The 57671-nt window shown below is 71.0% G+C and carries 52 protein-coding genes (2 of these 52 cut by a window edge); 45 read left to right on the plus strand and 7 right to left on the minus strand.

All coding sequences use genetic code 11. The annotated features are described in order from the left end of the window. Both AB0F72_RS07315 and AB0F72_RS07320 read right to left on the minus strand, forming a co-directional pair. A protein-coding gene (locus tag AB0F72_RS07315) for an amidohydrolase/deacetylase family metallohydrolase (protein WP_360426631.1) crosses the window boundary here: on the minus strand, window positions 1–11 show its start. The gene continues 1189 nt to the left of window position 1, outside the view; the window shows 11 of its 1200 coding nt (coding positions 1–11); it begins with the start codon at window positions 9–11; its stop codon lies beyond the left edge, outside the window. Beyond that, a complete protein-coding gene (locus AB0F72_RS07320; protein ID WP_360426633.1) occupies window positions 8–1354 on the minus strand; it encodes a helix-turn-helix domain-containing protein in 1347 nt (448 codons plus the stop codon). Before AB0F72_RS07320 ends, AB0F72_RS07315 begins: the two co-directional genes overlap by 4 nt. Window positions 1355–1542: 188 nt before the next feature. Between AB0F72_RS07320 and AB0F72_RS07325 the strand changes: the two genes are divergently transcribed. The 12 genes from AB0F72_RS07325 (at window position 1543) to AB0F72_RS07380 (ending at window position 15416) form a co-directional block, all read left to right on the plus strand. Continuing rightward, window positions 1543–2805, plus strand: coding sequence for an extracellular solute-binding protein (locus tag AB0F72_RS07325; RefSeq protein WP_360426636.1), 1263 nt, complete (start codon window positions 1543–1545; stop codon window positions 2803–2805). Continuing rightward, window positions 2802–3683, plus strand: a complete 882-nt coding sequence (locus AB0F72_RS07330) for a sugar ABC transporter permease (RefSeq protein WP_360426639.1) — start codon at window positions 2802–2804, stop codon at window positions 3681–3683. Before AB0F72_RS07325 ends, AB0F72_RS07330 begins: the two co-directional genes overlap by 4 nt. Further along, window positions 3680–4519, plus strand: coding sequence for a carbohydrate ABC transporter permease (locus tag AB0F72_RS07335; RefSeq protein WP_360426642.1), 840 nt, complete (start codon window positions 3680–3682; stop codon window positions 4517–4519). Before AB0F72_RS07330 ends, AB0F72_RS07335 begins: the two co-directional genes overlap by 4 nt. After that, window positions 4516–6009 carry a beta-N-acetylhexosaminidase gene (locus tag AB0F72_RS07340; RefSeq protein WP_360426645.1) on the plus strand — a complete coding sequence of 498 codons (1494 nt, stop codon included), beginning with the start codon at window positions 4516–4518 and terminating at the stop codon, window positions 6007–6009. Before AB0F72_RS07335 ends, AB0F72_RS07340 begins: the two co-directional genes overlap by 4 nt. A 127-nt stretch (window positions 6010–6136) precedes the next feature. After that, window positions 6137–7339: an alanine racemase gene (locus AB0F72_RS07345; protein ID WP_360426648.1), complete on the plus strand. Its 1203-nt coding sequence runs from the start codon at window positions 6137–6139 to the stop codon at window positions 7337–7339. A gap of 778 nt (window positions 7340–8117) precedes the next feature. After that, entirely contained in the window at window positions 8118–8642 is a 525-nt protein-coding gene (locus AB0F72_RS07350) for a hypothetical protein (RefSeq protein WP_360426651.1), read from the plus strand. Window positions 8643–8717: 75 nt separating this feature from the next. Next, window positions 8718–10520: an aspartate--tRNA ligase gene (gene aspS / locus AB0F72_RS07355; RefSeq protein WP_360426654.1), complete on the plus strand. Its 1803-nt coding sequence runs from the start codon at window positions 8718–8720 to the stop codon at window positions 10518–10520. A 102-nt stretch (window positions 10521–10622) separates the two neighbouring features. Then, window positions 10623–11111 carry a GyrI-like domain-containing protein gene (locus tag AB0F72_RS07360; protein WP_360426657.1) on the plus strand — a complete coding sequence of 163 codons (489 nt, stop codon included), beginning with the start codon at window positions 10623–10625 and terminating at the stop codon, window positions 11109–11111. A gap of 120 nt (window positions 11112–11231) precedes the next feature. Next, a complete protein-coding gene (locus AB0F72_RS07365) occupies window positions 11232–11813 on the plus strand; it encodes a helix-turn-helix domain-containing protein (protein ID WP_360426660.1) in 582 nt (193 codons plus the stop codon). Continuing rightward, window positions 11813–13075: an MFS transporter gene (locus AB0F72_RS07370; RefSeq protein ID WP_360426663.1), complete on the plus strand. Its 1263-nt coding sequence runs from the start codon at window positions 11813–11815 to the stop codon at window positions 13073–13075. Before AB0F72_RS07365 ends, AB0F72_RS07370 begins: the two co-directional genes overlap by 1 nt. Window positions 13076–13091: 16 nt before the next feature. Then, window positions 13092–13310 carry a hypothetical protein gene (locus tag AB0F72_RS07375; protein ID WP_360426666.1) on the plus strand — a complete coding sequence of 73 codons (219 nt, stop codon included), beginning with the start codon at window positions 13092–13094 and terminating at the stop codon, window positions 13308–13310. Between the two features lie 384 nt (window positions 13311–13694). After that, window positions 13695–15416 carry an AAA family ATPase gene (locus tag AB0F72_RS07380; RefSeq protein WP_360426669.1) on the plus strand — a complete coding sequence of 574 codons (1722 nt, stop codon included), beginning with the start codon at window positions 13695–13697 and terminating at the stop codon, window positions 15414–15416. Between the two features lie 1073 nt (window positions 15417–16489). Here AB0F72_RS07380 and AB0F72_RS07385 read toward each other — a convergent pair. Next, window positions 16490–17368, minus strand: coding sequence for a hypothetical protein (locus AB0F72_RS07385; RefSeq protein ID WP_360426672.1), 879 nt, complete (start codon window positions 17366–17368; stop codon window positions 16490–16492). A gap of 861 nt (window positions 17369–18229) precedes the next feature. Here AB0F72_RS07385 and AB0F72_RS07390 point away from each other — a divergent pair. The 10 genes from AB0F72_RS07390 to AB0F72_RS07435 all read left to right on the plus strand — a co-directional run bounded on the left by AB0F72_RS07390 (window position 18230) and on the right by AB0F72_RS07435 (window position 28532). Further along, entirely contained in the window at window positions 18230–19123 is an 894-nt protein-coding gene (locus AB0F72_RS07390; protein ID WP_360426674.1) for a hypothetical protein, read from the plus strand. Between the two features lie 79 nt (window positions 19124–19202). After that, window positions 19203–19652, plus strand: a complete 450-nt coding sequence (locus AB0F72_RS07395; protein WP_360426677.1) for a DUF948 domain-containing protein — start codon at window positions 19203–19205, stop codon at window positions 19650–19652. Further along, a complete protein-coding gene (locus tag AB0F72_RS07400) occupies window positions 19652–19942 on the plus strand; it encodes a hypothetical protein (RefSeq protein WP_360426679.1) in 291 nt (96 codons plus the stop codon). Before AB0F72_RS07395 ends, AB0F72_RS07400 begins: the two co-directional genes overlap by 1 nt. Next, a complete protein-coding gene (alaS, locus tag AB0F72_RS07405) occupies window positions 19939–22620 on the plus strand; it encodes an alanine--tRNA ligase (RefSeq protein WP_360426682.1) in 2682 nt (893 codons plus the stop codon). The genes AB0F72_RS07400 and alaS overlap by 4 nt, the downstream gene beginning before the upstream one ends. A gap of 89 nt (window positions 22621–22709) precedes the next feature. Beyond that, on the plus strand, window positions 22710–23171 hold the full coding sequence (ruvX, locus tag AB0F72_RS07410) for a Holliday junction resolvase RuvX (RefSeq protein ID WP_360426684.1): 462 nt from the start codon (window positions 22710–22712) through the stop codon (window positions 23169–23171). Further along, window positions 23172–24353 (plus strand): endolytic transglycosylase MltG, encoded by a 1182-nt coding sequence (mltG, locus tag AB0F72_RS07415; protein WP_360426687.1) that lies wholly within the window; start codon window positions 23172–23174, stop codon window positions 24351–24353. A 275-nt stretch (window positions 24354–24628) separates the two neighbouring features. Beyond that, window positions 24629–25807 (plus strand): endolytic transglycosylase MltG, encoded by a 1179-nt coding sequence (mltG, locus tag AB0F72_RS07420; RefSeq protein WP_360426691.1) that lies wholly within the window; start codon window positions 24629–24631, stop codon window positions 25805–25807. Window positions 25808–25835: 28 nt separating this feature from the next. Then, on the plus strand, window positions 25836–26708 hold the full coding sequence (locus AB0F72_RS07425; RefSeq protein WP_360426694.1) for a shikimate dehydrogenase: 873 nt from the start codon (window positions 25836–25838) through the stop codon (window positions 26706–26708). 148 nt (window positions 26709–26856) lie between these two features. Then, entirely contained in the window at window positions 26857–28035 is a 1179-nt protein-coding gene (aroC, locus tag AB0F72_RS07430) for a chorismate synthase (protein WP_360426698.1), read from the plus strand. Then, window positions 28035–28532: a shikimate kinase gene (locus tag AB0F72_RS07435; protein WP_360426701.1), complete on the plus strand. Its 498-nt coding sequence runs from the start codon at window positions 28035–28037 to the stop codon at window positions 28530–28532. The genes aroC and AB0F72_RS07435 overlap by 1 nt, the downstream gene beginning before the upstream one ends. On the opposite strand, the gene AB0F72_RS07440 is transcribed toward AB0F72_RS07435, so the two are convergent. Both AB0F72_RS07440 and AB0F72_RS07445 read right to left on the minus strand, forming a co-directional pair. Further along, the gene (locus AB0F72_RS07440; RefSeq protein WP_360426705.1) at window positions 28533–29333 is read right to left on the minus strand and encodes a polysaccharide deacetylase family protein; all 801 of its coding nucleotides are present in this window, start codon (window positions 29331–29333) and stop codon (window positions 28533–28535) included. Window positions 29334–29462: 129 nt separating this feature from the next. Beyond that, window positions 29463–30185, minus strand: a complete 723-nt coding sequence (locus tag AB0F72_RS07445; RefSeq protein ID WP_360426708.1) for a Clp protease N-terminal domain-containing protein — start codon at window positions 30183–30185, stop codon at window positions 29463–29465. Between the two features lie 100 nt (window positions 30186–30285). On the opposite strand from AB0F72_RS07445, the gene aroB reads away from it, so the two are divergent. From aroB to nusB, 4 genes are all read left to right on the plus strand, one after another. After that, window positions 30286–31359 (plus strand): 3-dehydroquinate synthase, encoded by a 1074-nt coding sequence (gene aroB, locus AB0F72_RS07450; protein WP_360427049.1) that lies wholly within the window; start codon window positions 30286–30288, stop codon window positions 31357–31359. After that, window positions 31356–31775: a type II 3-dehydroquinate dehydratase gene (gene aroQ / locus AB0F72_RS07455; RefSeq protein ID WP_360426711.1), complete on the plus strand. Its 420-nt coding sequence runs from the start codon at window positions 31356–31358 to the stop codon at window positions 31773–31775. Before aroB ends, aroQ begins: the two co-directional genes overlap by 4 nt. 75 nt (window positions 31776–31850) lie before the next feature. Continuing rightward, on the plus strand, window positions 31851–32408 hold the full coding sequence (efp, locus tag AB0F72_RS07460; protein ID WP_360426713.1) for an elongation factor P: 558 nt from the start codon (window positions 31851–31853) through the stop codon (window positions 32406–32408). Further along, window positions 32408–32842, plus strand: coding sequence for a transcription antitermination factor NusB (nusB, locus tag AB0F72_RS07465; protein WP_360426716.1), 435 nt, complete (start codon window positions 32408–32410; stop codon window positions 32840–32842). Before efp ends, nusB begins: the two co-directional genes overlap by 1 nt. Before the next feature lie 709 nt (window positions 32843–33551). Here the strand turns inward: nusB and AB0F72_RS07470 are convergent. After that, complete coding sequence (locus tag AB0F72_RS07470) at window positions 33552–34040, minus strand: transcriptional regulator (protein ID WP_014446326.1); 489 nt, start codon at window positions 34038–34040, stop codon at window positions 33552–33554. Window positions 34041–34352: 312 nt separating this feature from the next. On the opposite strand from AB0F72_RS07470, the gene pyrR reads away from it, so the two are divergent. The 17 genes from pyrR to AB0F72_RS07555 all read left to right on the plus strand — a co-directional run bounded on the left by pyrR (window position 34353) and on the right by AB0F72_RS07555 (window position 54520). Continuing rightward, window positions 34353–34913, plus strand: coding sequence for a bifunctional pyr operon transcriptional regulator/uracil phosphoribosyltransferase PyrR (gene pyrR, locus AB0F72_RS07475; RefSeq protein WP_360426719.1), 561 nt, complete (start codon window positions 34353–34355; stop codon window positions 34911–34913). Continuing rightward, a complete protein-coding gene (locus AB0F72_RS07480; RefSeq protein ID WP_360426722.1) occupies window positions 34910–35830 on the plus strand; it encodes an aspartate carbamoyltransferase catalytic subunit in 921 nt (306 codons plus the stop codon). The genes pyrR and AB0F72_RS07480 overlap by 4 nt, the downstream gene beginning before the upstream one ends. Beyond that, on the plus strand, window positions 35827–37092 hold the full coding sequence (locus AB0F72_RS07485) for a dihydroorotase (RefSeq protein ID WP_360426725.1): 1266 nt from the start codon (window positions 35827–35829) through the stop codon (window positions 37090–37092). The genes AB0F72_RS07480 and AB0F72_RS07485 overlap by 4 nt, the downstream gene beginning before the upstream one ends. Then, complete coding sequence (gene carA, locus AB0F72_RS07490; protein WP_360426727.1) at window positions 37089–38195, plus strand: glutamine-hydrolyzing carbamoyl-phosphate synthase small subunit; 1107 nt, start codon at window positions 37089–37091, stop codon at window positions 38193–38195. The genes AB0F72_RS07485 and carA overlap by 4 nt, the downstream gene beginning before the upstream one ends. Before the next feature lie 5 nt (window positions 38196–38200). Next, window positions 38201–41551 (plus strand): carbamoyl-phosphate synthase large subunit, encoded by a 3351-nt coding sequence (gene carB / locus AB0F72_RS07495; protein ID WP_360426730.1) that lies wholly within the window; start codon window positions 38201–38203, stop codon window positions 41549–41551. Continuing rightward, complete coding sequence (locus tag AB0F72_RS07500; protein WP_360426734.1) at window positions 41548–42576, plus strand: quinone-dependent dihydroorotate dehydrogenase; 1029 nt, start codon at window positions 41548–41550, stop codon at window positions 42574–42576. Before carB ends, AB0F72_RS07500 begins: the two co-directional genes overlap by 4 nt. Continuing rightward, window positions 42573–43847, plus strand: coding sequence for an adenosylmethionine--8-amino-7-oxononanoate transaminase (locus tag AB0F72_RS07505; protein ID WP_360426738.1), 1275 nt, complete (start codon window positions 42573–42575; stop codon window positions 43845–43847). Before AB0F72_RS07500 ends, AB0F72_RS07505 begins: the two co-directional genes overlap by 4 nt. Before the next feature lie 20 nt (window positions 43848–43867). After that, window positions 43868–44698 carry an orotidine-5'-phosphate decarboxylase gene (gene pyrF, locus AB0F72_RS07510; RefSeq protein ID WP_360426741.1) on the plus strand — a complete coding sequence of 277 codons (831 nt, stop codon included), beginning with the start codon at window positions 43868–43870 and terminating at the stop codon, window positions 44696–44698. 184 nt (window positions 44699–44882) lie between these two features. Further along, window positions 44883–45200: an integration host factor, actinobacterial type gene (gene mihF / locus AB0F72_RS07515; RefSeq protein ID WP_014446317.1), complete on the plus strand. Its 318-nt coding sequence runs from the start codon at window positions 44883–44885 to the stop codon at window positions 45198–45200. Window positions 45201–45232: 32 nt separating this feature from the next. Further along, window positions 45233–45832, plus strand: a complete 600-nt coding sequence (gmk, locus tag AB0F72_RS07520) for a guanylate kinase (RefSeq protein ID WP_360427052.1) — start codon at window positions 45233–45235, stop codon at window positions 45830–45832. A gap of 43 nt (window positions 45833–45875) precedes the next feature. Beyond that, the gene (gene rpoZ, locus AB0F72_RS07525) at window positions 45876–46139 is read left to right on the plus strand and encodes a DNA-directed RNA polymerase subunit omega (RefSeq protein WP_014446315.1); all 264 of its coding nucleotides are present in this window, start codon (window positions 45876–45878) and stop codon (window positions 46137–46139) included. 89 nt (window positions 46140–46228) lie between these two features. Then, window positions 46229–47446 (plus strand): bifunctional phosphopantothenoylcysteine decarboxylase/phosphopantothenate--cysteine ligase CoaBC, encoded by a 1218-nt coding sequence (coaBC, locus tag AB0F72_RS07530; RefSeq protein ID WP_360426744.1) that lies wholly within the window; start codon window positions 46229–46231, stop codon window positions 47444–47446. A 45-nt stretch (window positions 47447–47491) separates the two neighbouring features. Next, window positions 47492–48682, plus strand: coding sequence for a methionine adenosyltransferase (metK, locus tag AB0F72_RS07535; protein ID WP_360426747.1), 1191 nt, complete (start codon window positions 47492–47494; stop codon window positions 48680–48682). 429 nt (window positions 48683–49111) lie between these two features. Then, window positions 49112–51445 carry a primosomal protein N' gene (locus AB0F72_RS07540; protein ID WP_360426750.1) on the plus strand — a complete coding sequence of 778 codons (2334 nt, stop codon included), beginning with the start codon at window positions 49112–49114 and terminating at the stop codon, window positions 51443–51445. Window positions 51446–51514: 69 nt separating this feature from the next. Beyond that, window positions 51515–52072, plus strand: coding sequence for a peptide deformylase (gene def, locus AB0F72_RS07545; protein WP_360426753.1), 558 nt, complete (start codon window positions 51515–51517; stop codon window positions 52070–52072). A gap of 5 nt (window positions 52073–52077) precedes the next feature. Beyond that, window positions 52078–53004, plus strand: coding sequence for a methionyl-tRNA formyltransferase (gene fmt, locus AB0F72_RS07550; RefSeq protein WP_360427055.1), 927 nt, complete (start codon window positions 52078–52080; stop codon window positions 53002–53004). A gap of 46 nt (window positions 53005–53050) precedes the next feature. Continuing rightward, window positions 53051–54520, plus strand: coding sequence for a transcription antitermination factor NusB (locus tag AB0F72_RS07555; RefSeq protein WP_360426755.1), 1470 nt, complete (start codon window positions 53051–53053; stop codon window positions 54518–54520). Window positions 54521–54681: 161 nt separating this feature from the next. Here AB0F72_RS07555 and AB0F72_RS07560 read toward each other — a convergent pair whose 3' ends face one another. Continuing rightward, window positions 54682–55902 carry an acyltransferase gene (locus AB0F72_RS07560; RefSeq protein WP_360426758.1) on the minus strand — a complete coding sequence of 407 codons (1221 nt, stop codon included), beginning with the start codon at window positions 55900–55902 and terminating at the stop codon, window positions 54682–54684. 105 nt (window positions 55903–56007) lie between these two features. Between AB0F72_RS07560 and rpe the strand changes: the two genes are divergently transcribed. Together rpe and AB0F72_RS07570 are read left to right on the plus strand one after the other, a co-directional pair. Next, a complete protein-coding gene (rpe, locus tag AB0F72_RS07565) occupies window positions 56008–56685 on the plus strand; it encodes a ribulose-phosphate 3-epimerase (RefSeq protein WP_360426761.1) in 678 nt (225 codons plus the stop codon). Window positions 56686–56746: 61 nt separating this feature from the next. Continuing rightward, window positions 56747–57671, plus strand: partial view of a response regulator gene (locus tag AB0F72_RS07570; RefSeq protein ID WP_360426764.1) — the 5' portion only. It continues 74 nt past the right edge of the window; the window shows 925 of its 999 coding nt (coding positions 1–925); the start codon lies at window positions 56747–56749; its stop codon lies beyond the right edge, outside the window.

A 57671-nucleotide genomic window follows, 5' to 3' on the forward strand; every position in this document is an offset into this window, starting at 1 on the left:
TCCCACGTCATCCCACGGACCCCGCAGAAGCGGACGCCGGAGACGCGGACCCCGCAGAAGCGGACGCCGGAGCCGCGGCGGACTCCAGCGCTCGGGTGATCGCCAGGCGGTAGAGGCGGGTCGGCCGGCCCTTGCGGTGCTCCTGGGCGCTGCCGGTCTCGATCACCAGATCCGCGCTGGTCAGCTTGCGGATCAGGCGCCTGCCGCTGGGATCGGTGATGCCGAGCGCGCGGGCCAGCTCACTGGGCGAGAGCGCGCGGCCCTCCAGCCCACGCTCGACCGCGGCGAGGCGGGACAGGGTGGCGGCGCTGAGCCCGGCCCGGCCGGCCAGGTCCTCGATGCCGCCGTGTTCCCGGTAGGTATAGGTGAGCGGCACCGCTGACGCGCCCATCGGCCCGATCGTCATCCCGTCGCCGGTGAAGAGGTAGGCGCCGGGGTCGGCGTCCTGCTGGGCCCGGGCGGCGGCGCGTTCGGCGAGGGTCACGCTGAGCCGTGCGGACGCGCCGATGCCGAACCCGGCGACGGCCCGGACGCCGAGCGTGTCGCGGGCCTCGGCGAGCACCGGCAGCCCCACCCACTGGTGGGTTACCGTCTCGAAGAGCGAGGCGGGCGCGAAGACCAGGACGCCGCGGGGGCCACGCTGGTCGATCCAGGCGTCGGCGAACTCGGGGGTGTTCAGCAGCAGGTGCTGCAGTCCCACCCGGGCGCGATCGTCAGGGGTCGCGAGCACGAAGAGCCCGGCCGCGAACCGCTGGCCGTCGGCGCGTTTGTTGCGGATCCGCAGGGCCAGCTCGTGCAGGTCGGCCCGGATCGTGCCGGGCGTCGCGAGGGCGTGCAGCACGGCGGTCTGCCCGTCCAGCGCGGCGGCGACGCCCATCCGGACGCTTATCACGTACGGCGCGCCGGTGCGGGCCAGCTGGTCGCGGTGGAACGCGACCACGTCGGCGACCGGCTGGTCGGGATCGAACGGGCAGGTGGCGATCGCGGTGCGGTCCAGGCCGAGGGCGGCAGCCACCTCGTCGACCGTCTCGGTCGCGAAGGTGTCGATGCTGACCGGCGTGGCCGGCCAGCCGTTGCCGCGGGCCCGGGCCCAGGCCAGCGCCAGGTCGAGGGCCGCCGAGCGGGTGACCGAGAACGGCAGGTCGGCCGGGATCAGGTCGCGGGCCCGGGCGTACGGGACCAGGCCGAGGAGCAGGCCGTCCGGGCGGTGCTCGCGCAGCAGCCCGGCGACGAGATCGCGGATCTCGTCCTCGTGCTGGTAGACCGCCCACACGAACTCGACGCCGGTGAGCGTGCTCGCCGCGTCGGCGAACCGTGCTCGATGGCCGGCGTGCACGACCAGTCCGATCACCATCTCGCCCCCGTCCTCAAATGGTTCGTAATTGGTGGTCGTAGCGTGCTGGACCGTAGCCCCGTGGTCAAGTCACCATCATGTTTCCCGCGTTAAAACGACAATTCGAGGGTTGACGAGAGCCTGGTCAGCCCGCAGGCTATGGCCCATCGAAACGAACTATTAACGAACCTGGTTCGTCTGGAGTGTTGATGAGACTACGCCTTGCTGTGGCCGCCGCCCTCGCGTTGACCGTGACCGCCTGCGCCCCTTCCACCTCCGCACCCGCCGAGACCGCCCCCGACGGGGGACCGAAGACCGGCGCCCTCAAGGTGTGGCTCTTCGACGAGCCGAACCGCGCGCCGAAGGAGGCCGTCGTCAACGAGGCGATCGCCGAGTTCACGGCGTCGCACCCGGACACCAGCGTCGAGATCCAGTACATCGCGGTGGACACCCGTAGCGAGCGGTTCAAGGGCGCGTTCAACGACCCGGCCAGCGCGCCGGACGTCGTGGAGTACGGCAACACCGACCTGCCCGAGTACGCGGCCGCCGGTGGCCTGGCCGACCTGGGACCGACGCTCCAGGGCTGGTCCGAGGGCGCCGACCTGTCCGCCGACGCCAAGGCCAGCGCCACGTACGAGGGCACCCTGCTCGGCGTGCCGTGGTACGTGGGCGTCCGGGCCCTCTACTACCGCACCGACGTCTTCTCCGAGCTCGGCCTCAAGCCGCCGGCGACCCTGGCCGAGCTGACGACGACCGCCAAGACGATCCGGGCGAAGAAGCCGGAGATGTTCGGCATCGCGGTCGGCGGCAAGTACACGTACGGCGCCATGCCGTTCGTCTGGGCCAACGGCGGCGAACTGACCGAGATCAACTCGGCCGCCGCCCGGCAGGGCTTGAAGAGCTACACCGATCTGATCGCCGAGGACAACTGCCCGCCGCAGAACTGCGCGGACCTGACCGGCGGCAAGACCGTCGACCTCTTCGCCAGCGGCAAGGCCGCGATGGGCATCATCGGCAACTTCAACCGGGCCGCCGTCGAGGCCGGCGCCGCCAAGGGCAAGTACGCCGTCGTCCCGCTGCCCGGCGTCACGGCCGGATCGGTGGCGCCCGCCTTCGCCGGCGGCAACAACCTCGGCATCATGAAGAACGCCCAGCGCCCGGCCCTGGCCGCCGACTTCCTCACCCTGCTGGCCGGCAAGAAGTACCAGGCGAAGATGTACGACGCGATGGGCAACCTGCCGACGCTGAAGTCCGCGAGCGACGAGATCGCCGCGAAGGACGCGTTCGTGAAGCCGTTCATCGACACCATCGCCGCCGGCACGAAGTTCGTCCCGCTGAACCCGGGCTGGGGCAAGATCGACGCCTCCGCGGTGCTGCCCACGATGATCGAGAAGGTCGCCACCGGCAAGGCCACCGTGGACCAGGCCACCGACGAGGCGGCGAAGCAGATCGACGAGGCTCTCACCAAGTGAAGTCCGTCAAGACCCGGGCGCCACTGTGGCTGCTTCTGCCGGCCGCGGTGGTGCTCGGGGGCCTCTTCCTCTACCCGATGTACCAGCTCGGCCTGCTCTCGGTGCTCGACTTCACCCAGGCGCAGGTCAGCGGCGGGCAGCCGACGAGCTTCGTCGGCGCCGAGAACTACACCGAGCTCTTCTCCGACCCGCGGTTCTGGTCGGTTCTCGGCGCCACTGTGGTGTTCGCTGCCGCCTGCGTGATCGCCACGCTGGCGGTCGGCGCCGGCCTCGCCGTGCTGCTCACCCGGATCAGCCGGGTGCCGCGGCTGCTGCTCTCGGTCGCCGCGATGGCGGCCTGGGCGGTGCCCGCGGTCTCCGGCTCGACCACCTGGATGTTCCTCTTCGACACCGACCTGGGTTTCGTCAACCAGCTGCTCGGGATCGAGGGCTTCAACTGGATGTACGACCGCTACACCGCGTTCGCCCTGGTCGGCGCGGTGGTGGTGTGGGCGTCGTTCCCGTTCGTCATGGTGACGCTGTACGCCGGCATCGAGGCCATCCCGAAGTCGGTGCTGGAGGCGGCGTCGCTGGACGGCGCCAGCGCATGGCGGACGTTCTGGCGGATCATGGTGCCGATCCTGCGCCCGGTCCTCGCGATCGTGGTCATTCAGTCGATCATCTGGGACTTCAAGGTCTTCACCCAGATCTACGTGATGACCCGGGGCGGTGGCCTGGCCGGTCAGAACCTCACCCTCAACGTGTACGCGTACCAGCAGGCCTTCGCCTCCAGTGAGTACAGCCGGGGCGCCGCCATCGGCGTGGTGATGATGCTGATCCTGCTCGCGGTCACCCTCCTTTACCTCAGGACTCTGCGCCGATCGGGGGAGCAGCTATGAGAGCCGGTCGTCGCCTGCTGGATTCGGTGGCGGTGCTGATCGCGCTGATCACCGTCTTCCCGATCTACTGGATGGTGCTGTCCGCGGTGAAACCGGCCGGCGAGATCCAGTCGCTGGACCAGAAACCGTGGACCCTGCACCCGTCGCTCGACGCGTTCCGCCGGGTGCTGGAGGTCAACGACTTCGGTCGTTACCTGGTCAACAGCGTGGTCGTCGCGCTCGTCGTGGTGCTGGCGTCCGGGCTGATCGCGTTCCTCGCCGCCGTCGCGCTGACCCGCTTCCACTTCCGGTTCCGCACCACGATCCTGGTGACGTTCCTGATCGCGCAGATGGTGCCGATCGAGGCGCTGACCATCCCGCTCTTCTTCCTGGTGCGCGATCTCGGAACCGCCGTGCCCGGCGTCGGGCTGAACACGCTCGGCTCGCTGATGCTGGTGCACACCGCCTTCACCCTGCCGTTCGCGATCTGGATGCTGCGCGGCTTCGTCCAGGCGATCCCCGACGAGCTCGACGAGGCGGCACAGCTCGACGGCGCCGGCCGGTTCACCGTGCTGTGGCGGATCCTCTTCCCGCTCGTCGCGCCGGGACTCGCCGCCACCAGCGTCTTCTCGTTCATCCACGCGTGGAACGACTTCCTGTTCGCGCGTACCTTCATCATCAGCGAGGCCGACAATCAGACACTGCCGATGGCGCTGCTGGTGTTCTTCAAACCCGACGAGAACGACTGGGGGGCGATCATGGCGGCATCGACGCTGATGACCGTACCTGTGCTGATCTTCTTCCTGGTCGTCCGCCGCCGCCTCGTCGCCGGCCTGGGCGGGGCGGTGAAGGATTGATCCCGCTGCCCGCTTCGGTGTCGGCCTCGGACCGCCTGATCACGCTGGACCGCACGGCGGCGCCCGTCGTCGGCGAGGGCCTGGAGGAGACCGCGGCCTGGCTGCGGGGCGAGCTCGGGTGCGGCGCCTTCCGGCTGCGTCTCGACCCGGCTCTCCCCCCTGAGGGGTACGTGTTGAGCACCGTCACCGGAACAGCCGACATCACCGGCGGATCCGTCGCGGGCGTCTTCTACGGCGCACAGACCCTGCGGCAGCTCCTCCCGCCCGCGGCTCTGCGACGGGTGCGCCCGGACACGCTTCCCGTCCCGCAGGTGGAGATCAGTGACGCGCCCCGGTTCGCCTGGCGGGGCGTCCTGCTCGACGTGGCACGGCATTTCATGCCCGTCCCGGACGTGCTGCGTTTCCTGGACCTGATCGCCTTCCACAAGCTCAACGTCCTGCACCTGCACCTCACCGACGATCAAGGCTGGCGCATCGAGATCCCCGGCTGGCCGAGACTGACCTCGGTCGGCGCCTGGCGGCCGGAGAGCATGCTGGGCTCGCGGATCCACGAGCGCTACGACGGGCGACCGCACGGCGGCTACTACACCACCGACGACCTGCGGGAGATCGTCGCCTACGCGGCACAGCGGCAGATCACCGTGGTGCCCGAGGTGGACATGCCGGGGCACATGCAGGCGGCCGTGGCGGCGTACCCGCAATGGGGTAATGGTTTTGCCGGCGGCGTCCGCACCGCCTGGGGAATCTCGTCGCACGTGCTCAACCTGGAACCGGCCACCCTCGACTTCTGCCGCCAGGTGCTCGACCACGTCTGCGACGTCTTCCCGTCCGAGCTGATCGGCATCGGCGGCGACGAGTGCCCGACCGACGAATGGCCGGGCGGCCGCGAGCTGCAGGCCCGGTTCACCGCGGAGATGGCCGCGCACCTGGCGAGCCGGGGACGCCGCCTCTACGGCTGGGACGAGATCATGGCGGGCGGCGCGCCGGCCGATGCGGTCGTCGCCGCGTGGCGCGGCACCGAGCCGGCCGAGGTCGCCATCCGCGCCGGTCACCAGGTGGTGGCCTGCCCCGACGTCAAGCTCTACCTGGATTACCGGCAGTCCGACCACCCGGACGAGCCCACGCCGGTCGGCACCCTGCTCACCCTCGCCGACGTCCACTCCTACGAACCACCGGCATCGCCGCTGGTGCTCGGCGCGCAGGCGAACATCTGGACCGAGCACATGGAGTCGCTGCGCCGCGTCGAGTACATGGCCTTTCCCCGGCTGTGCGCGTTCGCCGAAGTGGTGTGGGGGCCGGCGGAACGGGACTTCGCCGAGTTCTCGGCCCGCCTTCCGCAGCACCTGGCCCGGCTCGACGCTCTCGGTGTCAACTACCGGCCGCTCTCCGGTCCGCGGCCCTGGGACGCGCGGCCGGACGCGCCGGGAAATCCGCGAACCCTTGAGGATCGGCTGGCCGAACTGCACGAGATGACCGCTGATCTGCGATGAAACGGTTATCGGGGCAGGGGTTCCCGGCGGCGCACGGTGTTGCCTCAGCGATTCTCGACCTCGCGGGTGAAGGATGCGGGAAGCGGGTGCAGTCCCGCGCTTTGTGTGACCGTCGGCAAAGGAGGCCATGGTGACTGTGGACTGGCGTAGCAAGGGGTTCTGGGCGCCGGACGAGGCTCTGCCGTCGATCGGGGCGGAGTCGATCGGGGTGGATCAGCCGAGCATCTTCGGCGGCGGCTTCACCTGGCCGCTGATGGTGGTGCGGCGCGCGGCCGTGGAGGCGAACATCGCGACGATGGCCGCGTACTGCCGGCGGCACGGCGCAGACTTCGCTCCGCACGCCAAGACCACCATGGCGCCCGGCCTGATCGAGGCTCAGCTCCGGGCCGGGGCGTGGGGGATGACGGTCGCCACCCCCAACCAGGCGCTGGTGCTGCGGCGGCTCGGCGTCGAACGGGTGCTGATCGCCAACCAGGTTCTCGATCGGGTGGCGCTGTCCTGGCTGGCACGGGAGTCGGCGGCCGGCTGGGAGGTGTACTTCCAGGTCGACTCGGTCGCCGGGGTCTCGGCTGCGGCGGCCACCGGGGGCCCGCTGCGGGTCCTCGTCGAACTCGGGCACCCGGGTGGGCGGACCGGGGTGCGTACCCTCGACGAGCTCGAGGACGTGGCCCGGGCCGCGGGCGCGGCGCCGGGTGTGGAACTGGCCGGTGTCACCGGGTACGAGGGACAGCTCGCCGATCAGGCCGGAGTGGACGCCTACCTGGATCGGCTGGTCGACGGCGTCGAGCGGCTCACCAAAGCCGGGCTGCTGCCGGAGCGGCCCATCGTCTCGGCCGGCGGCAGCGCCTGGTTCGACCGGGTCGTCGACCGATTCCGCCGGCTCGCCCCCGGAACGCGGGTGATCCTGCGCAGCGGGGCGTCGGTCACCCACGACGACGGGTTCTACCGGGAGCGCACGCCGTTCGTCCGGGTTCCGGGTGAGGGCCCGCTCGCGGCCGCCCTGGAGATCTGGGCGCAGGTGCTCTCGACGCCGGAACCGGGCCTCGCCATCGCCGGGATGGGAAAGCGCGACGCGCCGTTCGACGAGGGCCTGCCGGTGCCGATGGAGGTCCGCGACGGCCGGGGTCGGGTGCGCCCGGCCACCGGGATCCGGGTCGGCAAGCTCAACGACCATCACACCTATCTGGCGGTCGACGGGGCCGAGCTGGTCCCCGGCGACCTGATCCGGTTCGGCATCTCCCATCCGTGTACGGCGTTCGACAAGTGGCGGGACATCCCGGTGGTCGATGAGGAGCGGCGCGTGGTGGACGTCCTGCACACGTATTTCTGAGGTTCCGTTTCCCGAGGTTCGGTGGTCCTGTTTCTGAGGTCCGGTGGTCCTGTTTCTGAGGTCCGGTGGTCCTGTTTCTGAGGTTCGGTGGTCCTGAAACGCGCCCGGCCGCGGACCAATCGTCAGGATGACGGGCTCACGCATGGGAAATCATCCATGCGGTGGGTCGCCTCACCGAGGGATGGTCTGCCGGGATAACGCCTGTTTACGGTAGTTGGGCGCCGATGAAGCATTTTACCCCTATGCGCAGCCGGAGTTCGCCATGCCCGTTTTCCGTGCAACCGGCAACCAGCCCGCGGATCCACCCGACAACCACCCCGCCATCCACGCGTCCGCCCCGCCCGTCTCGTCTCAGCATGTCCCCGCTGAGGGTGCTGCCGGTCGTCCCAGCCCTCGATCCGCTCGGCCGCAGCCGTCTCCTCGCCCGCAGTTCCAGCCCGTCGGCAACGCCGCCTATCCCGTCGGCAACACCGCCCACCCCGTCGGCAACACCGCCTATCCCGCGCGCAACGCGGCCTATCCCGCCCGCGACGCGGCCTACCCCCAGGACGCCGGGCGGCGCCATCAGGTGATCCAGGGGACGTCCGTGGCAGCGGCCAACTCGGGAGCCTCGCGGAGCCGGTCGGCGGCCGGACCGCACACGCCTCACGAGCGGCCGTGGCTGACCCGTACCCCCGAAGTGTCCTTTTCTGAAGGCCCCACCGAACCGCTTCATCCGGCGAAACCGCAACCCAAGGCCAAGCGGCGCGGCGGCGCAGCCGTCGCTGTCGTGATTAGCGTGCTGGCGTTGCTGATCTCGGCGGTCGCCGGTTACTTCTCCTGGCGGACGCTCACCATGGCCCCGATGCGTCACGCGATGCCGGTCGGCACCACCCCTGTCGACCGGCCGCCCGGGCCGGAGGATTACCCGGTCGCCTACGCGAAGGAGCCGTTGCGGGTCCAGGTCGGCTGCGCCGCCGTGATCTTCCTGGACCTGGACGAACCGCGCGCCGACGTTCAGGAGCAGGTGGCCGACCTGCGTTACGACAGCCGGTGCGGGGGCGAGTCGCCTCGCCTGAGCCTCGGCGCCGGAGCGGCGAGTGGCAGCCAGCGGAGCAACGCCGACGCGGACGCGGCCGGTTGCCTGCGGTCGATCCGGACCAGCCCGCTCGGGCCCGGCGCGGATGTCGAGGTGAAGAGAGGCACGGCGTTGTGTGTGCTCACGGCGGGCGCTCCGGCGGTCCTCGCTCTTGTGGAGATCATCGACGTCGGCGGCACCGGCACCGCCGGCCTGCGGGCCACGTCGTGGAAGGTCCTTGACTAACCCGTGGCACGCAGCGCGGGGCGTGCCTGACAGAATGTCGGGTGCGCCCCGCGAACCCTGTAAGGAGACATTTCCGTGATCCGTACCCATGACGCCGGGACACTGCGCGCCAGTGACGCCGGCACGACGGTGACGCTCGCCGGGTGGGTCGCCCGCCGGCGCGACCACGGCGGTGTCATCTTCGTCGACCTCCGTGACGCCTCCGGCGTGGTCCAGGTCGTGTTCCGCGAGGAGGACGCGCACGCGCTGCGCAACGAGTTCTGTGTGAAGGTCGTCGGCGAGGTCAACGCCCGCCCGGCCGGCAACGAGAACCCGGAGCTGGCCACCGGCGCGATCGAAGTCGTCGCGAGCGAGCTCGTCGTGCTCTCCGAGGCGGCCCCGCTGCCGCTGCCGATCGACGACACCGTCACCGCGGCCGACGACCTGCGTCTCAAGTACCGGTACCTCGACCTGCGGCGTTCCGGCCCGGCGAAGGCGCTGCGCCTGCGCAGCCGCGCCAACCAGATCGCGCGGGAGGTGCTGCATGCTCACGATTTCAACGAGATCGAGACGCCGACCCTGACCCGGTCGACGCCCGAGGGCGCCCGTGACTTCCTGGTGCCGGTCCGGCTGCAGCCCGGCACCTGGTACGCCCTGCCGCAGTCCCCGCAGCTCTTCAAGCAGCTGTTGATGGTCGCCGGTATGGAGCGCTATTACCAGATTGCCCGGTGTTACCGGGACGAGGACTTCCGCGCCGACCGGCAGCCGGAGTTCACCCAGCTGGACATCGAGATGTCGTTCGTCACCCAGGACGACGTGATCGCCCTCGGCGAGGAGATCGTCTCCAAGCTGTGGAGCGAGCTCGCGGGTTACGAGATCCCGCTGCCGATCCCGCGGATCACCTGGACCGACGCGATGAACCGTTACGGCTCGGACAAGCCGGACCTGCGGTACTCCGTCGAGCTGGTCGAGCTCACCGAATATCTCCGGGGCACCTCCTTCCGGGTCTTCGCCGGCGCGATCGACGCGGGTGGTTACGTCGGTGCGGTCGTCATGCCGGGCGGCGCGTCGCAGACCCGCAAGGAGCTGGACGGCTGGCAGGACTGGGCGAAGGCGCGTGGCGCTCGCGGTCTCGCTTACGTCGTGCTGGACGCGGAGACCGGTGAGGCCCGCGGCCCGGTCGCGAAGAACCTGTCCGCCGAGCACCTGACCGGGCTGGCGGACGCGGTCGGCGCGAAGCCGGGCGACGCGATCTTCTTCGCGGCGGCGGCCGAGCGGCGTGAGGCTCAGGAACTGCTGGGCGCGGCTCGGATCGAGATCGCCAAGCGGGCGAACCTGATCGACGAGTCGGCCTGGGCGTTCTGCTGGGTCGTCGACGCTCCCATGTTCGAGAAGACCGACGAGGGCGGCTGGACCGCCGTCCACCACCCCTTCACCTCGCCGAACGAGGAGTGGGAGCCCCGTTTCGAGGAAGCGCCCGATCAGGCGCTCGCCTACGCTTACGACATCGTCTGCAACGGCAACGAGATCGGCGGCGGCTCGGTCCGTATCCACCGTGCCGACGTGCAGAGCCGCGTCTTCGACCTGCTCGGCATCACGCCGGAGGAGGCCGCGGACAAGTTCGGCTTCCTGCTCGAAGCCTTCAAGTACGGCCCGCCGCCGCACGCCGGCATCGCGCTCGGCTGGGACCGGACCTGCATGCTGCTCTCCGGCAACGAGTCGATCCGTGAGGTCATCGCCTTCCCGAAGACCCGTGGCGGTTTCGACCCGCTGACCACCGCGCCGACGCCGATCACCGCGCAGCAGCGCCTTGAAGCAGGCATCGACGCGAAGCCGAAGGCGGCGGCAGGCACGCCTGGCACGGACGGGCAGGCCGCCCCGGTCCAGCACTCGAACTGAACCCCCGGCCGACCGGGACGCCGGACCAGCTCGCTGCCCGAGCTGGTCCGGCTTTGTCTCCGCCGGCATGCACACGCCGGGTTTCCCTGTGAGACTGTCCAGGTGGAGCCGACGATCGTCCAGCGACCCGAGCAGCCTTACCTCGGCCGCCGCGAATCGATAATCATGACCGATTTCGCACGCGTCGCCGACCATCTCCCCACCATGTTCGCCGACCTGGCGAGCCGTGGGGTCCCGGTCGCAGGCGCGCCGTTCTTCCGCTATCGCGAGATCGACATGGCCGCCGAGATGGTGGTCGAGGCCGGCATCCCGGTCGCCGGGCCGGTCGAGGTGGACGGGCCCGGATTCGCCGGCACGCTGCCGGCCGGCCGCTATGTGACCGTCGCTCACGTCGGCCACCCGGATGAGTTGATGGCTGTCACAGCACGCCTCCTCGGCTGGGCGCAGGACCGTGGCCTCACCTGGGACATGACGCCCACCCCCACCGGTGAGGTGTGGGGCTGCCGGTTGGAGATGCTCATGACCAACCCGGCCGAACAGCCCGACATGCACCAGTGGGAAACGGTCCTGCTCTTCAAACTCGCTGACTGATCTCCTGTCGCCTTTCCTTCCAGGCCCTCCGCGCGGTCCGCGCCGGGGGCCCGGTCGTGCTTCCACATTAACCGTGCAAAGAACTTGTGCAAAGAGTTTGTGCACAGATATTGTGCTCGCATGGCAGACGAACTCAGCCACGTGCACCTCACTGGCCGGCAGATCCGGGTGCTCGCTCACCCGCTGCGGATCCGCCTGCTCGCACGCCTGCGCGGCGACGGGCCGGCGACCGCCACTCAGCTGGCCGACACGCTCAGCACCAACACCGGCGCGACCAGCTATCACCTGCGACAGCTCGCCGAAGCCGGCCTGGTCGTCGAGGAGGAGCGCCCCGGCAGCGGCCGCCAGCGCTGGTGGCGGGCCGTCCACGACATGTCCAGCTGGCAGCGCAGCGACTACGCCGACGACCCGGACGCCGCGGCGGCCGTCGTGTGGCTGGAGACCTTCCAGGTCAATCGGTTCGTCGAGCTGGCCGAGACATGGCAGCACGGCGTGTCCCGGGAGTCGGCGGCGTGGCGCGACACCGGCGGGATCTCCGATTACCTGCTGACACTGAGTCCGGCACAGGTTCGCAGGCTGCTGGACGAGTTGGACGAGGTCGTGGAGCGCTATGCACGAGCCGATCCCGAGCCCGGCGCTCGCCGGGTCGACTTCTACATGGCCGCCCTGCCGAAGCCGAGTTCGGAGTCGGAGGTGTCGTGATGACCGTCGAGCAGGCTCGATTCCGCTATTTGTTCCTGCTCGGGCTGCGCTGGTTCCCGGTCGGGCTGACGATTCCGGTGCTGGTCCTGCTGCCGCTGGAGCGTGGACTGAGCATCGCCCAGGTCGGCGCGGTCGCGGCGATCCAGGGTTTCACGGTTCTGGTCCTGGAGCTGCCCACCGGTGGCCTCTCCGACGCGCTCGGCCGCCGGCCGGTGCTGCTGATCGCCGGGGTGGTGAACCTCGCTTCGCTGGCGATCTGGAGCTTCGCCGACTCGGTGGCGCTGTTCGCCGTGGTCTATTTGTTGCAGGGCGTCTACCGCGCGCTCGACAGCGGCCCGCTGGAGGCTTGGTATGTCGATCATGCCCTGGCCGCCGATCCCAAGGCTGACATCGAGGGCGGCCTGTCCCGCAGCGGCGTGGTGCTCGGCCTCGCCATCGCCGGGGCGGCGCTGATCAGCGGTGGCCTGGTGTGGCTGGGGCCGATCGGGCCGGTGAGCGCGCTGACCGTGCCCGTGTTCGTCGCACTCGGACTGAGCCTGGTCAGCACGGTGGCAGTGGCGCTGCTGATGACCGAGGAGCGCTCCACCCGTGGTCTCGCGTCCTGGGTCGCCTCGGTCCGGGGTGTTCCGGTCGCGATCGGCGGCGCGCTCAGGCTGGTTCGCCGCTCCCGCGTGGTGCTGGCGCTGATCACTGTGGAGTTCTTCTGGAGCATCGGGATGGTGACCTTCGAGAAGCTGATGGCGGTTCGGCTCAGTGAGCTCACCAGCGCGGAAACGGCCGGTGCGCTGCTCGGCCCGGTCAACTCCGCGGCCTGGGCGGCCTCGGCGGCCGGGGCGGCGCTCGTCCCGCTGCTGACGCGGCGGATAGGCCCGGCCTGGTCAGGGTTCACGCTGAAGATCGTGCAGGGCGTGACGATCGTCGGGATGGGCCTGTTCGCCGGGCCGGCCGGGGTGATCGGTGCTTTCCTGCTCTGTTACGCGGTGCACGGCGCGGCTAACCCGGTGCACGCCGGTCTGCTGCACCGGCAGGCCGAGGGGGAGTACCGGACGAGTCTGCTCTCGCTCAATTCCATGGTGGGCCAGCCCGGGTTCTCGTTCGGCGCGATCGTGCTGACCGCGGTGGCGGCCGGTGCGGGGACACCGACGGCGATCATCGTGGGCGGTGTCGTGCTGGCCGCTGCGGCACCGCTCTACCTCGTTAGATCGAAGGAGGTGTTTCGGGAGCACTCCCAGGCGGGTACCAGCAGGTCACTGGCTCTCTGATCCCCCGGAGGAATTGATGCTCGCCATCGCTGCCGCCGTCGTCTTCGGCATCTGGCTGATCGCTGACTTGCTGGACACGAACTTCGGCGCCCCCGACCTGTTCAACTTCCCCACCCTGGCTTCGCTGGGTCTGCTGCTGCTCTCGCTCTACCTGGCCGGCATCGGCAGCGGCCCGCGTGCCGGCAACGGCACGAGCGGCCGTCGCTTCTACGGCCGGCGGCCGGGTCGCGGCTGACCCTTCTTCATCAGCGACGGCCCGGGCCGCAGCCAGCGAGTGCTGGCTGCCGACCCGGGCCGTCGCTGATTCACCGGGCCGTCGCTGACTCACGGGCGGGCGCGGCGCCTGGCAGGCGGCAAGTGCCGCGTGATGGGCACGGACGGCGGCGCGTGACAAGGCGCGGGCGGCGGCGCGTGACGGGCGCGGGCGGCGGCGCGTGACAGGCGCGGGCAGTGGCGCGTGACAGGCGCGGGCAGCGGCGCGTGACAGGCGCGTGACGGGCGCGGGGAACGGCGTCCGGTGGGGCTCGGGGCCGGCCGGCTCGGTAGCTGACGACGCTGGGAGTTGGCTGGGTGTTGGCGGTTTCGGATTGGGTCGGGGAGGCCGGTACTGTCGATTGTGATGGACACGGACGGGCTCTTCTCACTCGCGCCGCCGGGCGCTCCGGCGGCGGCTCCGGCGGCGGCTCCGGCTGGCGGTGACACCGGCGGATTCGGGACGCCTTCGACGGACGCGCCGTTGCCGGTGCGGATGCGACCGGCGTCGCTGGACGAGCTCGTGGGGCAGGAACACCTGCTCGCGCCGGGTGCGCCGCTGCGCCAGCTGGTGACCGGCGCCAGCCCGATGTCGGTGATCCTCTGGGGTCCGCCGGGCACCGGCAAGACCACGATCGCGCATCTGGTGGCGCATGCGACGGACCGCAAGTTCGTGGCGATGTCCGCGCTGACCGCCGGGGTGAAAGACGTGCGCGCGGTGATCGAGACAGCCCGGCGGGAGCGTCGCTACGGCGGGCCGCCCACGGTTCTCTTCATCGACGAGGTGCACCGCTTCAGCAAGACCCAGCAGGACTCGCTTCTCGCCGCGGTCGAGGACCGGACTGTCACGCTGCTCGCGGCGACGACCGAGAATCCGTACTTCTCAGTTATTTCGCCGTTGCTCTCCCGCTGTGTGCTGCTCACACTGCAGGCGCTCGGTGACGACGACGTTCGCGGCCTGATCCGGCGCGCGATCACCGACGAGCGCGGGCTGGGCGGCGCTGTCACGCTCTCCGCCGAGGCCGAGGAGCATTTGGTACGGCTGGCGTCCGGCGACGTCCGCAAAGCGCTCACCGCCCTGGAAGCCGCAGCCGGCTCGGCGATCGCGCAGGACGTCAAGGAGATCGACCTCGCCACGGCGGAGCGGGCGGTCGACGTGGCGGCCGTCCGCTACGACCGGGACGGCGACGCGCACTACGACGTGATCAGCGCCTTCATCAAGAGCATGCGGGGCAGCGACCCGGACGCGGCGATGCACTGGCTCGCCCGGATGCTCGTCGCCGGGGAGGACCCGCGGTTCATCGCGCGCCGGCTCGTGATCTTCGCGAGCGAGGACGTCGGGATGGCCGATCCGCAGGCGCTCCTGGTGGCGTCGGCGGCGGCTCAGGCCGTACAGAATGTGGGTTTGCCCGAAGCGGGACTGAATCTGGCGCAGGCCGTGGTGCACTGCGCGACAGCACCCAAGTCGAACAGCGTGACGGTCGCACTCGGTGAGGCCATGGCGGATGTGCGGGCCGGTCGGGGCGGTGCGGTCCCGGCGCATCTGCGCGACGCGCACTACCCGGGTTCGAAAGGGCTCGGGCACGGGCGTGGCTACCGCTACCCGCACGATGATCAGCGTGGGGTGGTCCGCCAGCAGTACGCCCCGGACGATCTCGTCGGCACCGACTACTATCGGCCGACCGACCACGGCGCCGAGCGTGCGGTGGGGGAGCGGGTGCCGCGTCTGCGCCGGATCGTGCGTGGCCTCGGTCCCGGTCCGCGGCCGGCTGCCGGTGAGCCCGCAACCAGCGGGGCGAGCAGGCCGGCTACCGCTTCGGCGGGTGCGCCGGACCGCGCGGCGGGTGGTGCACGAGCCGAGGATGCGGCACAGTCCTCGGCGGGTTCCGATCCGGGTTCGAGCGGTGCCGCGACGCCCTCGGCCGACGCGGGTCCGAGCGGCGCCGGGCGGGATTCCGATGGCGCCGAGCGGGGTTCGGACGGGGCCGAGCGGGGTTCGGATGGCGCGGGGCCGGAGTCGGATGGCTCCGGGGACGATGATGTGCGGATAGACGACAGCGGCGACGCCGCCGGGGAGGAACAGCCGTGACAGCGCGGGGTGCCGATCGGCCCGACGACACCGGCGGTAAGAAAGGCCGGCGATTCGGGCGCGGCCGCAACCCCGCCGAGCCGCCCGAGGTGCCCGCTGAGGTGCCGCGCGAGGAGACCGGCTGGCTCGACGACCTGCGTACCGCCAAACAGGAGCGCGCGGCGATCGGGCCCGGCATGCGTCCCGGCGAGGGGCGCGTCAGCAAGTCCGGGCGGGTCGCTCCCGGCCCGGACGACGTGCCCGACGAGGACATCTTCCTGCCCGGTCACGACGAGGAGTCGCCGGGCGATAACACCGGCGGCCGGCAGGGCGGCGGTCCGCGCCAGGTTTCCGGTCCGCCTGCGGCGCAACAACAGCCGGGGGTACGCTCCGGCGCGGTCCCGCCCGGACCGCCTGCGCCCGGTGCCGCCGGTGCCGGCGCGATGCCGCCCGGATCGATGCCGTCCGGATCGATGCCGCCCGGATCGATGCCGCCCGGATCGATGCCGCCGGGGCCGGGCGGTGGGGGACAGCGTCCCGGTCCGGGCGCGCCCGGTGGCCCGGGACAGCGACCGGGCGCGGGTGCTGCGGGCCAGCGACCCGGTGCTGGTGGGCAGGTTCCGCCCGGTGCACGAGGTTCTGCCGGGCCGGTCATGCCCGGACAGCGCGCGGTGCCGCCGGGTGCCGTGCCGCCGGGTGCTGTGCCGCCGGGTGCTGTGCCGCCGGGTGCTGTGCCGCCCGGTGTTGCGCCGCGCGGTGCCGCGCAGCCGGGTGCTGCGCCGCCCGGCGCCGTGCCGCCCGGCGCCGTGCCGCCCGGCGCCGTGCCGCCCGGCGCTGTGCCGCCGGCTCCCGGGAGTGTCGGGGGCGGGATTCCGGCGTCGGGGAACGCGCCCGAGGTCCCGGCCGGGCGTGGTGCCCAGGCCGGCTCGGCGCGGCCCGTTTCGCCGGGTATGCGGGGTACCGCGCCCGGAGTGCGGCCGATGTCGCCGGCCGGGCCGGCTCGTGATCGTTTCCGGCCGCAGGAGCCGGGGGAGGCCGGGCATCCCGGCGTTCACCAGGCCGGTGCGGGACCGGTGGATCCGGCCGTGCATCAATCAGGGGCGATTCCGCGCGGTGTCGCCGGCGGCGCTGGGCGTGCCGCTGTCGCGCCGGTGGATCCGGCTGTGCACCAGTCCGGGGCTGTCCCGCGCGGAGTCGCCGGGGGCCGGGCTTCGGTGGATCCGGCCGTTCACCAGCCGGGTGCGATGCCACGTGGTGCTGTGGGACCGATGGACCCGGCGGTGCATCAGTCCGGAGCCATGCCGCGTGGTGCTGTGGGACCGGTGGATCCGGCCGTGCATCAGTCCGGGGCCATGCCGCGTGGTTTCGACGCCGGGCCCGAGCCGGCTGGTGGCCGGCCCGCGACCGGTCAGCCCGGTGACGAGCGGGGCGGCCGGGCGCGGGGACGGCGGGCGCGGGCCGAGCAGGACGGGTACACCGAGGAGCCGACCGGCCGCCATGGCCGGGTAACCGAGCCGGGTGCGGGCGCCGGCGCTCAGGGGTACGTGGAGACGGGTACGGACACCGGCGCTCACGGGTACGTGAATCCGGGCACCGACAGCGGTGCCTACGGCATCGTCGGGCCCGGTGGGGAGCCCCGCAGCCGGGGCGCCCGGCGTGCGGCCAGCCAGGCCGGAACCGAGACCGGCGCGCAGCGGTTCGTGCGGCGGCGCGGCGCCGACGCCGAGCCGGACACCGGGACGCAGGGTTTCGCCCGGCCGGGACATCGTGCTGCCGAAGCCGAGCCGGACACCGGGGCGCACGGTTTCGCGCGGGGAGGCCATCACGCGGCCGGTGTTGAGCCGGACAGTGGGACGCAGGGGTTCGCGCGGGGAGGCCATCACGCGGCCGGTGTTGAGCCGGACAGTGGGACGCACGGATTCGTCCGGCCCGGTCACCGAGCCGCTGAGCCGGAGGACGGGGCGGCTGGTCAAGGGCCGGGCGCCGGTGGCGCCGGTGCTGTGCCGGGACCGCGCCGGGTCGGGCCCGGTGACGGGCGGCCCGCGCGTGCGGCCGGTACGGCAGCGGTGGTTCCGCCGGTCGTTCCCGGGCCGGAGGGCGCTCGCACCCCGGCTGTTCCGGGACGGGCCGGCGCGATGGCCGACAGCACCTCCGGCGTGATCCAGCGGCCGGGCGCGGGGCGGCCTCCGCGCGGCGCCGCGAGCGTGCCGCCACAGAGCGGAGCGGACCGGGGTACGGCCGGAGTGGCAGTCCCCGGGCAAACCGGAACAGCAGCCTCCGGACCGGCCGCAGCGGTGCGCCGTGGCGAGACGCCCGGTGTGCCGGACGGTGAGATGTCCGGCGAGATCTGGGCGGGCGACGACCCCGACCAGCAGCGAGATGACGGAGGCCGCCGGGGACAGCGTCCCGGCCGGGCCCGGGGTGGCGCTGCCGTTCCGGGAGCGAAGGGCGGGGTCGCACCGCAGGGACCGCCCGGTGTGGCGGGCCCGGCAGCCGGCGCCATGGGTGCCGCCGCGGTTGCCCCGGCCGGACCCGACGGGGGTCCGGCTCGCGGTGGTGCCGCGGTGCCCGGGCGTGGCCCGGCAGGACCTGACGCGGGTCCGGCCCGCGGTGGCGCCACGGTGCCGGGTGGCCGGGCCGTTGTAGGACGAGACACGACCGGTGCGGTCCGGGCGGGCGCTGCCGTGCCCGGACCGCCCGGCGCCGGCCCCGAAGGCACGGGCCCGATCCGGGCCGGCGGTGGCCCCGAAGGCACGGGCCCGATCCGGGCTGGCGGTGGCCCCGAAGGCACGGGTCCGATCCGGGGCGGCGCCGCCGTCCCCGGCCGCGCAGCTGTGAGCCCGGACAACACGGGCCCCGAGGGCACGGGCCCGATCCGGGCCGGCGCCGCCGTCCCCGGCCGCGCCGCGGTGAGCCCGGACGGCACCGGACCGGTCCGGGCGGGCGCTGCCGTCCCGGCGCCGCCCGGCGCTGGGCTGGACCTGGTGGACGGGCCCGGCCAGAGCGCCGTGGACGGGCAGCCCGCCACGGCCGGGCCCTCATCCGACGGCCGGAATGACGGCCGGAGTGAGGCTTCCGCCGCAGCGGAGAAAGAGGGGCTGCGGCACAAGATCCGCACGCAGCGGCGTCTGCGGGTGGGCGTGCTGTCGACGCTGGCGGCGCTCGTGCTGCTCGTGCTCCCGGCGGTGTTCGGGATCCGGTCTATGACGAGCGACCCGGTGTTCGCGTCACTCGATGCGCTGAACGTTCCGTCGTGGGCGGCCCAGAAGGCAGAGGATCAGGGGTACGGCAGTCGCTGGTGCTTCCTGGACTGCCGGTTCCGGGAGCGGATCGCGGAGTCGGAGAAGTCGTTCCCGGAGACCACCGAGGCGTACACGAGCGCGCTGACAGCGGCCGGCTGGAAGCAGTGGAAGGTCGCCGACTGCCCGGAGACGGCGATCAACACCGACGAGGGCTCCTACAGCTGCTGGCGTCGTGACGAGTTGACTCTGGACCTCTACGTCAGCCTGCCGGGTTGTGCGGTGGAGCAGGTGACGCCGGCCGAGGGCACCGGCGAGGACGCGGCGCCGGAGAAGTGCGACGGATCGACGGTCAGCATCAAGGTGCAGAACACGATCACTGATCTGCGGGGCAAGACGGAGACCAACCCGGGACTGGTCGGCGAGACGCCGGACCCGGTGCTGCCGACCGATGATCCCCTCTTGGAGCCGACACCCGAGGCGTCGTGACGCGGGCGGTGGTCACGGACGGTAGGGTCACCTGCGTTGTCCCGCCGAACCGTGACCACCCGAAGAGGAGACGCGCTACATGGACGCCGGAGAAATCGCAGGTCTGATCGCGGCGGGCGCCTTCCTGATGCTCGTGCTCGTGCTGGCCGTGCCGATCCTGAAGCTGGGCCGCACGGTGGACGCCGCCACCCGTGCCATCAACGACGTGGTGGACCGCACCGGTCCGCTGCTGACCAACGTGAACACCACCGTGGAGAACGTGAACACCGCCCTCGGTCAGGTTCAGGTCTCTTTGGACGGCGTCAACGTGCAGCTCGCCAAGGTCGACACGATGACCGAGCACGCTCAGAACGTCACCGCGAACATCGCGAACCTGGTCACCGTCGTTTCCGCGGCCGCGGCCAACCCGCTGGTCAAGGTCGCTTCCTTCGGGTACGGGGTTCGCAAGGCGGCCGCCGCTCGCCGGCATGCCGAGGAGGACCGCGAGGTCCGCGCCGCTATCAAGCAGCGGCGTAAGGCAGGCCGCTGATGAAGCGCCTGCTCTGGCTCGGTGTCGGTCTGGCGGTCGGCGCCATCGTGGTCCGCAAGCTCAATCAGAAGGCCAACGAGTTCACCCCGACCGGCATCGCGACGTCACTGTCGGAATCCGCTGGCGGGCTCGTCGAGTCGCTGCGTAGCTTCGTTGATGACGTCCGCGACGGCATGGCCGAGCGCGAGGAACAGATTCACCAGGCGTTCGCCGCGGGGGAGCTGTACGAGGATAAATTCGCCGACCTGCGCGACGACGCGGGATACGGCACGCAGGAGGGAAATCGATGAAGACGGCGGAAGTCAAGCGGCGCTTTCTGGCGCATTTCGAGGCCAACGGGCACACGGTGGTCCCGAGTGCCCCGCTGCCCGCTATCGACGACCCGAACCTGCTGTTCATCAACGCCGGCATGGTGCAGTTCGTGCCGTACTTCCTGGGGCAGCAGACGCCGGCGTTCTCGCGCGCGGCGAGCGTGCAGAAGTGCATCCGCACGCCCGACATCGACGAGGTCGGGAAGACGAGCAGGCACGGCACGTTCTTCCAGATGAACGGCAACTTCTCGTTCGGCGACTACTTCAAGGCCGGCGCGATCCCGCTGGCCTGGGAGCTGTCCACGAAGCCGGTCGAGCAGGGTGGTTTCGGCCTGGACCCGGAGCGGATCTGGGCGACCGTCTACCTGGACGACGACGAGGCCATCGAGATCTGGAAGCAGACCGGCATGCCGGCCGAGCGGATCGTGCGCCGCGGCCGGAAGGACAACTTCTGGTCGATGGGCATCCCCGGCCCGGCGGGCCCGTGCTCGGAGCTGTACTACGACCGCGGGTCGGAGTACGGCCAGGAGGGCGGCCCGGAGGTCGACGAGGACCGGTACCTGGAGTTCTGGAACCTGGTCTTCATGCAGCACGAGATCACCGACGTGAAGTCGAAGGAGGACTTCCGGATCGTCGATGACCTGCCGAAGCAGAACATCGACACCGGCATGGGCCTGGAGCGCATCGCCTCGATCCTGCAGGGCGTCGACAACCTGTACGAGATCGACGAGGTCCGGCCGATCCTGGCCAAGGCCGCCGAGATGACCGGCAAGAAGTACGGCGCGCACTCCGGCCACGCGGCGAACCAGAGCCACCCCGACGACGTGCGCCTGCGGGTGATCGCGGACCACGTCCGGACCTCGCTGATGCTGATCGGCGACGGCGTGACCCCGAGCAACGAGGGCCGTGGCTACGTGCTGCGCCGGATCATGCGCCGGGCGATCCGGGCGATCCGCCTGCTCGGCTGGCAGGAGGAGGCGCTGCCGATCCTGCTGCCGATCGCGCGGGACTGCATGTCGCCGTCGTACCCGGAGCTCGCGAAGGACTTCGGCCGGATCTCGACGTACGCCTACGCGGAGGAGGACGCGTTCCTCTCCACGCTGAAGGCGGGCACCACGATCCTGGACGTGGCGATCGCCGAGACCAAGAAGTCCGGCGGGGCGTTCCTGCAGGGCGAGAAGGCGTTCCAGCTGCACGACACGTACGGCTTCCCGATCGACCTGACCCTGGAGATCGCCAGCGAGCAGGGCCTCTCGGTCGACGAGGAGGGTTTCCGCCGGCTGATGAGTGACCAGCGGGCCCGGGCGAAGGCGGACGCGGCAGCGCGCAAGACGGGTCACGCGGACCTCTCGGCGTACCGGTCGGCGCTGGACGAGGGTGGCGCTGTCGAGTTCACCGGCTACCAGGAGATCAGCCGTGAGTCGCGGGTGCGCGCGCTGATCGGCGGCTCGGGCCGGGTCGAGGTGGCCGGCGAGGGCGACTTCGTCGAGCTGGTGCTCGACACCACCCCGTTCTACGCCGAGGGCGGTGGCCAGCAGGCGGACACCGGCGTGATCAACGTCGGCGGCGGCCGGCTGGAGATCGTCGACGTGCAGCAGCCCATTCCGGGCCTGATCGTGCACAAGGCGCGGGTGCTCAGCGGTGAGGTGCGGGCCGGCGAGACAGGTTTCGCGGAGATCGACATCGACCGCCGCCGGGCCATCTCCCGTTCGCACACCGCGACGCACCTGGTGCACCAGACGATGCGGAACTTCCTCGGCGAGTCGGCGACCCAGGCGGGTTCGCTGAACGCGCCGGGCCGTCTGCGGTTCGACTTCAACACGCCGGGCGCGGTCTCCCCGACCGTGCTGAACGACGTGGAGCAGCAGATCAACGAGGTGCTGCTGCGCGACCTCGAGGTGCACGCGTTCATCACCTCCCAGGAGGAAGCGCGCAGGCTCGGCGCGATGGCGCTCTTCGGCGAGAAGTACGGCGACGAGGTCCGCGTGGTCGAGGTCGGCGACTACGCCCGCGAGCTGTGCGGTGGCACGCACGTGGCGCGCTCCGGCCAGCTGGGCCTCGTGAAGATCCTCAACGAGTCCTCGATCGGTTCCGGCGTCCGCCGGGTGGAGGCGCTCGTCGGCATCGACGCGTTCGGCTTCCTCGCCAAGGAGCACCTGCTGGTCTCCCGTCTCGCCGAGCTGTTCCGGGTGCCGAACGACCAGGTCGCCGACCGGGTCGAGCACACCGTGGCGGCGCTGCGCGACGCGGAGAAGGAGCTGGAGAAGATGCGGGCCCAGATGGTGCTCGCGGGCGCCGGCGGTCTCGCCGAGGCGGCGAAGAACCTGGACGGCGTGGCGTACGTCGGCACCGAGGCGCCGGAGGGCGCGGCCGGCAACGACGTGCGGACGCTGGCGCAGGAGATCCGCAGCAAGATCGACCCGGCTCGACCGGCGGTGGTCGCGGTGACGGCGCGCTCCGGAGGCAAGGCGTCACTGATCGTAGCGATCAACAGCGCCGCCAAGGGTCGCGGGCTCTCCGCGTCCGACCTGGTCAAGGCGGCTCTTTCCGGTCGTGGCGGCGGCAACGCCGACCTTGCTCAGGGTGGCGGCGTCCCCGCGAGCGAGGCAGCTAAGCTCTTGGGCGCGATCGAGAAGGCGATCATCGAAGCGAGCTGATTGCGGGCTCCGAGCGATCGATGGCTACTCTTCGCGTCGTAGCTTGATCGAACTTGGAGGCGCGTGTTGCTGCTGTGCAGGGTGATGGCGTGACGCAGCGCTTCGCTCGAGGCGTACGCCTGGGCGTGGACGTGGGCCAGGTGCGCGTCGGGGTCGCCAGGTGCGACCCCGACGGCATCCTGGCCAGTCCGGTGAAGACCGTTCCGCGGGACCAGGTGACTGGCGCGGACGGGATTCCGGCGGACATGACGGAGCTCAAGGGCCTGATCGAGGAGTTCGAGGCGATCGAGGTCGTCGTCGGGCTCCCGGTCGCTCTCAACGGGCGTGAGGGTGTGGCGGCCGGCCACATCCGCGCGTACGCGGATCGGCTCGGCGCGGTGATCGCGCCGGTGCCGATCGTGCTTACCGACGAGCGCATGTCAACCGTCGTGGCCAGTCGTAGGCTGTCGGAGCGAGGCGTGAAAGGCCGGCGTCAGCGGGCGGTCGTGGACCAGGCGGCCGCCGTCGAGATCCTGCAGAGCTGGCTGGACGCGCGGCGGAGGCAGAGCTAATTGATCGAAGAGCAGTTGGATCTCGCGTTCGAAGGAACCGCCGACCGGGGGCGATGGCGGCATCGGCGCAAGGAGGGCGGCGGCCGTACCGTGGTCGCGTTCCTCCTGGTGTTGCTGCTTTTCGGCGCTCTGGGCGGTGGCGCGTGGTTCGGATACGACAAGGTGAAGGGTTACTTCACCGCGGCCGATTACGAGGGCCCCGGCGCCGGTGAGGCCGTCGTCGAGGTCAAGCCCGGTGACTCCGCGTCCGCGATCGCCGACGCCCTCTACCGGGAGGGCGTGGTGAAGAGCGCCGCGGCGTTCGTCAACGCCGCGAAGGACAATCCCGACAGCAAGAACATTCAGGTCGGATCGTATCTCCTCAAGAAGGAGATGAAGGCCAGCGACGCGCTGACCTGGCTGCTCGACCTGAAGAATCTGAACGTGCACCGGGTGACGCTGCCGGAGGGTCTCACCTACCTGCAGGTCTACGACCGGCTGGCGAAGGCGACCGGCATCTCGGTCGACGAGTTCAAGAAGGCAGGCAAGGACCCGGAGGCGCTGGGCGTGCCGTCGCTGTGGTTCAAGCGGACCGACGGCAAGAAGGTCGACAAGAAGAACATCGAGGGCTTCCTGTACCCGGCGACGTACGAGATCGCGAAGGACGCCACGGCGACCGACGTGCTCAAGAAGATCATCGCGAACTTCAACGCCGAGATGACCGAGCTGAACTTCCCGGACACCGTCACCGAGAAGCTCAACATCTCGCCGTACGAGGCGCTCGTCGCCGCGTCGATCGCCCAGGTCGAGGCGCTGCTGGACGAGGACATGGGCCCGGTCGCTCGGGTGCTCTACAACCGGGCGTACACCGGGAACTTCCCGTGTGAGTGCCTGCAGCTGGACAGCACCGTCAACTACTGGCTGCGGCTGACCGGCAAGGAGGCGAAGTCCTCGGAGAAGCTGCTCGCCTCGGAGCTGCACGACCCGAAGAACCCGTACAACTACGACGTCAAGGGCATGGCTGTCGGTCCGATCAGCAACCCGGGCGACGTGGCGCTGCGGGGGGCGATGAACCCGAAGAAGAGTGATTACTACTTCTTCGTGACGGTGAACGAGAAGGGCGCCATGGCGTACGGCAAGACCTTCGCCGATCACGAGGAGAACATCGAGGAAGCCTGCCGGAACGGCATCCCGATCTGCTGATCATGATCACTCACCGCGACCACCGGAGCGTGCCGCCCGGTGGTCGCGGCGTTTCGTGAGCGCTCCGGCCGCGTTAGGCAATCGTGTTCGGTTCGGAATTCATGACGCACAGCAATCGCTGGATAGGCGGACAGTTGCCGGGGTGGGCGTGGGGCCATCGATGTGGGTATGGTGCGCCTCAGTGCCCGGTCACGATGGCGGTCACTGGCCGTGGCCGGTGACCGATTCGCGAGGCCTGGCCGAGCCGGCTGGGACGGGCAGCGGAGGCGAACGACGTGATCGACGAACTTGATGTGGCGTTCGAAGAGGACGCGGATCGGAGCAAGCCGCGCCGGCATCGTGCCGGCAAGGGCGGCGGCCGGTCGGCTGTCGCTCTGCTGGTGACGTTCGTGCTGCTGGCCGGCCTCGGCGGCGGGGTGTACTTCGGCTACACCAAGGTGCGGGGCTTCTTCGTGGCCGCCGACTACAGCGGCGCCGGGTCGGTGCCGGTCGAGGTGCAGGTCCCCAAGAACGCGTCGCTCACCGAGATCGGCAACGAGCTGGTCAAGGCGGACGTCGTGAAGAGCACCAAGGCGTTCACCAACGCGGCCGAGGCCGAGCCGCGCAGCAAGAACATCCAGTCCGGGACGTACAACCTGCGCAAGCAGATGGCGGCCAAGGACGCGGTCGCGCTGCTGCTGGACCCGGCCGCCCGGGTCAGCAAGGGTGTCACGATCCCCGAGGGCAAGACCGCGAAACAGACGTTCGAGCTGCTCGCCAAGGCGACCGGGCTGCCGGTGAAGGACTTCGAGGAAGCCGCGAAGGACCCGGAGGCGCTCGGCGTGCCGGACTGGTGGTTCAAGCGCAACGACGGCAAGCAGGTCGCCAAGAGCGCGGAGGGCTTCCTCTTCCCGGACACCTACGAGTTCGACCCGAAAGCCGACGCCGGTCAGGTGCTGAGCACCATGGTCGAGCACTTCCTGACGGTCACCGGTGAGCTCGGGTTCGCCGACGACGTGCAGAAGGACCTCAAGGTGTCGCCGTACGAGGCGCTCATCGTGGCGTCGCTCTCGCAGGCCGAGGCCGGCATCGCCGAGGACCTGCCCAAGGTCTCCCGGGTCGCCTACAACCGGGCCTACAAGGAAGACATGACGCTGCAGTTCGACGTCACCACGAACTACTGGCTCGAGCTGAACGGCAAGGACCCCAAGCACTCCGGTGAGCTCCTCGCGAAGGAGATGGAGGACCCGAAGAACCCGTACAACACGGAGACCGTCAAGGGCCTCCCGCTCGGTCCGATCAACAGCCCGGGCAAGGCGGCGCTGACCGGCGCGATGAAGCCGGCCGCCGGACCGTGGCTGTTCTTCGTGGCGGTGGACAAGAGCGGCAAGTCGGCGTTCGCGGTGACCAGCGCCGAACACGACAAGAACGTCGAGAAGGCGTGCGCGAGCGGGATCAACCTCTGCGGTAAGTGAGAGGCGCCGCTTGCGTAAAGTGACCCGGGTGCAGAGCCAAGAAGAGACGCGCAAGGCTGCCGTGTGCGGCAAGCCGATCGCCCACTCGCTCTCCCCGGTGATCCACAATGCCGGGTACGCCGCTGCCGGGCTGACCGGGTGGACCTATGCGGCGATCGAGTGCGCCGAGTCGGAGCTGCCCGACCTGGTCGCCGGTCTCGGGCCGGAGTGGGCCGGCCTGTCGCTGACCATGCCGCTCAAGGAGGCCGCGCTGCGGATCGCCGACGTCGCCACCCCGGTCGCGATCGCGGCGGGTGTGGCGAACACGCTGGTCCGCCAGCCGGACGGTTCCTGGCACGGCGACAACACCGACATCGCGGGCATGGCCCGGGTGCTGCGCGAGGCCGGCCTGGGCGTGAGCCGGGGCCGGCACGCGCGCAAGGAGGTGCCGCCGCGGATCACCGTTCTGGGTGGCGGCGGCACCGCGCGGGCCGCTCTCGCCGCCGCGTCCGAGCTGGGCGCCGAGGAGATCACCGTGGTGACCCGCCGGCCGGAGGCCCGCGAGGAGCTGAACCCGGTCGCTGTCGCGCTCGGCCTGCGGATCGAGGGGGTCTCCTGGGCGGACGCGCCCGGGGCGTTCGACGCGGACGCGGTGATCGCCACGGTGCCCAAGGGCGCTGCCGACGAGCTCGCCGAGCGGGCCGTCTGGCGGGACGGGAGTGTGTACTTCGACGTGCTCTACGACCCGTGGCCCACGCCGCTGGCGGCGTCGGCGGCCAGGGCGGGGGTTGCCGTCCACTCCGGGCTGGATCTGCTGCTGGCCCAGGCGCTGGGCCAGTTCGAGCAGTTCACCGGGCTCGTGCCGGCTCCCGAGGACGCGATGCGGGCCGCGCTGGAGAAGGCTGTCGCGACCCGCGGCTGAGCCCCGATCGCCCAACGACCGTCAGGAGCTCCGCACGCGGTGCCCGGGCCCGGCGCGGCGATCGGCGCGCGCCGGCCGAAACCTCCCGGAGAGCGGGACGGACGCGGCCGCTTGATGAGACGCCGGGGCGCTGTGCCAGACTCAATCCGTGTTGCGCTGGCTTACCGCAGGTGAATCGCACGGACCGGCGCTCGTCGCGCTGCTGGAGGGTGTTCCCGCCGGGGTGGAGGTGACGAGCGCGGACATCATGCGCGACCTCGTGCGCCGCCGCCTGGGTTACGGGCGCGGCGCCCGGATGAAATTCGAGCAGGACGAGCTGGAGATCATCGGCGGGGTCCGGCACGGGATCACGCTGGGCAGCCCGGTCGCGCTCCGGGTGGGCAACAGCGAGTGGCCCAAGTGGGAGACGGTCATGGCCGCCGACCCGGTCAACCCCGAGCTGCTGGCCGCCCAGGCGCGCAACGAGCCGCTGACCCGCCCGCGTCCCGGTCACGCCGACCTGGCCGGCATGCAGAAGTACGGGCACACCGACGCCCGCCCGATCCTGGAGCGCGCCAGCGCCCGGGAGACCGCGGCCCGGGTCGCCGTCGGCGTGGTCGCCAAGAAACTGATCAAGCAGACGCTCGGCATCGACATCGTCTCGCACGTGATCGAGCTGGGCTCGGTCGCCGCGAAACCGGGCCTGATCCCGACGCCGGACGACTTCGACCGGATCGACGAGGACCCGCTGCGCTGCCTCGACCCGGAGGCCAGCGCGCGGATGGTGGCCGAGGTCGACGCCGCGAAGAAGGACGCCGACACGCTCGGCGGCATCGTCGAGGTGCTGGCCTACAACGTCCCGCCGGGCCTCGGCTCGCACGTGCAGTGGGACCGCAAGCTGGACGCCCGCCTCGCCACCGCGCTCATGTCGATCCAGTCGGTCAAGGGCGTGGAGATCGGCGACGGCTTCACCCAGGCCCGCTCGCGCGGCTCGGTGGCGCACGACGAGATCATTCCGACCGCGGACGGCGTGAAGCGGGTGACCGACCGGGCCGGCGGCCTGGAAGGCGGCATCACGAACGGCGAGCCGCTGCGGGTCCGCGCCGCGCTCAAGCCGATCTCCTCGCTGAACCGGGCGCTGCAGACCATCGACATCACCACCGGCGAGCCGGCCACCGCGATCAACCAGCGGTCCGACGTCTGCGCGGTGCCGGCCGGCGCGGTGGTCGCCGAGGCGATGGTCGCGCTGGTCCTGGCCGAGGCCGCGACCGAGAAGTTCGGTGGCGACTCGGTGGCCGAGATCAAGCGCAACCTCGCGTCGTACCTCGACAACCTGGTGATCCGCTGATGGCTCCGGCCGTGGTCCTGGTCGGCGTGATGGGCGCCGGCAAGACCACCGTCGGCGCCGCCCTGGCCGAGCTGCTGGGCGTGCCGTTCGCCGACACCGACACGATCATCGAGGAGCGGGCCGGAAAGCCCATCCCGGAGATCTTCGTCGACGACGGCGAGGCCGCTTTCCGCGCGCAGGAGCGCGCGGTCGTAGCCGAGTGCATGGAGACCTTCGGGGGCGTGCTCGCGCTGGGCGGCGGAGCGATTCTCGACGAGGGTACGCGTCAGCGGCTCACCGAGCAGACCGTGGTCTTCCTGACCGTCGAGCTGGCCGACGCCATCAAGCGGGTCGGATTCGGCGCGGGCCGCCCGCTGCTCGCGATCAATCCCCGGGCGACCCTGCGTCACCTCATGGAGCAGCGCAAACCGCTCTACCTCGAGGTGGCGACACACGTGATCGCCACCGGCGGCCGCGAGCCGGACGACCTCGCCGCCGAGATCGCCGCGCTGCTCTGATCAGACCCCGGTTCCCGCCGGGGTCTGGCCGAGCGCGGTCAGCTCGGAGACCGTGGCGAGCCGGAACCCGCGCGCCCGCAGCCCGGCGAACATGGCGGCGAGCCCGCGCAACGCGACCAGGCGGCGCTCCTTCCCGACGTCGTGGGCCAGGATGATCGCCCCGGGCCGGACGTTGTCCACGATGTCGCGGACCTGCCCGTCCGGGTCGTCGGCGAAGTGCCGCTCCCGCATCAGGTGCGACCAGAGCACGACGTCGTACCCGAACCGGTTGGCGGCCAGCAGCGTCGACCCGCCGAGGTGCCCGTAGGGCGGGCGCATCACCGTGGGTTCCCGGCCGAAGACCTTCCGGACCATGTCATGGGTACGGGCCAGCTCGTCCTCCACGCCCGGCCGGTCCAGCGTGGCGAGGTCGTCGTGCGACCACGAGTGGTTGCCGATCTCGTGCCGGGCCATCCGGTTCCGGACCAGGCCGGCGTGCTTCTCCAACTGGCTGCCGACCATGAAGAACGTGGCCGGGACGGCCGCCTGGTCGAGCGCGTCGAGCACCATCGGCGTCCAGTTCGGCCCGGGCCCGTCGTCGAACGTGAACGCCACCACCGGCTCGGTGGTCTCCACGTAGTACCGGACCGAGACGGCCGGGTTGCGCAGCCGCTCCGGCGAGTCGGCCGCGGCCGCGTACCCACCGCCGAGCGGTGGCCGGTCCCAGCCGAACAGCCGGGTCGCCTCGCTGACGCCCGCCGCGCCGCAGGCCACGCCACCCGCGGTGAACAGCGCCGCACGCATCGCGGCACGTCGTGACATTCCCACTTTCAAGATCCCCCCGTGTAGCAGCCCGCGAGGCTAGCCGGGCGTGGCAAACGGAGGTTCGGCCCGGCGGCGCGTGATCTGGTGCGGGAACGGGAGAGGAGCCGGTGCTTCTCGGTTGCCGGGTCAGGCCAGGCGTTCCTCCAGGCGCTCGATGCGCTCGACGAGCGGGGCCAGCTCGGCGCGGACGGCGGTGAGCAGGGCGGACGTGGCCGGTGCGGCGGACGGCTCGCCGGCCGTGGTGGAGCGCAGGTGGGCGTACCCGGCGACGGCCGCCGCGACCGCCCGGCGGGCCGCCTTGCCGTCGACGGCGCGCGAGCGCAGCAGCTCGCCGGCGGCGCCGTCCGGTTCGGCGGCCAGGCCGACCAGCAGGTGCTCGCAGCCGACGTAGTTGTGCCCGAAACCGATCGCCTCGCCGACGGCCAGCTCCAGCGCGACCGCGGCCGGCCCGCTGAACCGCAGGCCGCCGCCGCTGGTGGCGGGCTCCGGGGTGGCCGGGGCGGTCAGCGAGTCCGGGGCGACGTCCATCGCGGTGAGCACGTGCAGGCCCAGGTTGTGGTTCTCGGCGAGCATGCCGTGCAGCAGGTCGCCGCTGGCCACCGATGTCGCGCCGGCCTCCTGGGCGCGGCGGGCGGCGAGCGTGAGGACGATGACGAGGCGGCCGGTGAAGCTGGGCAGCCGCTCGGAGAGCCGCTCCGGGTCGAGGTCGGTGAGCACGGCCTGGCGGATCGTGGTGATCCGGCGGACCGCCTGCTCCAGGGCGCGCTGGCAGATCGGGGAGACGGGCAGGCCGGTCTCCCGTACGGCGTCGGCGAGATCGTCGGGGAGATAGACGTTGATTTTCGGCATGACCCAGTTGTAACCCCTCTAGGGTTATCTGTATATAACCCCATCCGAGGAGTGGAATGAGCAGGATGGGGGCACAGCGCGGGGGTACGGCGTGGATAGGGTGACGGCCGTGGTGACGCGGATTCCGGTGGCGGGTGACCGTCCGTATGACGTGATCGTCGGGCGTGGACTCGAAGGTGAGCTACCCGGGCTGATCGAGGGTGCGACGCGGGTCGCGGTGCTGCACCCGCCGACGCTGCGGGACCGGGCCGAGGCGGTGGCCGAGGCGGCCGGCGCGGCCACGGTGGTGCCGATCGAGGTGCCCGACGCCGAGCGCGGGAAGTCGATCGAGGTGGCGGCCCGGTGCTGGGACGAGCTCGGGGTGGCCGGCTTCACCCGTACCGATGCGGTGGTGGGGGTTGGTGGCGGCGCCACCACGGACCTCGCCGGGTACGTCGCGGCGGCCTGGCTGCGCGGGGTCCGCTGGGTGCCGGTCGCCACGTCGGTGGCCGGGATGGTGGACGCCGCCGTCGGTGGCAAGACCGGGGTGAACATCGCGGCCGGCAAGAACCTGGTCGGCGCCTTCCACCCGCCCGCCGGCGTGCTCTGCGACCTGGACGCGCTCGACACGCTGCCCGCCGGGGACATCGCGGCCGGGATGGCCGAGGTGGTCAAGGGCGGCTTCATCGCCGACCCGCGGATCCTCGAGCTGATCGAGGCGGATCCGGCGCGGGCCCTCGACCCGCGCGGTGACGTGCTGCGGGAGCTGATCGAACGCAAGATCCGGGTGAAGGCGCACGTGGTGAGCGTGGACCTCAAGGAGTCCGGGCCGCGGGAGATCCTCAACTACGGGCACACGCTGGGGCACGCGATCGAGCGCCGGGAGAAGTACACCTGGAAGCACGGGGACGCGATCTCGGTCGGGCTGGTCTTCGCGGCCGAGCTGGGCCGGCTCAGCGGGCGCCTGGACGACGCCACCGCGGCGCGTCACCGGACGGTGCTGGAATCTCTGGGGCTGCCCACCACGTACCCGCAAGAGGCCTGGGCCGAGCTCCTGCCCGCCATGCGCGTCGACAAGAAGGCGCGGGCAGCGACCTTGCGGTTCGTGGTTCTGGACGGCCTGGCGGAACCGGGCATCCTGGCGGGACCGGACTCCGAGCTGCTGGAGCGGGCGTACGCGGCGGTGGCCCGATGATCTACGTGCTGAACGGGCCGAACCTGGGGCGGCTGGGGCTGCGCGAGCCCGGGATCTACGGCAAGTCGACCTACGCCGACCTGGTCGAGATGTGCCAGACGGTGGCCGAGGATCTCGGTCTGACCGTCGAGGTGAAGCAGACGAACGCTGAGCATGAGATGCTTCAGTGGCTCTATCAGGCCGCCGACGAGGGCGCCGACGTGGTGCTGAACCCGGGTGCCTGGACGCACTACAACTACGCGGTCCGGGACGCCTGTGCGATGCTGCGCGGCACGCTCGTCGAGGTGCACATCTCCAACATCCACACCCGCGAGGAGTTCCGTCACCATTCGGTGATTTCCGCCGTCGCGACCGGCGTGATCGCCGGCCTCGGATTCGACGGATATCGCCTCGCACTGGAACACATCGCGCGGTAAGCCCGATTCGCTGGGAACGGGTTGCCGCCGGTAGACTCGTTCGGTCACCGATACGCTTCGAAATCAAGGCAGGACATGGCTTCCACCAACGACCTGAAGAACGGCCTGGTGCTCAACCTCGACGGCGAGCTGTGGACCGTCGTGGAGTTCCAGCACGTCAAGCCGGGTAAGGGTCCGGCCTTCGTGCGGACCACCCTGAAGCACGTGCTGTCCGGCAAGGTCGTCGACAAGACCTTCAACGCGGGCACCAAGGTCGACACCGCGACCGTGGACAAGCGCACGATGCAGTACCTCTACAAGGACGGCGAAGACTACGTCTTCATGGACCTGGACACCTACGACCAGATCCACGTGCCCGGCGGCACCGTCGGTGAGAACGCGAACTACCTGCTCGGTGAGGCCGAGGCCACGGTGGCGCTGCACGAGGGCGTGCCGCTCTACATCGAGCTGCCGACCAGCGTGTTCCTCGAGGTCACCTACACTGAGCCCGGCCTGCAGGGCGACCGCTCCACCGGCGGCACCAAGCCGGCCACCGTCGAGACCGGCGCCACCGTCAACGTTCCGCTCTTCATCACCACCGGTGAGAAGATCAAGGTCGACACCCGCGACGGCCGCTACCTCGGCCGCAGCTGATGGCCGAAGGTCCCAAGAAGGAACGGCTCGCGCGTCGCAAGGCGCGCAAGCGAGCCCTCGACGTCCTGTTCGAGGCGGACCTGCGCGACCTCCCGCCGAGTCAGGTGCTCGTCACCTACCTGGACCGGATCGCCAAGCCCCACCCGGAACACATGGGTTACGCCACCGAGCTGATCGAAGGCGTCGCCAAGCACCTCGACCGCATCGACGAGCTGATCGCCAGTTACGCCGAGGGCTGGACGATCGACCGGATGCCGGCGGTCGACCGGAACCTGGCGCGGATCGCTGTGTACGAGCTCCTCTACGAGCCGGACGTCGACGACCCGGTGGCCATCACCGAGGCCGTCGAGCTGGCGAAGGAGATGTCGACCGACGACAGTCCGCGGTTCCTCAACGGTCTGCTCGACCGGATCGCGGCGTTCGCGACGCGCTGAGAGCGTCTCTGGTCACGGCCCGGACTGCCCGTCCGGGCCGTTTCCCTTTCCCTTTTCCCGGGTACGGGGTGGCCGCCGCGCCGCCTGTTCGCCGCGCCACTTTCCCGTTTTCCCGGACCTTGGCAACTCAGGGTCATCCGGTGGGTGCCAGTTGCCAAGATCGCGGCCGAGGCAGCGATGAGGGCACACACAACGCCATCGTGAGATTCCACCTGTGCCAGGACCGAGACGCGGGCGCACGCACGTCTTCGGTGTGCTTTCCTCCACGCGCCGGAGCCGCCATCGTGTGCTCCTGACCCCAGTCGCAGCGCGGATTAGCAACCAGCCGGCCGGATAGCCTGCCTCAGCTACGGCTCGGGGGCGCTCAGCCGTAGCTGACGCATGTGATCAAGCGCTGCCGCCCGGCCCGATCTTGGCAAGCGATGTGGGCGTGGCTTGCCAAGATCTGCGCGCGGCGGCGTGAGTGGCGCGCGGCGGCGGCGCGGCGGCAGCGCGAGTGGCGAGTGGCGGGCGGCGGCGCGGCGGCGGCGCGAGTGGCGGGCGGCGGCGCGGCGGCAGCGCGAGTGGCGGGCGGCAGCGCGGGCGGCGGCGTGCGTGGCGGGCGGCGGCGCGGCGGCAGCGCGGTGGCGGGGCGGCGGCGTGTGTGGTGGGGGGGCTGGGAACGGGAAAGCCCGCGCCGGAACGGCGCGGGCTTCGGTGGTGCGGTGGGTCAGCTGGCGAAGAACGCGCGCGGGTCGGCGACCAGGACGCCCTGCTCGGTGAGGCGCTCGATGAGCCCCGAGGGCGAGATGTCGTAGACGATGGCGAGCGCGCGCAGATCGTCGGCGCGGATCGACAGGACGCGGCCGTTGTAGTCGCCGCGCTGCTGCTGGATGGCCCGGGCGTAACGCGCCACGTAGGCGAGGTCTTCGCCCGTGGTGTCGTAGAGCTTCTCCAGGTCCAGCACGATCTTGTTGGTGGCCTCGAGGCGGATGCCGCTGCCGTCGGGCAGCAGTTCCGAGACGGGCACTCGGTAGAAGTCGGCCAGTTCGGCCAGACGCGAGACGGTCACCGCGCGGTCGCCACGCTCGTACGAGCCCACGACGACTGCCTTCCAGCGGCCGTTGGACTTCTCTTCGACGCCCTGCAGGGACAGGCCCTGCTGCTGGCGGATGGAGCGCAGGCGAGCGCCCAGCGACTTGGCGTACTCAGACGGCATACGGACACTCCCGGTACTGTGCTGGCCCGGAGGGTTCTTTCCTCGCGGATCGCTACGCTGCGTGACGGTACGGAGTTTGCGACCGCCGGTCAAGTGTTGGTTACCGATGAGTCGCGCGGGCCGCCCCAAAGTTACCGGCTGTATCCCCAGTTGCAGGATTTGTCCGGTCTGCTCCAGTCAGGCACGTCACCATGGTCAACGCTCCGTCCACTGGTAACGTAGCGTCAGCCCTCGGGCCGGCCCGTAACGGGGTCGTCCCGAAACCGACATCCTTTAACGACCCGTCCCGTGAGGCGGGGAAGGAGGTCCGCCGTGGCGCAGCCACGCGCAGACGCGCCTAGCAAGATCATTTTGGAAGATGCCGACCTGCATCGGGTCGTGGACCGGATCGCGCATCAGATCCTCGAGAAGACCTCCGGCGCCACCGGCACCGTGCTGCTCGGCATCCCGACGCGCGGCGTGCCGCTCGCGCACCGGCTGGCCGCCCGGATCCACGCCTTCGAGGGCGTCGAGGTCCCGGTCGGCTCTCTCGACATCACGCTCTACCGCGACGACCTGCGCCTCAAGGCCACCCGCGCGCTCGGCAAGACCGAGCTGCCCAGCGGCGGCATCGACGGCCTGCGGGTGATCCTCGTCGACGACGTGCTCTTCTCCGGCCGCTCGGTCCGCGCCGCGCTGGACGCGCTGCAGGACCTGGGCCGCCCGAGCTCGGTGCAGCTCGCGGTCCTGGTCGACCGGGGACACCGGCAGCTGCCGATCCGCGCCGACTACGTCGGCAAGAACATCCCGACGGCGCTCAGCGAGAGCGTGAAGGTCGCGCTCACCGAGACCGACGGCTCCGACGAGGTACGGCTAATCGGGGGCCTCAAATGATCAAACATCTCCGTTCGGCGGGCGACCTGGACGCCGCCACCGCGACCCTGATCCTGGACACCGCCGCCGAGATGGCGGCGCTCTCCGGCCGTGAGGTCAAGAAACTGCCCGCCCTGCGCGGCCGGACCGTGGTGAACCTCTTCTACGAGGACTCCACCCGTACCCGGATCTCTTTTGAAGCCGCCGCGAAGCGGCTCTCCGCCGACGTCATCAACTTCTCGGCGAAGGGGTCCAGCGTCTCCAAGGGCGAAAGCCTCAAGGACACCGCGCTCACGCTGCAGGCGATGGGGGCCGACGCCGTGGTGATCCGGCACTCGGCCAGCGGCGCGCCGCACCGGCTGGCCGGATGGGTGGACGGCTCGGTGGTCAACGCCGGTGACGGCACCCACGAGCACCCGACGCAGGCCCTGCTCGACGCGTACACGATGCGCTCTCGTCTGGGTCGTCTCGACGGCCTGAAGGTCGCGATCGTCGGCGACGTGCTGCACAGCCGGGTGGCCCGCTCCAACGTCCTGCTGCTCACGACGCTCGGCGCGCAGGTCACGGTGGTCGGCCCGCCGACCCTGATCCCCCTCGACGTGGCCGGCGCGCTCGCCGAGAAGACGCAGGTCAGCTACGACCTGGACAGCGTTCTGCCGGACTCCGACGTGGTGATGATGCTGCGCGTGCAGACCGAGCGGATGCAGGACTCCTACTTCCCGTCGGCGCGCGAGTACAGCCGCCGGTACGGGCTCGACATGCGGCGGATGAGCAAGCTGCCGGAGCACGCGATCGTCATGCACCCGGGGCCGATGAACCGGGGCATGGAGATCGCGCCGGAGGTCGCCGACTCGCCGCGCTCCACCATCGTCGAACAGGTCGCCAACGGCGTCAGCGTCCGGATGGCCGTCCTCTACCTGCTTTTGGGAGGCAAGTGATGGCGTACCTGCTCAAGGGCGTCTCGGTCCTCGGCGCCGCGCCGACCGACCTGGTGATCAAGGACGGTGTGATCGCCGCGGAGCCGGACAACACCGCCCAGGTGATCGACGCGACCGGCCTGGTCGCGCTGCCCGGCCTCGTCGACGTGCACACCCACCTGCGCGAACCCGGCCGGGAGGACGCCGAGACGGTGGACACCGGCTCGCGCGCCGCGGCTCTCGGCGGTTACACCGCGGTCTGCGCGATGGCGAACACCGACCCGGTCGCCGACACCGCCGGCGTGGTCGAGCAGGTCTGGCGGCTCGGCCGCGAGGCCGGTCTGGTCGACGTGCAGCCGATCGGCGCGGTCACCATCGGGCTGGCCGGCAAGCAGCTCGCCGAACTGGGCGCGATGGCGACCTCGGCGGCGAACGTGCGGATCTTCTCGGACGACGGTTTCTGCGTCGCCGACCCGCGCCTGATGCGCCGGGCCCTGGAGTACGTGAAGGCGTTCGACGGCGTGATCGCCCAGCACGCCGAGGAGCCGCGTCTCACCGAGGGCGCGCAGATGCACGAGGGCGAGGTCAGCACCCGCCTGGGCCTGACCGGCTGGCCCGCGGTCGCCGAGGAGGCGATCATCGCCCGGGACGTGCTGCTGGCCGAGCACGTCGGCAGCCGCCTGCACGTCTGCCACGTCTCCACCGCCGGTTCGGTCGAGGTGCTGCGGCAGGCCAAGGCGCGCGGCGTGCGCGTGACCGCCGAGGTCACCCCCCATCACCTCCTGCTCACCGACGAGCTCGCGGCCGGCTACGACCCGGTCTTCAAGGTCAACCCCCCGTTGCGTACGCGCAAAGACGTCGAAGCCCTGCGCCAGGCTCTGCTGGACGGTGTGATCGACGTGGTGGCCACCGACCACGCGCCGCACGCGGTCCAGGACAAGGAGTGCGAGTGGGCCTACGCACGTCCCGGCATGCTGGGTCTGCAGACCGCGCTGCCGATCGTGCTGAGCGTCTTCGGGGAGAACTGGGACCTGATCGCCGACCGGATGTCGGTCGCGCCGGCGCGCATCGCCGGGCTGACCGGTCACGGCGGCGACCTGACGGCCGGCACGCCGGCCAACCTCACGCTGGTGGATCCGTCGTACCGCGGGGTGGTCGACCCCTCGGAACTGGCGAGCCGCAGCCGAAACACGCCGTACGCGGGTATGACCCTGCCCGGTCGCATCGTTGCGACCTTCCTGCGGGGCGAAGCGACGGTTCTGGACGGAAAGGCTGTCAAGTGAGCAAAGCGATTCTCGTACTCGAGGATGGGCGCACGTTCTCCGGCACCGCGTACGGCGCGGTCGGTGAGACGTTCGGCGAGGCGGTGTTCACCACCGGCATGACCGGATATCAGGAGACGCTGACCGACCCGTCGTACCACAAGCAGGTCGTGGTGCAGACCGCGCCGCAGATCGGCAACACCGGCGTCAACGACGAGGACGACGAGTCGGACCGGATCTGGGTGGCCGGTTACGTGGTCCGCGACCCGGCCCGCCGCCCGTCGAACTGGCGCTCGCAGGGCGACCTCGGCGAGCGCCTGGCCGCCGAGGGCGTCGTCGGGATCAGCGGCGTCGACACCCGCGCGCTCACCCGCCACCTCCGCGAGCGCGGCGCGATGCGGGTCGGCATCTCCTCGGTCGACCTCGACCCGGCGTCGCTGCTGGAGCGGGTCAAGGGCGAACCCGAGATGATCGGCGCGGACCTCTCCGCGCAGGTGACGACGAAGGAGCTCTACACCGTCAAGGCCGAGGGCGAGCACCGGTACACGGTCGCCGCGCTGGACCTGGGCATCAAGCGCAACGTGGCCCGCCGGCTCGCCGCCCGCGGTGTCACCACGCACATCTTCCCGGCGACGTCGTCGATCGAGGAACTGCTCGCGGTCAGCCCGGACGCGGTCTTCTTCTCACCCGGCCCGGGCGACCCGGCGACCGCCGACGGGCCGGTCAGCCTGGCCCGTGAGGTGATGCGCCGGGAGGTGCCGCTCTTCGGCATCTGCTTCGGCAGCCAGATCCTCGGCCGCGCGCTCGGCTTCGGGACCTACAAGCTGGGGTACGGCCACCGCGGCATCAACCAGCCGGTGCTCGACAAGACCACCGGCAAGGTCGAGGTGACCAGCCACAACCACGGGTTCGCCGTGGACGCCCCGCTGAACACCGTGATCGACACCGACTTCGGCGGCGTCGAGGTCTCGCACGTCTGCCTCAACGACAACGTCGTCGAGGGTCTGCGGGGCATCGAGGTGCCCGCCTTCACCGTCCAGTACCACCCCGAGGCCGCCGCCGGCCCGCACGACGCCGACTACCTGTTCGACAGGTTCGTCGAGCTCGTCGAGAAGAAGGGCTGAGTTCAGTGCCGAAGCGTGAAGATCTCAAGCACATCATGGTGATCGGCTCCGGCCCGATCGTCATCGGCCAGGCCTGCGAGTTCGACTACTCCGGCACCCAGGCGTGCCGGGTGCTGCGGGCCGAGGGCATCCGGGTCTCGCTGGTCAACTCCAACCCGGCCACGATCATGACCGATCCGGAGTTCGCCGACGCCACCTACGTCGAGCCGATCACCCCGGAGTTCGTGGAGCTGGTCATCGCCAAGGAGCGCCCGGACGCGATCCTGCCGACGCTGGGCGGGCAGACCGCGCTGAACACCGCGATCGCCCTGCACGAGAGCGGCGTGCTGGAGAAGTACGGCGTCGAGCTGATCGGCGCGAACGTCGACGCGATCCGCAAGGGCGAGGACCGTCAGCTCTTCAAGGACATCGTCGCGACGGCGGGCGGCGAGACGCCGCGCTCGCGGGTCTGTCACTCGATGGACGAGGTACGCGAGACCGTCGCCGAGATCGGTCTCCCGGTCGTCATCCGCCCGTCGTTCACGATGGGTGGCCTCGGCTCCGGCATGGCGCACACCCCTGAGGACCTGGACCGGATCGCCGGCGCCGGCCTGGCCGCCTCCCCGGTGCACGAGGTGCTCATCGAGGAGAGCGTGCTCGGCTGGAAGGAGTACGAGCTCGAGCTGATGCGCGACAAGCACGACAACGTCGTGGTCGTCTGCTCGATCGAGAACATCGACCCGATGGGCGTGCACACCGGCGACAGCGTCACCGTCGCGCCGGCCATGACCCTCACCGACCGCGAGTACCAGAAGATGCGCGACCTGGGCATCGCCGTGCTGCGCGAGGTCGGCGTGGACACCGGTGGCTGCAACATCCAGTTCGCGATCAACCCGGACGACGGCCGGATGATCGTGATCGAGATGAACCCCCGGGTCTCCCGCTCGTCGGCGCTCGCCTCGAAGGCGACCGGCTTCCCGATCGCCAAGATCGCCGCGAAGCTGGCGATCGGCTACACCCTGGACGAGATCCCGAACGACATCACGCTGAAGACGCCGGCCGCGTTCGAGCCGGCCCTCGACTACGTGGTCGTGAAGATCCCGCGGTTCGCCTTCGAGAAGTTCCCGGGCGCCGACAAGGAGCTCACCACCACGATGAAGTCGGTCGGCGAGGCGATGAGCCTGGGCCGCAACTTCGCCGAGGCGCTGAACAAGGCGATGCGCTCGATGGAGACCAAGGCGGCCGGCTTCTGGACCGCCCCGACCTTCGAGAACGTCGACGAGGCGCTCGCCGCGCTGCGCGTGCCGCACGACGGCCGGCTCTACACGGTCGAGGCCGCGCTGCGGCTCGGCGCGACGGTCGAGCAGGTGCACGAGGCGAGCGGCCGGATCGACCCGTGGTTCCTGGACGAGATCCAGGCCCTGGTCGACCTGCGCGCGGAGATCCTGGCCGCGCCGGTCCTCGACGACGAGCTGCTGCGCCGGGCGAAGCGGTCCGGGCTCTCCGACAAGCAGCTCGCCACGCTGCGGCCGGAGCTGGCCGGGGAGGACGGCGTCCGCGCGCTGCGGCACCGGCTCGGCATCCGCCCGGTCTACAAGACCGTGGACACCTGCGCCGCCGAGTTCGAGGCGAACACCCCGTACCACTACTCGTCGTACGACTCCGAGACCGAGGTTGCGCCGAGCGACCGGCCCAAGGTGATCATCCTGGGCTCCGGGCCGAACCGGATCGGCCAGGGCATCGAGTTCGACTACTCCTGCGTGCACGCGGTGCAGGCGCTCCGGGGCGTGAACTACGAGACCGTGATGATCAACTGCAACCCGGAGACGGTCTCCACCGACTACGACACCGCCGACCGGCTCTACTTCGAGCCGCTCACCTTCGAGGACGTCCTCGAGGTCGTGCACGCCGAGGACAGCTCCGGCAAGGCGGCCGGCGGCCCCGGCGTGATCGGCGTGATCGTGCAGCTCGGCGGGCAGACCCCGCTCGGCCTGGCGAACCGGCTCAAGGCGGCCGGCGTGCCGATCGTCGGCACCTCGCCCGAGGCGATCGACCTGGCCGAGGACCGCGGCCTGTTCGGCGCGGTGCTGGCCGAGGCCGGCCTGCGCTCGCCCGACCACGGCACCGCGACCACCTTCCCCGAGGCCAAGGCGATCGCCGACACGATCGGGTACCCGGTGCTGGTCCGCCCGTCGTACGTGCTCGGCGGCCGGGGCATGGAGATCGTCTACGACGAGCCGACCCTGCAGGGCTACATCGAGCGGGCCACCGAGATCTCGCCGGACCACCCGGTGCTGGTCGACCGGTTCCTCGACGACGCCATCGAGATCGACGTGGACGCGCTCTGCGACGCGACGGGCGAGGTCTACCTGGGCGGCGTGATGGAGCACATCGAGGAGGCCGGCATCCACTCCGGCGACTCGGCCTGCTCGCTGCCGCCGGTCAACCTGGCCGCCTCGCACATCGCGGAGGTGCGCCGCTACACCGAGGCGATCGCCCGCGGCGTCGGGGTGCGCGGCCTGCTCAACGTCCAGTACGCGCTGAAGGACGAGACGCTCTACGTGCTGGAGGCCAACCCGCGCGCGTCCCGGACCGTCCCGTTCGTCTCCAAGGCGACAGCCGTCCCGCTCGCCAAGGCGGCGGCCCGGATCGCGCTCGGCGCCACCATCGCCGAGCTGCGCGCCGAGGGCCTGCTGCTGGCCTCCGGCGACGGCGGCACCGTGCCGCCGAACGCGCCGATCGCGGTGAAGGAGGCGGTGCTGCCGTTCAAGCGGTTCCGCACCCCGGCCGGCAAGAGCGTGGACAACCTGCTCAGCCCGGAGATGAAGTCGACCGGCGAGGTGATGGGCATCGACGCCGGCTTCGGCCAGGCGTTCGCCAAGTCGCAGGCCGCCGCGTACGGCTCGCTCCCGACCAGCGGCAAGGTCTTCGTCTCGGTGGCGAACCGGGACAAGCGGTCGATGGTCTTCCCGGTGAAGCGGCTCGCCGACCTGGGCTTCACGATCGTCACCACGGCCGGCACCGGCGAGGTGCTGCGCCGCTACGGCATCGAGTGCGAGGTCGTCCCGAAGCACTACGAGAGCCCCGGCACGAACGCGGTCGAGCTGATCCTGGCCGGCGAGATCTCGCTGATCATCAACACCCCGCAGGGCTCGGGCGCCAGCGCCCGGCTCGACGGGTACGAGATCCGCAGCGCCGCCGTGACAGCGGACGTGCCGAGCGTCACCACGGTGCCGGGCGCGGCCGCCGCGGTGATGGGCATCGAGGCGCTGATGCGCGGCGACATGACCGTCCGCCCGCTGCAGGAGCTGCACGCGCTGCTCCGGCCGGAGCTGGCCCAGCAGGCCCAGCAGGCCCAGCAGGGTTCGGCTCAGTGAGGTTCTTCGACAACGCCGTCCGGCCGGTCCTGTTCCGGCTGGGCGGCGGCGACGCCGAGCACGCCCACGAGTGGACGCTGAACCGGCTCGCCGCGCTGCCCGCCCCGGCCCTGTCCGCGATGCGCCGCCGGTACGCGTTCGCCGCTCCGACCGACGTGTTCGGGGTCCGGTTCCCGAACCGGGTCGGCCTGGCCGCCGGGATGGACAAGAACGGCGTGGCGCTGCCGGCCTGGCCGGCCCTGGGCTTCGGGTTCGTCGAGGTGGGCACGGTCACCGCCAAGGAGCAGCCGGGCAACGACAAGCCGCGGCTGTTCCGGCTCAAGCAGTCCGAGGCGATCATCAACCGGATGGGCTTCAACAACGCCGGCGCGGCCGCTCTCGCGGACCGGCTGGCGGCCCTCGGCAAGCTGGACGTGCCGCTCGGCATCTCGCTCGGCAAGTCCAAGGTGACGCCGCTGGAGGACGCCGTCGAGGACTACCTGACCTCATACCGGCTGCTGCACCCGTACGCCGACTACATCGCTGTCAACGTCTCCTCGCCGAACACGCCGGGCCTGCGCTCGCTGCAGGACCGGGACTCGATCGCGGCCCTGCTCAAGGCGCTGAGCGGCCCGGTGCCGGTGCTCGTGAAGATCGCGCCGGACCTGACCGAGCCGGCCATCGCCGAGCTCCTCGAGGTCTGCCTGGAGCACGGCGCGGCCGGTCTGATCGCGACGAACACCACGCTGTCCCGGGACGGGATCGACGAGGCCGACCAGCACCTCGCGGGCGAGGCCGGCGGTCTCTCCGGCCGGCCGCTGACCGAGCGGTCCCGCCAGGTGGTGAAGTTCGTGCACGACGAGACCGGCGGCCGGCTGCCGATCATCGGGGTCGGCGGCATCATGTCGGTCGACGACGCGGCCCGGCTGCTCGACGCCGGCGCCTCCCTGGTGCAGCTCTACAGCGGATTCATCTATCGGGGACCGGACCTGGTCCGGGCGGTCGCCCGGGGCGCCCGGCCGATCCGTTCCCACCGCGCGCGATGACCGGCGCCGAGCGCGAGCTTCTCGCGCTCGATCGGGCGCACGTCTGGCATCCGTACGGCCCGATGCCCGGCCGCACCGACCCGTACCTCGTGGAGAGCGCGGCGGGGGTGCGGCTGCGGCTGGCCGGCGGGCGTGAACTGGTCGACGGCATGTCGTCGTGGTGGGCGGCGATCCACGGGTACCGGCATCCGGTGCTGGACGCCGCGCTCGCCGAGCAGGCCGGCCGGATGAGCCACGTGATGTTCGGCGGGCTCACCCACGAGCCGGCGATCCGGCTGGCCGCCACGCTCGTCGAGATGACGCCGCCGGGCCTGGAGCACGTCTTCCTCTGCGACTCCGGCTCGGTCGGCGTCGAGGTGGCGATCAAGATGGCGCTGCAGGCGCAGCGCGCGCGGGGCCGGCCGGGACGGCAGCGCCTCGCCACCTGGCGGGGCGGGTACCACGGCGACACCTTCCACCCGATGAGCGTCTGCGACCCGGTCGGCGGCATGCACGCGCTCTGGACCGGCGTGCTGCCCGTCCAGATCTTCGCCGGCGCCCCGCCCGCGGATTTCGTCGCGGACTACGCCGATTCCCTCCGGACGGTCGTCGAGCAGCACGCGGACGAGATCGCCGCGGTGATCGTGGAGCCGGTCGTCCAGGGCGCCGGCGGCATGCGGTTCCACCATCCGGAGTACCTGCGGGTGCTGCGGGAGGTGACAGCGGCGCACGGGATCTTCCTGATCTTCGACGAGATCGCCACCGGCTTCGGGCGGACCGGCAAGCTCTTCGCCGCCGAGCACGCCGGGGTCAGCCCGGACATCCTCTGCCTCGGCAAGGCGCTCACCGGTGGGTACCTGACGCTGGCCGCGACGCTCTGCACGCCGGAGGTGGCGGCGGCGATCTCGGCGGGGGAGGGCGGCGGGCTGGCGCACGGGCCGACGTTCATGGGCAACCCGCTCGCCTGTGCGGTGGCGAACGCGTCGCTCGGGCTCCTGCGCGGCGGGGACTGGGCCGCGCGCGTACCCGCAATCGAGAGCCGGCTGAAAGACGGCCTGGAGCCGCTCCGCGCAGCGCCCGGGGTCGCCGATGTCCGCGTTCTGGGTGCGATCGGCGTGGTGCAGCTGGATCATCCGGTGGACATGGCGCGCGCGACAGCGGCGGCGGTGGCCGAGGGAGTCTGGCTGCGGCCGTTCCGGGACCTGATCTACACGATGCCGCCCTACGCGGCGGACGACGCGGACGTGGACCGCATTACCGCGGGGATCACCGCCGCGGTGGCAGCTACCTGACACGGAAGAAGGAACTTTCGATGGAAACGTTCGGCGAACGCCTCCATGCCGCCGTAGCGGAGCGTGGTCCGCTCTGCGTCGGCATCGACCCGCACGCCTCTCTGCTCGCTCGCTGGGGCCTCTCCGACGACATCGCCGGCCTGGAACGCTTCGCCCGTACGGTGGTCGACGCACTGGCCGATCGGGTGGCTGTTCTGAAACCACAGTCCGCGTTTTTTGAGAGATTTGGGTCACGTGGCGTCGCGATTCTTGAGTCAACTATCCGACAGTCCCGAGAGGCCGGCGCGCTCGTCCTGCTGGACGTGAAACGCGGCGACATCGGGTCCACGATGGCCGCTTACGCGTCGGCCTATTTGGATCCGGCGAGTTCTCTGTGTGCCGACGCGATTACTGTGAGTCCCTATCTCGGAGTCGGCTCGTTGCAGCCGGCGTTCGACCTGGCGGCCGCTCACGGCGGCGGAGTCTTCGTCCTCGCGCTGACCTCGAACCCCGAGGGGCCGGCCGTCCAGCACGCCGTCACGGCCACCGGGAAAACCGTCGCGCAGACGGTGATCGACGAGATTTCGCAGGTCAACGCGGGTGCGCAGCCGCTCGGAAGTCTCGGCCTGGTGGTCGGCGCGACAATCGGCGAGACCGGGCACGACCTCTCTGCCGTCAACGGCCCGCTGCTCGCTCCGGGCCTCGGAGCGCAGGGCGCGACGCCCTCCGACCTGCGCGCGGTCTTCGGCGAAAGCCTGCGGAACGTATTGCCCTCGTACTCACGCGAGGTTCTCTCGGCGGGGCCGCAGAGTAGCGATCTGCGCGTCGCGGCGGAGCGTGTTCTTGACGACTGCCGAGCCGCGCTCGGGTGAAACGGCCTGCTTACCAGTGCGTCGGGAAGCGGTTCACGGGGTACCCCGACGTTGCCGAAAGCGCCGTTGACCGCTAGTTTTCCCGGCGCCGGGAACCATATGCCCCTTCGGTTCCCTGGCACACCACGTTTCACGCAAAGCGCCGGTATGAACTACCGCCGCGTGAGGGACCTGAGGAGAACTGGTGCCGCTCCCGTCACTGAGCCCCGAACAGCGCCAAGCTGCGCTGGAGAAGGCCGCGGAAGTTCGCAAGGCTCGGGCTGAGCTGAAGGAACAGCTCAAGTCCGGCAAGACCACCCTCGCCGCCGTGCTGGACCGCGCGGAGGCTGACGAGGTCGTCGGCAAGCTGAAGGTCTCGGCCGTGCTTCAGGCGCTGCCGGGCATCGGCAAGATCCGCGCGACCCAGATCATGGAGAAGCTCAAGATCGCTGAGAGCCGCCGGCTCCGGGGTCTTGGCGACCAGCAGCGCAAGGCCCTCCTGGGGGAGTTCGCTGCGAACTGACTCATGGGCTCGTGTAGACATGAGCCGTGAGCATGGATGACGACGCGCGCCCGGCAGCCCGCCTCACCGTTCTCTCCGGCCCCTCCGGGGTCGGCAAGGACAGTGTGATCGAGCTGATCCGGGCGCGCTCGCCTTGGATCAGGTTGTCGGTGTCGGTGACTACCCGGAAGAAACGGGACTACGAGACCGATGGGGAGCATTACCACTTCGTGAGCCGCGCCGAGTTCCAGCGCCTGATCGACGGCGGACAGCTGCTGGAGTGGGCGGAGTTCGCGGGGAATCTCTACGGGACTCCCCGGGCGCAGGTCGAGGGCTGGCTCCAGCAGGGCCGGCCCGTTTTGTTGAAAATCGACCTGCAGGGCGCCCGCCAGGTCCGTGCGGCGATGCCGGAGGCCCAGCTGGTCTTCCTGGCCCCGCCGAGCGTGGACGAGCTGCAGCGCCGCCTGATCGGCCGGGGAACCGACGACGAGGAGACGATCCGCCGTCGTCTCGCCCACGCCGACGAGGAGCTGGCCGCCGAGGCCGAGTTCGACCGGACGGTGGTGAACGACTTCGTCGAGCGTGCAGCGGACGAGCTGGTAGGATTGCTCGGTTCATCGTACTTAGCGCCGGCTCAGGCCACCGAGCTGTGAGCCGGTCTCGCTTAAGCAAACGAGCATTAAGGAAGCAGTGACTGTGGGAACCATCGCGAACCCCGAAGGCATCACCAACCCGCCGATCGACGAGCTGCTCGACAAGACCTCGTCGAAGTACTCGCTGGTGATCTTCGCGGCCAAGCGCGCCCGCCAGGTCAACGCCTACTACAGCCAGCTCGGCGAGGGTCTCCTGGAGTACGTCGGTCCTCTGGTGGAGACCACTCCGCAGGAGAAGCCGCTCTCCATCGCGATGCGGGAGATCAACGCCGGCCTGCTGACGGCAGAGCCCACCGACAATCCCTGATCGTTTGATCCGACATGATGATCCCGCGTCCCAGATCATGGGCGCGGGATCACTTGTTATGTGGATCAATTGTTATGTGAGGTGCGAGCGTGACCGAGGTCGTCCTGGGGGTGTGCGGCGGCATCGCCGCGTACAAGGCCTGTGAGCTGTTGCGCCTGTTCACCGAGTCGGGGCACGGCGTGCGGGTGGTGCCGACGGCGTCCGCGCTCAAGTTCGTCGGCGAGCCGACCTGGGCCGCGCTCTCCGGGCGGCCGGTCGCCACCGAGGTGTTCCAGGACGCGCACGAGGTGCCGCACGTGCGGATCGGCCGGGCCGCCGAGCTGGTCGTGGTCGCGCCGGCCACCGCCGACATCCTGGCCCGGGCGGCGCACGGGATCGCCGACGACCTGCTCACCAACACGCTGCTCACGGCGACCTGCCCGATCGTGTACGCGCCGGCCATGCACACCGAGATGTGGGAGAACCCGGCGACGCGGGCGAACGTGGCCACCCTCCGCGAGCGGGGCGCGTTCGTGATCGAACCGGCCGTGGGGCGGCTGACCGGCAAGGACACCGGCAAGGGGCGGCTGCCCGATCCGTCCGCGATCTTCGAGTACGCGATGCGCGTACACAAGCGGGGTCTTGATCTTGATCTTGCCGGTCGGCACGTGGTGGTGACGGCGGGCGGGACCCGGGAGCCGCTGGACCCGGTGCGTTACCTGGGAAACCGCAGTTCCGGCAAGCAGGGGTACGCGCTCGCGAAAGCCGCTCTCGCCCGTGGCGCCCGGGTGACGCTGGTGGCCGCGAACGTCGCGTTGCCGGACCCGGCCGGCGCCGATCTCGTGCGGGTCGGCACCACCGAGGAGCTGCGGAAAGCGACGGTGGAGGCGTTCGCCGCGGCGGACGTGGCGATCATGGCGGCCGCGCCGGCCGACTTCCGCCCGGAGACGGTCGCGGCCCAGAAGATCAAAAAAACTGACGCGGGTACGCCTTCTCCGATCGTCCTCACCACGAATCCGGACATCGCCGCCGAACTGGGCGCGTCGAAGCGCGCTGACCAGGTTCTCGTCGCCTTCGCTGCCGAGACTCATGCGGCGCTCGAGCACGCGCGCGCAAAATTGGTGAAGAAACGAGCCGACCTGATCGTCGTTAACGAGGTGGGCCCGGACCTCGTGTTCGGGCAGGATCACAACACGGTCACCCTGCTGGGCGCTGACGGATCCACCGGTACCTTTGGTCAACTCCCCAAAGACGATGTGGCTGATGTGATTTTGGACCACGTCGTGGCACGGTTGGATGCCCAGGTCGGTGACGCTCGGCAGGGCTGATTACACTTCCGCGTTACGTTGTATTCGACAAATCTGAGGAGCACCGTGGCACGCCGTCTGTTCACCTCCGAGTCGGTCACGGAAGGCCACCCGGACAAGATCGCTGACCAGATCAGCGACGGGATTCTCGACGCTCTGCTCGCCCGGGACCCGCGCAGCCGGGTCGCGGTGGAAACGCTGATCACGACCGGCCAGGTGCACGTGGCGGGTGAGGTCACCACTCAGGCCTACGCCGACATCCCGAAGATCGTGCGCGACACGATCCTGGGCATCGGTTACGACTCGTCGAAGAAGGGCTTCGACGGCGCGTCCTGCGGCGTCAGCGTCTCGATCGGCTCCCAGTCGCCGGACATCGCGCAGGGCGTGGACAGCGCCATCGAGCTGCGCGAGGGCGACTCCGAGCACATCCTCGACCAGCAGGGCGCCGGCGACCAGGGCATGATGTTCGGCTTCGCCTGCTCGGAGACCCCCGAGCTGATGCCGCTGCCGATCGCGCTCGCCCACCGGCTGGCCCGCCGGCTCTCCGCCGCCCGCAAGGACGGCACGATTCCGTACCTGCGTCCGGACGGCAAGACCCAGGTCACCATCGAGTACGACGGGCTGCGCCCGGTCCGCCTCGACACGATCGTGGTCTCGTCGCAGCACGCCGCCGACATCTCGCTGGAGTCGCTGCTCACCCCGGACATCCGGGAGCACGTGATCGCGCCGGAGCTGGAGAGCCTCGGCATCGACACCGAGGGCTACCGCCTCCTGGTCAACCCGACCGGCCGCTTCGAGATCGGCGGCCCGATGGGCGACGCCGGCCTCACCGGCCGCAAGATCATCGTTGACACGTACGGCGGTTACTCCCGTCACGGCGGCGGCGCGTTCTCCGGCAAGGACCCGTCGAAGGTGGACCGCTCCGCGGCGTACGCGATGCGCTGGGTCGCCAAGAACGTGGTCGCCGCCGGCCTTGCCGAGCGCTGCGAGACCCAGGTCGCCTACGCGATCGGCAAGGCCCACCCGGTCTCGCTGTTCGTCGAGACCTTCGGCACCGAGACCGTCCCGGTCGAGAGGATCGAGAAGGCCATCACCGAGGTCTTCGACCTGCGCCCGGCCGCGATCATCCGCGACCTGGACCTGCTGCGCCCGATCTACCAGCAGACCGCCGCGTACGGCCACTTCGGCCGGGAGATCGCGGAGCTGCGCTGGGAGAGCACCGACCGGGCCGCGGACCTGAAGAACGCCGCTTCCTGATCCTCTTCTTGATGGAGGCCCGGCTTTTCGAAGCCGGGCCTTGATCTGTTTCCGGCCGATTCGCCTGTTCGTTCCCATGAGTGTTGTGGGCGGCGAGCCGTAGCTGGCGCAGGTTTCGTGGGTGATCGTGGTGGCGGGCCGTCGCTGGCGCAGGTTTCGTGGGTGCTTGGTGGTGGCGAGCCGTCGCTGGCGCAGGTTGTGCGGCTTGATCACCGTGCTGGGCTACGGCCGGCGGTGGCGAGCCGTAGCTGGGGCAGGTAATGAGGGCTTGATCACCGTGCTGCGCTACGGCCGGCGATGGCGAGCCGTAGCCGGTGGCGGTTATGCGGGCTTGATTACCTGGCTGGGCTACGGCTCGGGTCAGGCGCGGCCGCGGCTTCTGGCGGCGGGCCGGAATCATGTCGGAGGGGCCGGGCAGAATGTTCGGCGATGGGGACCAAGGGTGCGCGCAGCGAACGGGAACCGGCCGAGCGGCTGCCGGTCGCCCGGGTCTGCGTCGATGTGTCGCTGCCGCACCTGGACCGGCCGTTCGACTATCTGGTTCCCGCCGACTCCGATGAGGCGGCGCAGCCGGGTGTGCGGGTCAAGGTGCGGTTCGCCGGGCAGTTGGTGAGCGGGTTCCTGCTGGAGCGGGTGGAGTCGTCCCAGCACGGCGGCAAGCTGGCCTATCTGGAACGGGTGGTGTCGCCGGAGCGGGTGCTGGACCCGGAGATCGCCCGGCTCGCGGGGGCGGTCGCTCAGCGCTATGCCGGCAGTCTCGCGGACGTGCTACGGCTGGCGGTCCCGCCCCGGCACGCCCGGGTGGAGGCCGCCGCCGCTGTGTCGCCGTCGGCTGCTGTGTCGCCGTCCGCGTCCCCAATGCCGCCTGTCGCGCCGCCGCCGGGGGATGAGCTATCCGCTGCCGAGTCGCTGCCGGCTGCTGCTGCTGCTGTGCCGCCGGTGGATGAGCTGGCGGATTCCAGCGATTACGCGCGGGCGGGCGGTGAGGCGCAGTCCGGCGGCGACGGGCGGGCTGGCGGCGACGGGCGGACAGGCGGTGATGGGCGGACTGGCGGTGGTGGGCTGGCTCCGGGTGACGGGCTGGCTGGCGGTGAGGCGCAGTCGGGCGGTGATGGCCGGGCTGGCGGTGAGGCGCTGGCTGGCGGTGAGGCGCAGTCCGGCGGCGATGGGCCGGCTGGCGGGGCTGGGGTGGCGGAGATCGGGGCGCCGGCTGCGGGTGGGTGGGACTCGTATGCGGCGGGGCCCGGCTATCTGCGGGCGCTGGCGGACGGGCGGCCCGCGCGGGCCGTGTGGTCGGCGCTGCCCGGGGAGGACTGGGCTGCCCGGATCGCCGAGGCGGCCGGCGCCACCGTGCGGGCCGGCAAGGGCGTGGTGATCGTTGTCGCGGATGCGCGGGATCTGGACCGGGTCGATGCCGCGCTGGGTGCGGTTCTCGGCGCGGGGCGGCACGTCGCGCTGAACGCGGCGCTCGGGCCGGCCGAGCGCTACCGGCGGTTTCTCGCCGCCAGCCGGCACCGGGTGCCGGTGGTCGCCGGGACCCGGGCCGCGATGTGGGCGCCGGTGCGCGACCTCGGGCTCGTGGTGATCTGGGACGACGGGGACGACGTGCTCGCCGAGCCGCGGGCGCCCTATCCGCACGCGCGGGAGGTGCTGCTCACCCGTGCTCAGCTGGCCGGGTGCGCGGTGCTGGTGGGCGGTTTCGCGCGTACCGGTGAGGCGCAGTTGTTGCTGGAGACCGGCTGGGCCAAGGAGATCGTCGCGGAGCGCGGGGTGCTGCGGCGGCGGTCGCCGGCGATCGCGCCGACCGGGGACGACCCGCAGCTCGCTCGCGACCCCGGCGCGGTGAGCGCGCGGCTGCCGAGCCTGGCCTGGCAGACGGCGCGCCAGGCGTTGAAGGACGACACTCCGGTGCTGGTCCAGGTGCCGCGCCGGGGTTACCTGCCGGCCGTGGCGTGCGCCGAGTGCCGTACCCCGGCGCGGTGCCCGCACTGTTCCGGGCCGCTCGGGCTGGGCGGCGCGCGGGACGTGCCGGTCTGTCACTGGTGCGGGCGGGCGTCCGCGGCGTACGAGTGCCCGGCCTGCGGTGAGCGCCGCCTGCGCGCCTCGGTGACCGGCGCCCGGCGCACCGCCGAGGAGCTGGGCCGGGCCTTCCCGGGTGTGCCGGTGCGCACATCGGGGCGCGATGAGGTGCTGGTCACCGTTCCGGCGGTGGCATCGCTGGTGGTGTCGACGCCGGGGGCCGAGCCGGTCGCCGAGGGCGGTGGGTACGGCGCGGTGCTGCTGCTCGACACCTGGGCCCTGCTGAGCCGTTCCGACCTGCGCGCCGCGGAGGAGACGATGCGCCGCTGGCTGAACGCGGCGGCACTGGCCCGGCCCGCTCCCGCCGGTGGCAAGGTCGTGGTGGTGGCGGACGGCTCGCTGGCGCCGGTGCAGGCGCTGCTGCGCTGGGATCCGGGCTGGTTCGCGGCCCGTGAGCTGGCCGAACGCCGCGAGCTGGGTTTCCCGCCGGCGGCCCGGATGGCGAGTGTCACGGGCACCGCGCCGGCCGTGGCCGACCTGCTGGCGCACGCGAAATTGCCGGACGGCGCGGAGGTGCTCGGCCCGGTGCCGGCCGACGGCGAGCAGGAGCGGATGCTGCTGCGGGTGTCCCGGTCGCGGGCCGGCGAGCTGGCGCGGGCGCTGCACGAGGCGGCCGCGATGCGCAGCGCTCGGAAGGCCGCCCAGCCGGTGCGCATCCAGGTTGATCCGTCCGACCTGTTCTGATCTGACTACCGCCCGGTGGACTCCGTAGACTGGGCGGGTGCAAGCCACCACAGTCAGGAGTTTCGCCGCGTGACCGTCCAGCAAATCCGTCTTTTCGGCGATCCGGTCCTGCGCACGCCGGCTGATCCCGTCGTCGACTTCGACAAGGAACTGCGCAATCTGGTCAAGGATCTGATCGAGACGATGCAGGACGAGGGCGGCGCCGGCCTGGCCGCACCGCAGCTCGGCGTCGGTCTGCGCGTCTTCACCTTCGACATCGACGACGTGGTCGGCCACATCGTGAACCCGGTGCTGTCGTTCCCCGATGAGGAGGAGCAGGACGGCCCGGAGGGCTGCCTCTCCATCCCGGGCGTCTACGTCGACACGAAGCGTCGGCAGAACGTTGTCGCGAACGGCTTCAACGAGCACGGCGACCCGATCCAGCTGGTCGGCACCGGCCTGATGGCCCGCTGCGTGCAGCACGAGACCGACCACCTGGACGGCGTGCTCTTCCTGGACCGGCTGGACGCGGCGGCGCGCAAGGACGCGATGAAGCAGATCCGCTCCGCCGAGTGGTACGACGCGGCCAAGCCGCCCACGATCAAGGAGAGCCCGCACGGCCGGGGCATCTTCGGACTGGGCCGGTGACGGGCATGCGCCTGGTCTTCGCGGGTACCCCCGAGGTGGCCGTGCCGAGTCTGGAGGCGATCGCCGCCTCCGGTCACGAGCTGGCCGCCGTGCTGACCCGCCCGGACGCGCCGGCCGGCCGGGGCCGCCGCCTGGTCCGCTCGCCCGTGGGCGCGTGGGCCGACGAGCGCGGCATCGAGGTGCTCACCCCGGAGAAACCGCGTGACCCGGAGTTCCAGGAGCGGCTGCGGCAGATCGCGCCGGACTGCGTGCCGGTGGTGGCGTACGGCGCCCTGGTCCCGCCGAGCGCGCTGGAGATCCCGAAACGCGGCTGGCTGAACCTGCACTTCTCGCTGCTGCCGGCCTGGCGCGGCGCGGCCCCGGTGCAGCACGCCGTCCTGCACGGTGACGCGGTGACCGGCGCGAGCGTCTTCGAGCTGGAGGCGGGGCTGGACACCGGCCCGGTCTACGGCACGCTCACCGACCAGATCCGGTTCAACGACACCTCCGGCGACCTGCTGGAACGGCTCGCCGTGGAGGGCGCCGGGCTGCTCGTCGCGGTGCTCGACGCGATCGAGGCGGGCACCGCCCGGGCGCACCCGCAGCCGGCCGACGGTGTCTCGTTCGCGCCGAAACTGACCGCCGACGACGCCCGGATCCGCTGGGACGACCCGGCGTTCGCGGTGGACCGGCGGATCCGGGCCTGCACGCCGGCGCCCGGCGCGTGGACGACGCTGCGCGGCGACCGGCTGAAGCTGGGCCCGGTGCGCCCGGTGGCGAACGCGCCGGCGCTGCCGGCGGGTGAACTGCTGGTGGAACGCACGCAGGTGCTGGCCGGCACCGCGACCACGCCGGTGATGCTCGGCGAGGTCCGAGCCGCCGGCAAGAAACCGATGTCCGCGACCGACTGGGCGCGTGGCATGCGGATCCAAGCGGGGGAGAAGCTGGCGTGACCGGCTGCACATTCGACAACGGCCTGGCCGGCAAGGGAGCACAGCTGTGACGGAACATCGGGCATCACGCCCGCACGGTGGACGGCCGAGCCGGCCGGCCGGGCCGGGGTACGGCCGGGACGAGCGCAGTGGCCGGGCGCCGCGGGGCGGGCGGCCGCCGTCCGACCCGGCACGGCAGGCGGCGTACGAGGCGATCGCCGCGGTGCACCGCGACGACGCGTACGCGAACCTGGTCCTCTCCGACATTCTCGGCGGGATGGGCCTGAGCGGGCGGGACGCGGCGTTCGCGACCGAGCTGACGTACGGGACGCTGCGTGCGCTCGGCACCCTCGACGTGATCATCGCGGACGCGGCCGGGCGGGATGTCGCCCGGATCGACCCGCCGGCCCGGGACGCGCTGCGCCTCGGCGCCTACCAGCTGCTCTACACGCGGGTGCCGTCGCACGCCGCGGTGAACCAGACGGTCGACCTGGTCCGTTCGGTGGCGCCGGGCGCGGCGGGCTTCGCGAACGCGGTGATGCGCACGATCTCCGAGACCCCGCTCGACGCGTGGCTGGAGAAGGTCGCCCCGGACTACGAGGCGGACCCGATCGCGAACCTGTCGGTGATCCACCACCACCCGCAGTGGGTCATCCGGGCGTTCGCCGAGGCGCTCGGCGGCGACCTGGACGACACCGCCCGCCTGCTGATCGAGGACAACCAGCCGCCGGCCGTGCACCTGTGCGCGCGCCCGGGCCGGGCGGACGCGATCGAGCTCGCGGACGAGGTGAACGGCGTGCCGGGGGCGTTCTCGCCGTACGCGGTCTATCTGAACGGCGGCGCGCCGCGCGACCTCGCGGCCATCCGCGAGGGTCGCGCGCACGTCCAGGACGAGGGTTCGCAGCTGGTCGCCGCGGCGCTGCTGGCCGCGCCGATCGAGGGCCGGGACACCCGCTGGCTGGACCTGTGCGCCGGTCCGGGTGGCAAGACCGGCCTGCTCGGGGCGATCGCTGCGGGTCGGGGCGCCGAGGTGACAGCGGTCGAGGTTGCCGAGCACCGGGCTCGCCTGGTCGACCAGGCCACCGAGGGCATGCCGGTCACGGTGCTGCCGATGGACGGCCGGTCGGTGGGCCGGGACCCGGACCTGCCGGAGGAGTCGTTCGACCGGGTGCTGGTGGACGCGCCGTGCACGGGTCTCGGCTCGCTGCGGCGCCGTCCCGAGTCGCGCTGGCGCCGCCAGCCGGCCGACCTGCCGCCGCTGACGAAACTGCAGCGGGAGCTGCTCGTCGCGGCGCTGCGCGCGGTCCGTCCGGGTGGCGTGGTGGCGTATGTGACGTGTTCGCCGCACATGGTGGAGACACAGGTGACGGTCAGCGAGGGCGCCCGCCGCAGCGGTGTCGAGGTGGACTTCGTGGACGCCCGCCCGCTGCTGCCGCCGGGCATGCCGGGACTGGGCGCGGGCCCGACGGTGCAGCTGTGGCCGCACCGGCACGGCACGGACGCGATGTTCCTCGCGGTCCTGCGCCGCACCAGCTGAGCCGGAAGCCGCACCAGCTGAGCCGGAAGCCGCACCAGCTGAGCCGGAAGCCGCGCGAGCTGAGCCGGATGCCGCGCCGGCTAGGCGGAAGCCGCACCAGCTGAGCCGGAAGCGGGCTGTAAACGGATGAGGGAGGGGCCGCCGGCCCCTCCCTCATGTCGTCACTGGCCGGATCGGTAAGCCTGCAGCACCAGGGTGTCCGGCCCGTCGGACGACGCCTCACCCGGGGTCCGCTGCGCGGGCGTGGACGCGGGCGCCGGCGGCTTAGGAGCGTCGAACCGGCCCGGCCGGTTGATCGCGGCGCTCGCCTCGGCGAGCCGGTCCCGCAGGATCCGGGAGACCGGCTTCTCCACGAGTCGGTGCAGCAGGAACGCCGCCGCCAGCATGATGCCGATCACCAGGACGAGCAGGACGAGGCGCGGCGCGGAGTCCCGGATCCCGTAGATGACCGTCCAGCCGATGTTCTCGTGCAGCAGGTAGAACGGGTAGGTCAGCGCCCCCGCGGTGGTCAGCCACCGCCACCGGATGCGGGACGTGTACCCGAGCGCGACGAGCGCCAGCACCAGGAAGAACCCGCACACCAGGAGCGCGCCGGCCGGCTGTGCCATCTCCAGGCCGTGCTTCTGGTTGTAGTGCCGCAGCATCTCGGAGGTCCGGTACTGGGCCATGACGAACGCGAGGCCGAACATGCCCCAGAGCACGATGTCCGACTTGAACCGGTAGATCAGGTAGAGCGCGATGCCGGCCACGAAGAACGGCGCGTACCCGGGCTGCAGGAACGTCCTGACGAACGGGATGCCGGAACTCTCCGCGAACGCCGAGGCGATCAGCCAGCCGTACCCGAAGATGATCGTCCGTTTCAGGGTGAGACCGCGCGCGACCAGGAACGCGAAGAGCAGGTAGAAGAGCCCTTCGTTCCAGAGCGTCCAGTACACCGCGTCGACGTGCGGGGCGCCGAGCCCTTCCTGCAGCATCGAGAAGTTGATCAGGATGTCGTTCCACGGCTTCCGCTCGCGCACCACCGGCCAGAGCGTGACGACGATCGTGGTGATGACGATGGCCGCCCAGTAGGCGGGAAAGAGCCGGACGATCCGCGATCGGAAGAACGCTCCGGGGGTACGCCCCCAGCAGCTCATGCAGATCACGAAGCCGCTGATCATGAAGAACAGCTCCACACCCAGCCACCCGTACTGACCGAGCCGGTGCAGCCCCGGGAACGCCTGCTCGGGCGTCACGCCCCAGGCCGCGCGGACGCCGGACGGGTAGGCGGTGAAGTGGTACAACGCCACCATGATCGCCGCGAACAGGCGCAGGCCGTCGATGGCGGCCAGGCGGCCACCGGTGTCGTTCTTCGGCGGCCGCGGGCCGACGGCTTCGGTCATGGCGGGTAACGATACATAGAACAAAGGTCGTACACAGCGCCAACCCAGCCAGGTCACAGCGCGGTCCCGCCAGTCCGTGACCGGGGAGGTCATACACTTTCAGCCGTGGAACAGTCGCCGATCATCGCGCCGAGCATTCTTGCCTCCGACTTCTCCCGGCTCGGGGAGGAGGTGCGGGCCATCGAGGGCGCCGCCGACTGGGTGCACGTGGACGTCATGGACAACCACTTCGTGCCGAACCTGACGATCGGCCTGCCGGTGGTGCAGAGCCTGCGCAAGGCGACGACCATCCCGTTCGACGTGCACCTGATGATCACCGACCCGCAGCGCTGGGCCCCGGCGTACGCGGAGGCGGGCGCCTACAACGTCACCTTCCACGCGGAGGCCTGCGACGACCCGGTCGCGCTCGCCAAGACGCTGCGGGCGGCCGGCGCCAAGGCCGGTCTGGCGATCGACCGGGACACCCCGGTCGAGCCGTACCTGGAGCTCCTGCCGTACCTGGACACCATCCTGATCATGACGATCAAGGCGGGCTTCGGCGGCCAGAAGTTCATGCCGGAGCTGCTGGGCAAGGTGCGTGACGTCCGCCGCCGGGCCACGGTCAACAACCTGGAGATCCGGGTCGAGGTGGACGGCGGGATCGCGGCGGACACCATCGAGCAGGCCGCCGAGGCGGGCGCCGACGCGTTCGTGGCGGGCACCGCTGTCTACGGCGCCGCCGACCCGGCCGAGGCGATCCGCAAGCTGCGGGGTCTCGCGGCCGGCGCGATGGGGGTGGCGTGACGGCCCGTTCAGGGACCATCATCGGTACCACTGTCACCCGGTGCTAGCCCAGGAAGGTGCGATGGACGGCGCTGAGTCCCGGCCTGAGATCGATCCGGAGCTGGACCCCGAGGAGGGGCCCGACCTGATCCTGGTGGTCGACGACGATCAGGACATCGCCAGCTTCGTCGAGTTCAACCTGAAGGTCCACGGCTTCGACGTGATCCGGGCCCGGGACGGTCAGGAGGCGCTGGAGCTGATGGAGGACCACCGCCCGGGTCTCGCGGTGGTCGACTGGATGATGCCCCGGATGGACGGCGTCGAGCTGGTCCGCCGGCTCCGCGCCGAGCCGCTCACGTCGGCGCTGCCGGTGATCATGCTGACCGCGAAGAGCATGACCGTGGACAAGGTGGTCGGCCTCACCGCGGGCGCCGACGACTACCTGGTCAAGCCGTTCGACACGTCCGAGCTGATCGCCCGGGTCTCGACCACGCTGCGGCGCAACAAGGACGCCCGTGAGGTGTCGCCGCTGACCGGCCTGCCGGGTAACGCGCGGGTCCGCCGGGAGATCGGCGAGCGGATGCGCAACGGCGGCGAGTATTCGGTGGGTTACATCGACATCGACCGGTTCAAGAGCGTCAACGACGTCTACGGGTTCGACCGCGGCGACGACTTCATCATCGCGCTGGCGCGCAGCCTGCAGCGGGCCAGCGCGCAGACCGGCCCGCCGTCGATCTTCCTGGGCCACATCGGCGGTGACGACTTCGTCTTCATCTGTACGCCCGATCAGGTCCTGCCGCTGACCAAGCGCACGGTCACCGACTTCGAGAACGTGGCCGACCGCCTCTACGAGCCGACGGACGCCCAGCGGGGCTTCATCGAGGTGCCGGACCGCCGCGGCAACAAGCAGAAGGCGGCCCTGGTGACGCTCTCCATCGGGGTGGCTCAGGCGACCCTGGAGGGCCGCCGGTTCACCGATCCGAGGGTGGTCATCGCGGTCGCCTCGG

This window comes from Actinoplanes sp. NPDC023936 (assembly GCF_040639325.1).
Taxonomy (GTDB): domain Bacteria; phylum Actinomycetota; class Actinomycetes; order Mycobacteriales; family Micromonosporaceae; genus Actinoplanes.

Excerpts from the sequence above, each read along its gene's own strand:
- AB0F72_RS07440 (WP_360426705.1), bottom strand. The coding sequence starts at position 29,333 with ATGTCACGACGTGCCGCGATGCGTGCGGCGCTGTTCACCGCGGGTGGC.
- AB0F72_RS07435 (WP_360426701.1), top strand. The coding sequence starts at position 28,035 with ATGGCTCCGGCCGTGGTCCTGGTCGGCGTGATGGGCGCCGGCAAGACC.
- gmk (WP_360427052.1), top strand. The coding sequence starts at position 45,233 with ATGGATGACGACGCGCGCCCGGCAGCCCGCCTCACCGTTCTCTCCGGC.
- AB0F72_RS07370 (WP_360426663.1), top strand. The coding sequence starts at position 11,813 with ATGACCGTCGAGCAGGCTCGATTCCGCTATTTGTTCCTGCTCGGGCTG.
- AB0F72_RS07365 (WP_360426660.1), top strand. The coding sequence starts at position 11,232 with ATGGCAGACGAACTCAGCCACGTGCACCTCACTGGCCGGCAGATCCGG.
- AB0F72_RS07395 (WP_360426677.1), top strand. The coding sequence starts at position 19,203 with ATGGACGCCGGAGAAATCGCAGGTCTGATCGCGGCGGGCGCCTTCCTG.
- AB0F72_RS07325 (WP_360426636.1), top strand. The coding sequence starts at position 1,543 with ATGAGACTACGCCTTGCTGTGGCCGCCGCCCTCGCGTTGACCGTGACC.
- AB0F72_RS07375 (WP_360426666.1), top strand. The coding sequence starts at position 13,092 with ATGCTCGCCATCGCTGCCGCCGTCGTCTTCGGCATCTGGCTGATCGCT.
- aroQ (WP_360426711.1), top strand. The coding sequence starts at position 31,356 with ATGATCTACGTGCTGAACGGGCCGAACCTGGGGCGGCTGGGGCTGCGC.
- AB0F72_RS07480 (WP_360426722.1), top strand. The coding sequence starts at position 34,910 with ATGATCAAACATCTCCGTTCGGCGGGCGACCTGGACGCCGCCACCGCG.
- AB0F72_RS07470 (WP_014446326.1), bottom strand. The coding sequence starts at position 34,040 with ATGCCGTCTGAGTACGCCAAGTCGCTGGGCGCTCGCCTGCGCTCCATC.
- alaS (WP_360426682.1), top strand. The coding sequence starts at position 19,939 with ATGAAGACGGCGGAAGTCAAGCGGCGCTTTCTGGCGCATTTCGAGGCC.
- AB0F72_RS07345 (WP_360426648.1), top strand. The coding sequence starts at position 6,137 with ATGGTGACTGTGGACTGGCGTAGCAAGGGGTTCTGGGCGCCGGACGAG.
- AB0F72_RS07445 (WP_360426708.1), bottom strand. The coding sequence starts at position 30,185 with ATGCCGAAAATCAACGTCTATCTCCCCGACGATCTCGCCGACGCCGTA.
- efp (WP_360426713.1), top strand. The coding sequence starts at position 31,851 with ATGGCTTCCACCAACGACCTGAAGAACGGCCTGGTGCTCAACCTCGAC.
- AB0F72_RS07505 (WP_360426738.1), top strand. The coding sequence starts at position 42,573 with ATGACCGGCGCCGAGCGCGAGCTTCTCGCGCTCGATCGGGCGCACGTC.
- AB0F72_RS07400 (WP_360426679.1), top strand. The coding sequence starts at position 19,652 with ATGAAGCGCCTGCTCTGGCTCGGTGTCGGTCTGGCGGTCGGCGCCATC.
- AB0F72_RS07320 (WP_360426633.1), bottom strand. The coding sequence starts at position 1,354 with ATGGTGATCGGACTGGTCGTGCACGCCGGCCATCGAGCACGGTTCGCC.
- AB0F72_RS07380 (WP_360426669.1), top strand. The coding sequence starts at position 13,695 with ATGGACACGGACGGGCTCTTCTCACTCGCGCCGCCGGGCGCTCCGGCG.
- AB0F72_RS07560 (WP_360426758.1), bottom strand. The coding sequence starts at position 55,902 with ATGACCGAAGCCGTCGGCCCGCGGCCGCCGAAGAACGACACCGGTGGC.
- pyrF (WP_360426741.1), top strand. The coding sequence starts at position 43,868 with ATGGAAACGTTCGGCGAACGCCTCCATGCCGCCGTAGCGGAGCGTGGT.
- AB0F72_RS07540 (WP_360426750.1), top strand. The coding sequence starts at position 49,112 with ATGGGGACCAAGGGTGCGCGCAGCGAACGGGAACCGGCCGAGCGGCTG.
- fmt (WP_360427055.1), top strand. The coding sequence starts at position 52,078 with ATGCGCCTGGTCTTCGCGGGTACCCCCGAGGTGGCCGTGCCGAGTCTG.
- nusB (WP_360426716.1), top strand. The coding sequence starts at position 32,408 with ATGGCCGAAGGTCCCAAGAAGGAACGGCTCGCGCGTCGCAAGGCGCGC.
- AB0F72_RS07335 (WP_360426642.1), top strand. The coding sequence starts at position 3,680 with ATGAGAGCCGGTCGTCGCCTGCTGGATTCGGTGGCGGTGCTGATCGCG.